This window comes from Lentzea alba (assembly GCF_047445655.1).
In the GTDB taxonomy this organism is placed as follows: domain Bacteria; phylum Actinomycetota; class Actinomycetes; order Mycobacteriales; family Pseudonocardiaceae; genus Lentzea; species Lentzea alba_A.
Genome location: NZ_JAJAEG010000006.1, coordinates 115344 through 170565, shown reverse-complemented (window position 1 = coordinate 170565; position 55222 = coordinate 115344). Strand labels below are relative to the sequence as shown.

Here is a 55222-nt window from a genome sequence, read left to right as displayed (position 1 = left end):
CCCGCACCCCGGTCCCGCTGCGCGATCGGCAGCTCCTTGGGCGGCGGGGGAGTGCGGTCGATGAAGCACGTGGCCGCGTCCGCCGCGCCGACCCGTTTCTGGATCACGCGGACCACCTCGACGATCCGGGTCCGGTCGCCGACGCGGGCTCGGACCTGGTCGCCGGGCACGATGGTCGCGGAGGCCTTCACGGGCTTGTCGTTGACGCGCACGTGGCCGCCCTTGCACGCCGCCGCGGCGTCCGGGCGGGTCTTCGTCAGCCTGACCGCCCACAGCCAGCGGTCGATGCGCGTGGACTCCACCCCGACATCATGGCACTCTCGAAGATCATGAGGATCCTGGCGGTCGCCCTCACCCTCGCCGCGTCGTTCACGCCCGTCGACCCGCTCGGTGAGCTCACGGACCTGGCCGTGAAGCGCGTCCAAGTAGCGGACCTGGTGGCAGCGGCCAAGTTCGGCACACCCCAGCCCATCGACGACCCCGTGCGCGAGAAGCAGGTGCTCGACACCGTCCGCGTGAAAGCACAACAGCTGAGCCTCGACCCCGAGAACGCCGCGACGTTCTTCCGCGCGCAGATCGAGGCGAACAAGCTCGTGCAGCGCCGCCTCTACGCGCGCTGGACCGAGCACCCGGAGGAAGTGCCGACGCGACGCCCCGACCTGGGCACCGAGGTGCGCCCGATCCTGGACCGGCTCACGACGGACGTCCTGGCCGAGCTCAAGGACACCGAGCAGCTTCGCCGTCCCGGCCTCAGGTGCGAGATCCACGCCACGATCGCGGAACGGTCAGCGGTGGTCTTGCACCGCCTCGACCGGTTGCACGAGAACGCACTGGCCGAGGCGATGCGAACGGTCTGCACCGAGAACTAAGCCTCCACTGTGGACTGCAGCCCGAGCATCCGGGCCAGCCCTGACAGTTCGAGCACCCGTGTCACCTGAGGCGACGCGGCGGAGAGCCTCAGCCGGCCCGCCGCGGCCGACGCGCGGGCGTGTCCGCGGACCAGCGCGGACACTCCGCTGGAGTCGCAGAAGGTGACGCCGGTGAGGTCCAGCACGACGTGCCGGTGACCGTGGTCGAGGAGGCGGTCGAGGCGGGTGAGCAGCCGTTCCGCGCCTGATGTGTCGAGTTCCCCGGAGAGGGTGAGCACGGTGTAGGCAGGTGACGACTCGGAAGCCGTGACGACGAGCATCCCGCACAGGTACCCGGAGAAGACCGATCGGAAACCGGTCCGCTGAACGGATTCCAGGTTGTCGGGCCAACCCCGGCAGGAGTTCCCTCGAAGTACCGCTGAGAGGGGATCCCACGTGCGCGTCCTGCTGACCTCGCTGCCCATCCACTCCCACCTCACCCCGGCCGTCGCGCCGCTGGCACAAGCACTGCGAGACAGAGGCCACGAGGCGGTCATCGCGACCGGACCGGCGATGGGGCACCTCGACCACACGGTCACGCTCCCGGACGTGCCGGCGCCGTCCGACTTCGGCCCGCCGCCGTGGATCCCGGAACGCGACGGCGTGCTCAAGGTGCCGCTGTTCGCTCACGACCTGGTCGTCAAGGCCGCCGCGAACATCCTCGACTTCGCCAGGAACTGGAAGCCGGACGTGATCCTGCGCGAGACCAACGAGTACGGCGGCCAGATCGCCGCCGAGGTGCTCGGCATCCCGCACGCGTTGCTCGAAATCGCCCCGTTCGCCCCGCACGAGATCCCGGACCTGGGCGAACAGATGGACAAGGTCCGCGCCAGGTTCGACGTCAGCGCGACCGAGCCGAGCTTCACCGCGGGCCTGACCCCGCCGTCCTGGCACCCCTCCCAGCACCACTACCGGGTGCCGATCAAGCAGGAGACCTGGGAGAAGGCCCCGGAGATCGTCGCGACCTTCGGTACCAACGCCGGCCTGCTGATGAGCGGCTCGAAGCTCCCGCACCTCGTGGTCGAGGCGCTCGGCAAGGTCGCGGCCCGCTCGGTCGTCGCGATCGGCCGCGGCGACTGGACCGGACCGCGGCCCTCGAACGTCCGGCTCGAACCCGAGATCCCGCAGCAGCAGCTGCTCGGCACCGCCAAGGTGTTCGTGACGCACGCGGGCTACAGCAGCGTCCGGGAGGCATTGACCGCGGGCGTGCCGATGACGTGCATTCCGCTGTTCGCCGATCAACCCCGCAACGCGGCCCGAGTCGAAGATCTCAAAGCCGGTGTGTCAGTGGAAGTAAAGGGACTGACTGCCACCGTTCTCGCTGAACGCATTCAGCACGTGCTGGAGACGCGGGCTTACTACGACAAGGCTGAGAAATTCTCAGGGGAGATGGCCGCACTGCCCGTGTTCACGGAGATTCCGGACCATCTCGTATCCGCTGTGTGACGACGTTTTGGTTTTGGTCAAAAGCTTCGACGGTATTTTCGTCCGTCTGGAGACTGGTGTTGGGGCAGGTGCTTGTTGGGGAGAACAGGTCGCCTGAACGAGGGGAAAACAGGGGGAAATATGAAGAGGCACGTGCGCGACAGTTTCTTCGTCGTGGGCGAAGGTGTGCTGGAATTCGGTGACAACGGTGAGGCCACCACGCGTCAGCCCTCCACGGCGGAGGAGTTGCGCAGGTTCCGGTTCTCGCGGCTGGGGCCGAAAGGCGAACGGACGGACGAGGAGATTCGCGTCGCACTCGCGACCGCGATCACCGCCGACGTCCCGCAGCCAGACTCGGAGGACCCGGCCGTCCCGGCGGGGTTCACCTACCTCGGCCAGTTCGTCGACCACGACCTGACCATGGACCGCACCGAGTCGCAGCTCGGCCAGGACGTCAACCTCGACGAGCTCACGCAGGGCCGTTCGCCCGCGCTGGACCTCGACTCGGTCTACGGCCGCGGCCCGCGCGACAAGGACGACCAGGTCTTCTACGCCGAGGACGGCGTGAAGCTCAAGGTGGGCACGACGACGCCGGTCCCGTTCCCGGACGAGGGCACCAACGTGCCGTTCGAGGGGTTCGACCTGCCGCGCCGCGGTGGCACGGCGGGCACGGCGGCGGATCGGCGGCTCCCGCTGATCCCGGACGCCCGCAACGACGAGAACCTCGCGGTGGCGCAGACGCACCTCGCGTTCATCCGCTTCCACAACCGCGTGGTCGACGAGCTCGCGCTCACCGGCCTCACGGGTGAGCGGCTGTTCCGCGCCGCCAAGGAGCTCGTGGTGCGGCATTACCAGTGGATGTTGAAGACCGACCACCTGCCGCGGATCATCGACCCGGAGATCGTGGACGACGTCTTCACCAACGGCCGCAAGTTCTTCGAGGTGCCCGGCAAGTGGTACCGGCGCGACAACGCGCCGACGATGCCGATCGAGTTCTCGGTCGCGTCGTACCGCTTCGGACACAGCCAGGTCCGCGGCGCGTACCAGTGGAACCGCGTGTTCCGCTCGGGCGGCCCGGTCGGGATCGCGACGTTGTTCCAGCTCTTCACCTTCACGGGTGTGAGCGGCAACTTCGACCCGTCCTCCGCGCTGCCGATCGACCTCGACGACGTGAACCGCGGTGAGATCTTCACGCTGCCCAGCAACTGGATCGCGGACTTCCGCCGGCTCTACGACTTCACCGAGGCCGACCGGGAGGACCTGGTCGCACCGGAGGAGTTCGACGGCGGCAACGTCACCAAGCGGATCGACACGCTGCTGGTCGACCCGCTGAAGGCGCTGCCGGCCGGCACGTTCGGCGGCCGCGGCACGCAGTTCCGGGAGATCGAGCGCAACCTCGCGTTCCGGAACCTGACCAGGGCCTCGATGATGGAGCTCGCCTCGGGCCAGCAGATCGCCGAGCTGTTCGGCGTCGAGCCGCTGACCGAGGAGGAGATCCTCGTCGGCAACGGCGGCGCCGTCGTCGAAGGCCTGTCGGACGAGCAGAAGGCCCAGCTCGTGGCCGCGACCCCGTTGTGGTTCTACATCCTGCGCGAGGCCGAGGTCGGCAACGGCCTGATGGGCCCGGTCGGCGGCCGGATCACCGCGGAGGTCTTCCACCGCGCGATGGAGGGCAGCCGGATCTCGATCGTGCGCTCGCCGTACTGGCGGCCCACGCTCGGCCCGGACTCCAGCACGTTCCGCATGGTCGACCTGCTGCTGTTCGCCTTCGAGGGCAAGGCCGACCTGCTGAACCCGCTGGGGGACCCGCCCAGCAACTGATCTCCTTCGCTTCTCCTGTCTGGCTGGGTGGTGGCAGTCAGACAGGAGAGGGAGATCGATGTTGCGTCCAGGAATTACCCGCCGCGGCAGCACCGAGGAACGCGTTGTGCGGTTCGCCGGTGAGACAGGAATTCCGCTGCTGCGAGCTGGACTCGGGGTCGTGTACCTCTGGTTCGGCGTGCTGAAGCTGTTTCCCGGTGGCAGCCCTGCCGAGGATCTCGTTCAACGCACGGTCTCCGCGCTGACGTTCGGGATCATCCACGGGGATTTGGCGAGAGTGAGTGCCGCGATCACCGAAATCGGGATCGCACTGGTTCTGCTGAGTTTCCGCGTGCCTTTGGTGACCGCGGCCTTGCTGGTCGGACACGTGGTGCTGGTGTCAACGCCGTTGGTGTTGTTCCCGGCCGAGATGTGGCACGGACCACTGCAGGCGTCGTTCGAAGCTCAGTACATCCTGAAGAACCTGGTGACCGTCGCCGCCGCGGTGGTCATCGCCTCATCGCACCCGCGGGTGCGATGACGCGGGAGCCGTTCGATCACCGGATCGGGCGGCTCCCGCTTCTGTATGGTGATCTCCATGGGGAGAGCGCTGGGGGCGCTGGCCGTGCTGCTGCTGTTGTTGTTGTGCACGGCATGTGGCCAGGTGAAGCAACCGAAGGGCGACGGGGTCTATCCGATCGACACGGCTGCACCGCAGTTGACGGTGCCGACGAGCGTGCCACCTACCGGTCCGTGCACGGTGCAGGAGGAAGTGCGGCCGCCGGCGACCGAGACCGTCGCGGCGGCTCCCACCGGTGGCGCCACTCCGGACGTCGCGCCGCACCAGGCCGAGAACAACCGCTGGAAGCAGCGCAAACCGTTGAGCGCACAGGGTGTCCAATCGGGACGCGACGTCCTCGCTAAGATCCGTCCGGAGCTGGAGCGGATCTGCGGGTCGGGCGACTTCTCCGTCGATGCAACGAAGAAAGCGCTTGCCGCGTTCAAGCCGTTGGTCGAACAGGCCGCGTCCTACGCGACCGGGGTCTCGTTCACCATCACCGTCGAGAACGGGCCGACCGAGCGCACCACCTGCGTGTTCGGGAGCCTGCAGCCGGGCGCGGTGTGGGTTTCCGTGGACGGCACGAACGGTGAGGGCAGCTGCTACACACCGAAGACGCACTGACCGGCACAGGGGCTGGTCAGCGTGAACACCCAAGTGGGGGAGTGAATGAAGCTCAAGCGGTTCACCGTGCTGTGCACCGCGCTCACGTTGACGGGTGCCGCACTGGCACCGGTCGCCAGCGCCCAGAACGACGAGGCGTACGGCAACCCGTTGGCGGAGCGGCTGCGTGAGGCGATCGCCGCGCAGAACTTCAAGGACGTCATCGACCTGACGCCGCCGGAAGAGGGCGGCACGGCGAGAGCGTTCAGCGAGAACGAGAAGTACGACCAGAGCCCGGCCGAGCTGATGAACCGCGCCCGGGCGCGGATGGCGCTGGCGGCGGGCAAGCCGTTGCACCAGACGCCGAACATGGACGCGGCGATCATCGAGCTCGACCCGTTCGGCCGTCCCAAGTCGGTGGCGAACGTGCTGCTCAGCCCGCAGTACCCGAACGGCGTCGTCGTTCCGGTCAAGAACAAGGGCCTGTCCACCGACAAGGTGCGGTACCGCTGGTGGGACGACACCGAGTGGGACGTCAACGGCGGCAAGGGCACGCGTGACGTGCTGGCCGGCCGGGAGAACGCGCCGATCGACTTCTCCTCGCCGTACCCGGCGTCGGTGCTGAAGCTGATGGTGGGCTTCGGCGTGCTGCGGCTGGCCGACGCGGGCCGCATCGACCTGGACGCGGACTACAACTACAACCCGAACCCGGTGCGCCCCGCGTGCGGCGGGCCGACGGTGAAGAAGATCCGTCAGCACTTCGACGAGATGATCACCAAGTCGCAGAACGAGTCCACCTGCGCGCTGATCAAGCTGATCCACGACCTGAAGGCGTGGGACGAGGTCAACCAGACGTTCGTCGACCTCGGCATGCCGACCCTGATGGTCACCGGCACGATCCCGGAGAACGGCGGCCGCTGGATCGGCTCGAACATGAGCGGCCTCGACACCGCGAAGCTCCTGCTGCTGATCAACGGCGGCGGGGGCGTGCTGTGGACGACGGACAAGGGCAAGGCCGTCACCCGCAACGAGCTGTTGCCCACGTCCCGGAAGTTCTTCCAGGACACGCTGCTCGGCCAGGGCCACAACGAGATGCTGTCCACCTCGAACTGGTGCGGCCGCGACTACCCGGTCCAGGGCATCCCGCAGCAGGTGCCGGCGCGCTGGATCAAGGCGGACGGCACCGTGACCGTCGGCGACGCGGTCTACGACCGTGACGTCCGCCCGTGCAACGAGGCCGCCGAGGTGTCCTTCGCGCACAAGACCGGCTGGGTCGACACCACGGGCTCCGACGCGGGCATCGTGAAGTCGTTCCGGGGCAAGGACAAGCGGAACTACATCGTCGTGGTCTTCTGCAACCTCGGCACCGACTACGTCGACGCCGACCGCCCGGCCGACCCGCCGGGTGTGTTCCCCGTGCTGTACACGCAGAAGTACGCGAAGCTCGGCAAGGCGATCGACAACATCATGAAGAACCTGTAGTCGGACGCGCACGCTCGCACCACAACGGAACGCCGTCCCGCTTGGGGCGGCGTTCCTGCGTGTCACGGGCCTGTGGTGACGCCATGCCGACCGACTCCGAAGTGAGTCGTGCGCGGCCGAGCCAGGGGAGCGGCCGCGCCGCCCATGAGTCTCCTCGGCAACGCCCTGATCCCGGCACCGCGGTCGTGTCACACGGCCGCGGTACCGATCAGCCCGTTGCGCGTGACTCGCTCCGCGAGTTCGGCTTCGGTGAGGTGCTCGGTGCCTTCTGGCCGCTTCGGCAGCACCATGTACCGCGACTCGGCGTTCGCGTCCCACACCTGGATCTTCGTGCTCTCCGGCAACGTGAGCCCGAACTGCTCCAGCACCTCGCGCGGGTGACTGACCACCTTGGACCGGTAGGCCGGGCTCTTGTACCAGGTCGGGGACGGTCCGAGCAGCGCGATCGGATAGCAGCTGCAGAGCGTGCACACGATGACGTTGTGCACGTCTTCGGTGTTCTCCACGACGTGCAGCCGTTGCACCTGCAGTCCGCCGCCCATCGACAGCCCCACGTCCGGGAGCGCGTCGTTGGCGTTGTCGAGCAGGCGTGCTTTGAAGTCGTCGTCGACCCACGCCCGCGCCACCACCCGGAAACCGTTGGCAGGCGTGGCTTTGTGTGCGAACGCCTCCAGCGCGCGGTCCAGCTCGGTGGCGTCCAGCAGCCCCTTCTCCTCCAGGGCCGCTTCGAGCTCGCGCACCCGTGCCGCGATCGGGGAGTCGTCGTGGTCGTCACTCATCGCTGAGGTAGTCCTCCCAAAGAGACAGCGTCACGTCGTGGTCCCCCCGCCCGAACAGCTCCTGTGCGCTGAACCGCACCAGGTACACCGGCTGCGGCCGCTCGACTCCCTGCGCGCGCAGGTCCGCCAGCGGATGCACGCCGTCGGTGCCGATCACCGTGCCGGTCCGGCCGCGGGCGTAGCGCGGCAGCCGGGTGTGGTGGTCCGGGTCCACAGTGGACGTCCTGACCCGGTCACCGGTCGCGTACCGCTCAGACATGGCCCTTCTCCTTGAGCAACGTCTGAATCGCCCGGAACCAGTTCTCGTAGTACGACGACTCGTGCGACATCGTCCGCTCGACCGCGTCCCGGAACTCGTCGAGGTTGTAGAGCCCGCGCCCGATCAGCGCCCGGTTCATGGCGAAGACGTGCGCCTCCCAGTCGGCGTGGAACATCGGCTCGTCGAGCTCCTCCAGCACCGGTCCGAAGCCGTCCTGCCCGCCGACGTCGTTGATCCTCGGCATCTCACCTCCTGCGCTCAGCCAGATTCTGCGCCGCCTCCGCCCAGTTGGGGAAGTGGAACTCGAATCCGGCCTCCTTCAGGCGGTTCGACACGACCCGCCGGCTCTTGAGCAGCAGCTCGGTGTCGCTCCTGATCGCGAACGCCCCGATCTCGGCCATCCACCTGGTCGCGGGCAGACCGATCGGTACCCGCCAGGCCTTGCGGAGGTCGCGCATGAAGTCTTTCTGCGGCAACGGGTTCGGTGCGGCGAGGTTGACCGCGCCGCTGATCGGTTCCCTGATGAGCAGGGCGATCGCGCGCACGAGGTCCTCGTCGTGCAGCCACGACACGTACTGCCGCCCACCTGCTATCGGTCCGCCGAGCCCGAGCCGCGTCAGCCACGACAGGTAGTCGAACGCACCGCCCCTGTCCGGGCTCATCACGATCGCGGCTCTCAGAGCGACCTTGCGCGTGTTCGGCGTGTCGGCCTCGTTCAGCTCGGCTTCCCAGCGCTTGGCGATCTCGACGCTGTACGCCCAGTAGCCCGGCACGTCCTGTTCTTTGCCGCCGATGATCCCGGTCGCCTCGTCGTTCGGTGCGTCGAACCGGTGCTCGTAGATCGTCGCCGTGCTCATCTGCAACCAGACGGCGGGCGGGTCGTCCGCCTTGGCGATGGCCTCACCGACGATCCGCGCCGAGTCCACGCGCGACCGCATCATCTGCTGGAGGTTCTCCGCCGTGTACCGGCAGCTCACGCTGCGGCCGGCCAGGTTGATCACCACGTCGGCGCCGTCGATCTCGCTTGCCCACGGGCCCAGCGTCCGGCCGTCCCAGCGGACGTTGCTGTTGCGGCTGATGATCACCACTTCGTGGCCCGCCGCGGTCAGTGCGCGGTTCAGGACGCCGCCGATCTGGCCGGTGCCGCCTGGAATCACGATCTTCATCTTCTTGCCCCCTCGCGGCTGACGCTAGCCCCGGCAAGCTGAGAGTCCGCTCAGGCCGGGTGGCGGGTTGCGAGGGCCGGGTGGCGGTTGCGCAAGCAGGCACGGCTTCGCCTTTCACCGACCCGGGTTTCTGTGGACTTGTTTCGTAGGTGGTTGCGGGGCGTGGTCCGGTGCCTTGCGTGTTGCGCCGGTTGAGTGGGTGGTCGCCAAGGGGCGGGTTGCGTTGTCGACAATCCATAGGGATCCCGAGTTGTTCGTGTCGCCGAAGCGTGAAAACTAGCTCTGGCACGGTTTCCGTGATGACCCCAGTGTCTGACGCGCAAGCCGAGTAGTTGATCATTGTCGGCGTGTGTTGATCTTGATCTGGTTGGAGTGCTCTGGCCGCATCTGGCCTGCGTGCGTATCGACGCGGTGGCGGCATCGGGCCCTGTAGTGCGGGTTGAGGCCCGGACCAATGCGGCGCCGACGGCGTGTCCGAGCTGCGGCACGATGTCGGGCCGGGTGCACAGTCGCTACTACCGTCAGCTGTCCGACACCGCAGCCGCGGGTCGAGAGGTTCTGGTTCGGCTGCAGGTCCGGCGGATGTTCTGCGACAACACCGACTGCGCCAGGAAGACGTTCGCCGAGCACGTGCCCGGCCTGGCCGATCGGTACGCCCGCCGGACCGCGCTGCTGCAGCAGGTGTTGTGCGCGGTGGCGTTGGCGTTAGGAGGCCGTGCGGGTGCGCGGCTGACCCGGCAGCTGGCCGCGTCGGTCAGCCGGATGACACTACTGCGCATCGTGCGTGGCCTGCCCGACCCCGAACCACCCACGCCACGAGTGCTCGGGGTCGACGACTTCGCCCTGCGCCGCGGCCACCACTACGGCACATTGCTGATCGACATCGAGACCCGCCGGCCGGTCGACGTGCTGACCGACCGCACCGCGCAGACGGTGGCCGACTGGATGCGCGCTCACCCCGGCGTGGAGATCGTCTGCCGGGATCGAGCCGGCGCCTACGCCGAGGGCGTCCGCGACGGCGCGCCGGACGCGGTGCAGGTCGCCGACCGGTGGCATGTCTGGCGCAACCTCGCCGACGCGGTCGAACGCGCCGTCGCCCGGCATCGGGGCTGTCTGGTCGCCGCGCTGACCATCAAGTGACAGCGATGTCGAGGACACGGGCGTGGTCGCTGATGGTGAGAGCCCATGTGATGCCGGTGACCACCGCGAGGCTGCGACGCCCACCGAGCCGAGTGATCGGACGGATCGGTGGGCGGTCCGAGCGCGGGAACGGCACGCAGCGGTGCACGCGCTACTCACCGAAGGTGTTGGTATCAGGGCAATCTGCAGCCGCTAGGTCTCTCACGCGGTACGGTCCGCCGGTTCGCCCGCGCCGGCACGGTCGAGGAGTTGCTGACCCGCAATGGAACCGGGCGACGGCCCAGCCTGCTCGAAGAGTTCAAGCCCTACCTGCACCAGCGCTGGAACGCAGGGTGCACCAATGCCGCCGTGCTGTTCGCCGAGATCACCGCCCGTGGCTACCGAGGAGGTCAATCCCTTGTGCGCCACTACCTGCACCAGTTCCGCACCAAAGTGCACATTCCCCGGCCGCCGCGCACACCGCCATCGGTCCGCCAGGCGGTCTGCTGGATCATGACCGACCCGGCCAAGATCGACTCGGTCGACCAAGCGAAGCTGGACGCCTTCCTCGCCACCAGTCCTCAGCTGACGGAGTTGGTCGCCCACGTCCGCGCGTTCGCCACCATGATGTGCTCGCTGCGCGGCCAGGACCTAGAGGCGTGGATGACCGCGGTCGACGCCGACGAACAGCCAGAACTTCCGTCGTTTGTCCGCGGTCTGCGTCGCGACCAGGATGCGGTCACCGCCGGACTCACGCTGCACTGGAACAGCGGGATCGTCGAAGGTCACGTAAACCGGCTGAAGATGCTCAAACGCCAGATGTTCGGCCGCGCCAAACCCGACCTACTCCGCAAACGCGTCCTGCTCACCGAGTGATCGGACGGGCCAGATCACGGAAACCGTGCCAGAGCCACGATTCGCGCGCCGTTGACAGTTCGCAACCCGACAGGATCGAGCCGACTGTCCCTCCGGCACATCGGTTACTTCTTAGAACGGCGGTAGGTCGCCGAGCACTGGTTCTGGATCTCGCTGGTATTTCTTCCCCGCCGGGCTGCGGAAGCAGAACCGACCTGGCTTCGGCTGGGTGACTTCCCAGGCCGTGCGGTGTTTCACGCGGTGATGGTGTTTGCAGAACGGGCCGAGGTTCGCCTCCGACGTCGAGCCCAGCGGGAACGGGACCGTGTGGTCGAGTTCGGACTTGTGGGCCTGGCGCATGCAGCCGGGGAACCGGCAGGTCTGATCCCGTATCCACACGAACCGCTTCAAGGCTTTCGGCGGCCGGTAGGTACTGGTGCCGAACTCCAGCGGCTCCCCGGTCACCGGGTCGGTCAGCAGGCGCCGCCAGGTCGCGTCTCCGGCGAGTTCGCGGGCCAGGTCGGCGGTGATCGGGCCGTGGCCCGCCAGTTCGCCCGGCTGCTCGGACAAGCCCATCAGCGTTGCCGCCGACACCGTCACGTACAGCTCGACCTTGACCGCGCTCTCCTTGCCGGGTGTCGCGAGCAGCAAGTCCGCGACCACATCCGCCCGAACCTGATCCAGCGTGCGCGGATCCGTCGGCGTCTTCACCTGGCGGGCGATGGCGTCGACCCGCTGGTAGCAGGCCGTCGCGAGGTGGGCGGGCAGGTAGGTCCAGAACCGGGCCATGTCCTCTTCCATCGCGTCGATTCCCGTGCAGCGCTGGGCTTTGCGCATCTCCGCGCGTTCCTTGTGGCCCTCGGGATCGACGCGCATCACGACACGGTTGGTGAGCTGGCGCATCTGCGCGCCGGTCTGGTCGGGTGCTTTGACCAGCACGCGTTCCTCGACCTGTGCGGCCTGATCGGCTGACAGCGGCACGGTCTTGTCGTAGAGCACGCGGGCCTTGTAGAAGTCGATCTCGCCCTTCTCCAGGGCGTTGAGCGTCTGTGGCAGCTTGGTCACGAGGTCGAGCGACATGGCGATCTGGCCCGTGGTCCACCGCGACGTCCACCGCATCGCAGCGGCGATCTCGGCGTCGAAGAACTCCTCGCCCTCACACGCAATGGCGTAGTCAGCGAGCACTCGCATCGACTGCGCCTGGTGATAGGAGATCTGTTTTTCGTGATAAGCGAGAGCGTCCAGAAACTTGACCTCTTCCATGCTTCCTATTCTATTCTTGATCAAATCAAAGAATAACCAAACGGTGCTGCACGATCGGGTGAACCTGCAGGTCAGGCGCCATCGGGATCGTGTGCTTTCTTCTCTCTAGAGAATGTCATGAGGGGTGTTGTGCAATCAGCACCAGGGCGTCGAGCACTCGCCACCAGTCGTGCTCGCTTGCATTGACGACCGTCCCAAGTGCGGCCAAAGCGGCAATGACATCCTCGGGACTTGTCTCAAGCGCGACCACCGCACGCCGAAACCGCTCGGTCCGCCGCAACCGGACAAGCGACGCGGGCATCGGCACAGGTTCGGGCGACGCTTCTCCGAACGAGATCCTGAGCGACGTTCCCAGCGCGCCGGCCAGCCGGGCAAGCGCCCCGGTCGTGGGATTCCCTCGACCGTTCTCGAGGTTCGCGATGTACGGCACGGAGAGTCCGGCATCGGCGGCGACGGAGGCGACAGTCCGGCCACTGGCCTGGCGAAGGGTGCGGAGTGCAGGTCCGAGAGAGTCCACGGCAAGTATCTTGACAGAACACAGACTGCAAGCAAGTGTCTTGTGAGTATGAGTGCCTGGGGGATGAGGGACTTCCGGTTCCTGTGGGGTGGGCGGGCGATCAGCCTGCTCGGATCGTGGTTGCTGGTGGTGGCGGTGCCGGCGCACGTCTACGCGTTGACCGGCTCGGTGTTCGCGACCGGTCTGACGCTGGCTGCGGAGTACCTGCCGGCGTTGCTGCTCGGACCGATCGCCGGAGTGCTGGTCGACCGGTGGGACCGGCGGCGGGTCATGATCGTGGCTGACCTGTTCCGGGCTGGTGCGGTCGCGGCGATGCTGATCGGTACGCCGGCCGCGATCTACGTGGCCGTCATCGCGGAAAGCGTTGGGGCGGTGCTGTTCCGGCCCGCCGCGCAGGCGCACGTGCCGGCCGTGGTGGGGACCGGCGAGCGACTCACGAGCGCCAACTCGTGGAACGCCGCCACGGACGGCGTGGTGCGCCTGATCGGACCACCGCTCGGGGGAGTTCTGCTGGTGTGGGCCGGGTTCGAGGTGTTGATCTGCCTGGACGTCGCCAGTTATCTGGTGTCGGCCGCGGCGATCGCTCTCACCCGCAGGCGAAAAGCGATTCGGCAAGAGCGCGTGACGTTCGACTTCAAGGTGTTCAAGCAGCTGAAGCTGGCGCGGGTGTTGTTGCCGTTGAGCGGTGTGTTCCTCCTGGCCAACGCGGCGCTGAGCGCGTTGCTGGTGCCGTTCGGCGTCCGGAACCTCGGTGGCAGCGCGCAGGTCGGGTTCGTCCTGTCCGCACTCGGGATCGGGTTTCTGGGCGGGGCGGTCCTGGCCAGGTGGCTCGGCAGGATTCAGCTGAGGACCGCACTCGCGGCGGCGCAGCTGGCGACGGCCGGTGGGTTCGCAGTGCTGTTCAGCGCCCACGACCTCACCACCGCGATGATCGCCGCGACGGTGATCGGGATGTTCGGATCGGTCACGGTGGTGGCCCCGCAGACGGCGTTGCAACGGGTGGCGGACAACGCGCACCTGGGCCGGATCAGCGCGGCTTTCCTCGTGGTGGAGGCTTTTGCGACGCTCACCGGGGCATTGGCGGGGCCGTGGCTCGCAGAGAGCGCTTCCCTGCACTTCGCGGCCATGACCGCGGCGGCGATCACCGCGATCGGAGCGTTGGCCGCCGCCGTGACCGTGCCGCGGGTTATGCTCGCCACAAAACGCTCAAACGAACAGGTGGACGCCCATGCGTGAGCCCAGCGAGGTGCGACGGCAGCGGATTCTCGCGGTCGTGGCGTCGCGGGGCACCGTCAGGGTGAGCGATTTGGCGAGTGAGCTGGACGTGTCGATCGTGACGATCCGGCGTGACGTCGAGGAGCTCGCCCGCCAGGGACGCCTGCGCCGCGGGCACGGCGTGGCGAGGACTTTGACGCCGGTCGAGCAGCCCAAGCCGGCCCAACCGGCGAACGGGGCCGTGGCGCTCGTTGTGCCGGAACGCCACACGTACCTGTACGAGACGATGAACGGCGCACGCACGGTGCTCGAAGAAGCGGGCGTGCGCGTCGTTCTGCACATCGCGCCGCAGGTCACCGGTGCCGAGCAGCCGATCGTGGATCGGGCGCTCGCCGAACCGGTGCAGGGCCTGCTCATCGCGCCGAGATGGCGGACTCACGAAGAGGAGACGGCCGACGACTGGCTCGCCGAGACCGGGGTGCCGACCGTCCTCATGGAACGCCGGCCGAGCGGCCACCTGAGGGCGATGAACTCGGTGTGTTCGGACCACTGGTACGGCGTGCACCTGGCCGTGAAGCACCTGACGGACCTCGGGCACCGACGGATCGTGCTGGCCGCACGCGACGACAGCCCGACGGCGCGCGCGGTGCGCAAGGCGTTCAAGGAGATCTCGGCCGACCTCGAAGACGCGATCACGGTCCGCAGCTCACCGGACGTCGGACTGGCCGAGATCCTGAGGAAGCACAAAGCGACAGCGGCGATCATGCACGGCGACGTCGACGCGTTGATGCTGGTCCAGCAGCTGGCTGACGCGGGCATCGCGGTGCCGGAAGACTGCTCGGTGGTCGCGTACGACGACGTGGTCGCGGCGCTCGGCAGCATCCCGCTGACGGCGATCGCACCGCCGAAGACCGAGGTCGGCAAGGTGGCCGCCCGGCTGCTCCTCCAGCAGCTCGAAAGCCCAGGCCGCAGCACCGAACGCATCGAGCTGCTGCCCGGGTTGAAGGTCCGCTCATCGACTGAGCGTTTGACCGTTTCTTGACGTAAAACCGATCAGGCGATCAGGATGCGGACATGCGCCTGAGTCGTCGCACACTCCTCGCGGCGGGCCTCACGGCACCACTGGCGGCCTGTTCCACCCCGCAACGCCGCGGTGCCGGAGGCCCGGTTGAGATCACGTTCTGGTCGGCCCTGCGCGGTAGCCAGCAGGTCGTCGACGCGTTCAACTCCACGCAGAACCGCATCAGGGTGATCTTCCAGCAGATCCCCTCCGGCGGGCAGGGCGGCTACGCGAAGCTCAGCAACGCGGCACGCGCGGGCAACGCGCCCGACGTCGCGACCATCGAGTACCCGCAGGTGCCCGGTTACGCCATCGACGGCGTCGCGCGGGACATCACCGACCTCGTCACCGACCGTCTCAAGCAGAAGCTGCTGCCGCAGGCGCTCAAGCTCACGACGTTCGACAACCGCGTGTTCAGCGTCCCCCTCGACATCGAGCCGATGGTGCTGCACTACCGCGCGGACCTGTTCGAGGCCAACGGTTTCGAGATCCCCCGGACCTGGGAGGAGTTCACTTCGCTCGCCCGGCAGGTCAAAGCGAAGTTCCCGAACAAGAAGCTCGTGCTGTTCCCGACCGACGGCGCCATGCAGTTCGCGTGCTTCGCCTGGCAGGCCGGCGCGAAGTGGTTCGACACGGGCAACGGCAAGTGGCAGGTCTCGCTCGCCGACGGGCCCACGCGCGAGGTCGCCGATTACTGGCAGGGCCTGATCGACGAGGACCTGGTCTTCCGCAACGCGAGTGACAGCAAGCAGCACGACGCCCAGGTCGGCCAGGACCTCGTGTTCACCAGGCTCAGCGGAGCCTGGGACGCGGGTGCCCAGATGCGAGCGCGCCCCGGCCAGAAGGGCAAGTGGCGCATCGCCCCGATGCCCGTCTGGGACCAGCCCGCGGTCGGCACGCACGGCGGTTCGACGTTCGCCGTCACCAAGGACTCCCAGCAGCCCGAGGCGGCCATGGAGTTCATCGAGTGGCAGACCACCCACCCCGACGCGCTCACGGCCCGGTTGAAAAGCGGTACCAGCAGCCAGTATCCGGTCGCGCCCGGCCTGGTCGAGGCGGGCGCCAAGGCGTTCCCCGCCGAGTACTACGGCGGCCAGGACATCTACCGGCTCTTCAAGCAGGAGGCCGACAAGATCCGTGACGGCTGGGTGTGGGGCCCGCGGATGACCGCCACCCAGCGGGTCATGCAGGACGGCTTCGCGAAGGCGGGCGCCGGTGAGGGCACGCTGATCGACGCGGTCAGGGAGGCCCAGCGCGGCACCATGCCCGACCTCAAGGCGCTCGGACTGTCCACAGAGGAGGTTGAGCGGTGAAGGGCAGACTCGCCTGCGCTGTCCTCATGGCGCCGTTCTTCCTGTTGCTCGTCACGGTCTTCCTCATCCCGACCGGCACCGCGATCTGGCTCAGCTTCTTCGCCCAGGACCAGCCGGGGCTCGGGTTCGGCCCGGAGAGCACGGTCTTCGTCGGCCTGCGCAGCTACGTCGCGGTGCTGAGCGACCCGACGTTCCTGGGCGGCCTCGTCACCGTCATCCTCTACTGCCTGATCTACATCCCGCTCATGGTCGTCGGCGCGCTCACGCTGGCGCTGCTGCTGGACTCCGGCGTCGCGAAGCTGCGCTCGTGGGCGCAGATGGGCCTCTACCTGCCGCACGCCGTCCCCGGCATTATCGCGGCCCTGATCTGGCTCTACCTCTACACCCCTGGTCTCAGTCCGATCATCGACCTGTTCGCCAAGGGCGACATCCACATCAACTTCCTCGGCATCAACACCGTGCTGCCGTCGATCGTGAACATCGCCCTGTGGAGCAACCTCGGCTACAACATGGTGATCTTCTACGCGGCTCTCCAGGCCGTGCCGCGCGAAGTCCTGGAGGCGTCGGTCGTCGACGGCGCGGGCCCGGTGAAGCAGGCCCTGCGCATCAAGACCCCGCTGGTGCGCGGCGCGATCGTCACGGTCGGCATCTTCACGTTGATCTGGGCGCTGCAGCTCTTCACCGAACCCGTGCTGCTCAGCCAGTCCACCCCGATGATCAGCGCCCGCTTCTCGCCGAGCATGTACATCTACGACGCCGCCTTCACCCGCAACAACTACGGCCTCGCCGCGGCCGCGTCCGTGATCCTGCTGGCCTTCACGGTCGCGCTCTCCTACGGCGTCACCCGCTGGACGAACAGGAAGGCCGCCTGATGACCCTCCTCGGCCGCACCACGGTCAACGTCGTAGTCGGCGTCGCCGTGCTCTACACCCTGCTGCCGGTCCTCTGGCTGTTGCTCGCCGCCACCAAGAACGTCGACGCGCTGTTCCAGAGCGACCTGTTCTCCTTCAGCAACTTCTCGTTCGTGGACAACGTCAAAGAGCTCTTCGCGATGGACAAGGGCCTCTACAGCCGCTGGTACCTCAACAGCATCCTGTACGCGGTCATCGGCGCGGCCGCGAGCGCGTTCATCTCGATCGCGGCGGGCTACGCGTTCGACAAGTACTCGTTCCGTCACAAGGAAAAGCTCTTCGGCCTGGTGCTCGCCGCCGTGATGGTGCCGCAGACCGTGCTCGCGCTGCCGCTGTACCTGATGGCGTCCGAGGCGGGCCTGGTCAACACGTTCTGGGCGGTGTTCATCCCGGCGCTGTTCAACCCGTTCGGCGTCTACCTCGGCCGGATCTTCAGCCAGGGCTACGTGCCGGACGAGGTGCTGGAGGCGGCCCGCATCGACGGCGCCGGCGATCTCGGCACCTACTTCAAGGTCGCGCTGCGGATGCTCGGCCCTGGCATGATCACGTTGTTCCTGTTCCAGCTCACCACGATCTGGAACAACTTCTTCCTGCCCATGGTGATGCTGTCCGACCAGAAGCTGTACCCGGTGAGCCTCGGCCTCTACCAGTGGAACAGCTCGGCCACGGTGTCGCCCGAGTACTACCCGGTGGTGATCATGGGATCGCTCTTCGCCGTGCTGCCGCTGATCCTCGCGTTCATGCTGCTGCAACGGTTCTGGCGCGCCGGGATGACCGCGGGAGCCGTCAAGTGAGGGCTGCGGGCGCGATGTCGTTGGACGCCGTCACGTCCGTCCTCGCGCCCGTCCTCCACGATCTCCAGGCGATCTGCTCCTTCGGCCCGGTCGTGCAGGATCTTGACGAGCTTCCGGACGTCGACCTGCTCGTCACCGGCTGGGGCTGCCCGCCGATCACCGCGTCGGTGCTGGACCGGTTGCCCCGGTTGAAGGCGATCGTGCACACCGCCGGTTCGGTGCGCGGCTTCGTCACGGATGCGTGCTGGGATCGCGGCATCGTGGTGTCCTCGGCCGCGTCGGCCAACGCACTGCCGGTCGCCGAGTACACGCTCGCGATGATCCTGTTGAGCGGCAAGCGGGTCCTGGAGCGTGCGCGTTCGTACAAGGCCGCCAAGTCGATCGACTACTACGACATCCCCGCGACCGTCGGGAACTTCGGCGCCACTGTCGGCATCCTGTCGGCGTCGATGATCGGCCGGCGGGTGATCGAGCTGCTGCGGCCGTACGATTTCCACGTGCTGGTGCACGACCCGTTCGTGACCGAAGTGGACGGTGCCGAGTCCGTGTCGCTGCCGGAGTTGTTCCGGCGCAGCGACGTGGTCAGCGTGCACACGCCGTTGCTGCCGGAGACGCGCGGTCTGGTCAGTCGCGAGCTGCTGGGGTTGCTGCGCGACGACGCGGTGCTGATCAACACGGCTCGTGGGGCTGTGGTCGACCAGGACGCGTTGGTTGGGGAGGTCGGGCGGATCCGGGCGGTGCTGGACGTGACGGATCCCGAGGTGTTGCCTGCGGATCATCCGTTGTGGAGCAGCGAGAACGTGCTGATCACGCCGCATCTTGCCGGGTCGCAAGGCAACGAGTGGGGGCGCCTCGGACGTCATGCGGTCGAGGAGGTGCGGCGGTGGGTCAACGGGGAGCCGTTCTTGACGCCGGTGCCCGCGGAGAAAAGGGAACAGATCGCGTGATGCCGCTGACGAGGCCACGAGTGCCTGTGGATCGATGGGGACCGGATGGCGTGATGCTGCCTGACGAGCAACGAGGGGACCGTATCGCGTGAAACTGCCTGAAGACGACCGCACCCTCAGCCCGCACACCGGCTTCACCCGCGACCACTGGGTGGCCACCGCCGACGGCCTCCTCGACGCCGCCTGGCGGTACGCCTCCCCGGACCAGGCGTTCCTCGACCTGCCCGGCCGCCCCTCCCGCAGCGGCGTGCGCTCCGACGGCCTGGAGGGCTACGCCCGCACGTTCCTGGCCGCCGCCTTCCGCACCGCGCACGGCGACGACCCGCACAACTGGCTGGAGCGCTACGCCGCCGGCCTCGTCGCGGGCACGGCGGGGGAGTGGCCCGCGATCACCGACGTCGGCCAGCCGATGGTCGAGTCGGCCTCGGTCGCACTGGGCCTGCGCCTGACCAAGCCGTGGCTGTGGGACAAGCTCTCAACCTCACAGCAGGACCGGGCAGAAGCCTGGCTGCGAGAGGCGCTCCGACACGTCCCTGCGGCCAACAACTGGTACTTCTTCCCGTACACCGTCGCCGCCTTCCTGGAGTCGGCCGGCCGCGGCGACGACGAGACCCGCCAAGCGAAACGCCGCGCGATGGACCTGCTGGAAGGCTGGTACCGCGGCGACGGCTGGTACTCCGACGGCGACGGCCGCGCGTTCGACCACTACAACGGCTGGGCCCTGCACCTCTACCCGGCGCTCGACGCGTTCCTCGACGGCAACCCGATCACCACACACCTGAAAGAACACCTGGAGAGCTTCCACCTGCTGTTCGGCGCGGACGGCGCCCCGATCTACTTCGGACGGTCCCTGACCTACCGGTTCGCGGCGGCCTCAGCCATCGCACTCGGCGCGGTCACGGGCGACACACCACTGAGTCCAGGCCACTCCCGCCACCTCATCAGCAACTGTCTCAAGTACTTCCTCGACCGCGGCTCGCTCACCGGCGGCCTGCTGAACCTCGGCTGGCACGGCCCGCACGAGGCCACGCTCCAGCCCTACTCGGGGCCGGCGTCGCCGTACTGGGCGTCCAAGGCGTTCGTGTGCCTGCTCGCTGACGCGGATCATCCACTGTGGACCGCGGCCGAAGAGCGTTCCGACGAGAACCAAACGCTTGCGCTCCCCGGACCAGGCCTGCTGATCCAGAAGCACGACGGCGTGACCAGGCTGCACAACCACGGCAGCGACCACGTCCGGCCGTTCGAGGGCGAGTACGCGACCGAGGACGACCCGCTCTACAGCCGTTTCGCCTACTCGACCGTCACCGGGCCGACGTCCGCGAAGAACCCCTCCGACAACCACGTCAGCCTCGTGATCAGGGGCGATCGCAGCGTCCGCCGCAGGATCCACCCGTTGGGCGCGCGGGACAACTGGGCCGCGTCCTGGCACCGGCCGGTGTTCGACGCGCACCAGCCGATGGTGCCGGGGCTGCGGATCGAGAGCGTCACGGCCGTGTGGGACGACCAGGAGCTGCGGATCCACCGGGTGATCGGGGCACCGCCCGGCACGCGGGTGGAGCTGACGGGGTGGGCGACTGACCTGCCGTCACCGCTGGTCAACGTCAGGGGCTGGACGGGTGTGGGGTGGCTGACCGCGCCTCAGGGCACAGCATTCAACCCGCAGGTGAAAGTTCCGACGCTGACCGCGGAAGTCGAAGGCACCGTCACCCTCGCCGCGGTCGCCGTCCTCGGAGGCACTGTCCAGGAAGCGGACTGGGAGGCCCGCGTCGAGGAGATCCTCAGGCTGACTCTCGACGCACCAACGTCGTAGGCAGAATCAACGACGTCGGCGTGTCCCCGTCGATCAGCCGCAGCAACATCCGGGTCATCTCCCGCCCCAACGCGTCGATCGGCTGCCGCACGGTGGTCAACGCCGGCGTCGTGTGCTGCGCCGTCACGATGTCGTTGAACCCCACCACTGCCACGTCCCCGGGCACCTGAACCCCGCGACCCGCCAGCACCGACAACGCCCCGGCAGCCATCGCGTCCGACGCCACGAACACCGCGTCCAGGTCCGGGAACCGGTCGAGCAGCGAGGTCATCGCCGCAGCCCCACCGGCCTCGCTGAAATCGCCGTGCGCGACCCGCGAGTCGTCGAGCCCGGCCAGCACCACGGCCTCGCGATACCCGAGATACCGCGCGACACCGACGTGCTGGTCCTGCGCCCCGGTGATCGTCGCGATCCGCCGCCGCCCCGACGAGATGAGGTACTCGACGGCCTCCCGGGCCCCACCGCGGTTGTCCGCGTCGACGTAGTACCGCGGTTCGGAGTCCAGCGACCGGCCACCGTGCACCACCGGCAGCCCGCTGGACTCCGCGAGCGCCGACAGCGGGTCGTTCTCCTTCAACGCCAGCAGCATCACGCCGTCCGCCGCCCGGGACCGGAAGATCCGCGACAGCCGCGCCCTGCCCTTCTCCGACGCCGCCAGCACCAGCTGCAGCTCCAGGTCGGTCTCCTCGACCACCGCGTTCACCCCGGTGACGACCTGTGCGAAGAACAGGTTCGCGAACAGCCCCGGATCGTCGCTGGAGATCGCCAGCACGACCGACCCGCGCCGTTGCCCGGCCAGCGACTGCGCGGTCTTGTTCGGCACGTAGCCCAGCTCGTCGATGGCGCGCTCGACCGCGTCGCGGGACTTGCGGCTCACGTGTGGAGCGTTGTTGATCACCCGCGACACGGTGCCGATGGACACTCCCGCGTGTTTTGCCACGTCGTCGACGGTCACCGGGCGGTTGGACATGCTCATAGTGTGCCTCACGCCTTGATCGCGCCGTCCATGATCCCGCCGATGATCTGCCGTCCGAACAGCACGAACACCACCAACAACGGCACCGTCGACACCAGCGCGCCGGCGAACATCAGCGTGTAGTCGGTGTAGTAGGTCGTGGACAGCTGGGACAGCGAGAACTGCACGGTCGGGTTGTCCGCCTCCAGCACCGCCAAAGGCCACAGGAACTCGTTCCACGTCCCCATGAACGTGAACAGCCCCAGCACCGCCGCGCCCGGCCGCAGCGCCGGCAGCACGACCGTCCAGTAGATCCGGAACGTCGAGCAGCCGTCGACCCGCGCGGCCTCGATCAGCTCGTCCGGCACCGCCTTCTCCGCGTACTGGCGCATCAGGAAGACACCGAACGCGGACACCAGCGACGGCACGATGATCGCTTCGAGCCGGTTCTGCCAGCCGAGCTCCACCATGATCAGGTACAGCGGGATGATGCCCATCTGCACGGGGATCATCATGGTGCCGAGGATGACGAGCAGCAGCGCGTTGCGGCCGCGGAACCGCAGCTTGGCGAACGCGAACCCGGCCAGCGAGCTGAAGAACACCACCGAGACCGTCACGACCGCCGATGACAGCGCCGAGTTCCCCATGCCCAGCAGGAAGTTCGCCTGCTCGGCGTCGAAGAGCCGCGCCACGTTGTCCCAGAGGTTCCCACCGGGCACGAGAGGCGGCGGCCAGTCGCCCACGACGTCGTTGGCCCGCGTCGCCACCACGAACAGCCAGTACAGCGGGAACGCCGACAGCACGATCGCCGCCGCCAGCGTCAGCCGGACCATCATCGGCCCCTCCTCGTGATCAGGAAGTTCACCACGGCCAGCAGCGTGATCAGCAGGAAGATCAGCCACGCCACGGCCGAGCCGTAGCCGTAGTCGAAGTCGCGGAACGCCTTCTCGAACATGAACATCGACAGGGTCTGGAACTGCCGCAGGCTGCCGCCGGAGATCGCGAACCCGCCCTGCGCGAAGATCAGCGGCTCGGTGAACAGCTGCACGCCCGCGATCGTCGACATGATCACGGTGAACAGGATCGCCGGGCGGATGTTCGGCACGGTGATGCTGAAGAACTGCCGCACCTTCGACGCACCGTCCACAGTGGCTGCCTCGTACAGGTCCTTCGGCACCGCCTGCATCGCGGCCAGGTAGATCAACGCGTTGTAGCCGGTCCAGCGCCAGTTCACCATCGTCGCGATCGCGGTCCACGACGACCACTTGTCGGCGTGCCAGTCGATCGGAGCGACGCCCACCAGCCCGAGCAACCCGTTCGCCATGCCCGCGTCGCGGTCGAAGATCTGGCTGAACACGATGCCGACCGCCGCCACCGACGTGACGATCGGCAGCAGCACGCCCATCCGCAGGAACGTCAGCCCGCGCAGCTTCTGGTTCAGCAACGACGCCAGCACCAGCGCGCAGAACAGCTGCGGCACGGTGGCCAGCACGAGCATGCCGATGGTGTTGCCGGTGGCGTTCCAGAAGTCCGGATCACCGAACAGCGCGACGTAGTTGTCCAGACCGACGAACGCACCCGGCCCGGCGATGTCCCACTCGTGCAACGACACCCAGGCCGTGTACGCGAGTGGGAACAGGCCGAACGCCGCGAAGATCACGAAGAACGGCGCGACGTACAGGTACGGCGAAAGCCGCGTCATTTGACCAGCCGCTTCGCGTCGTCGACAGCCTTCGCCCACGCGTCGCCGGCGGTCAGCTTCTTCTGTTCCACGGCGGTGAGCGCGTTCACCACGCGGTCGTTGATCGCGATGTTGTCCGGCCCGAGGTAGACCGGCTTCAACGCTTTCACGCTCTCCCCGAAGATCCGCCCGACCGGTGCGTCGTTGAAGTACGGGTTCGTGAACTCGCGCACCGCCGGGTCGTCGATCGCCTGCGGTGACGACGGGAAGTTGTTCTTCGACTTGAACGCCGCAGTCTGCCCACGAGCGCTGGTCAGGAACTTCGCCAGCTCAGCGGCTTCCTTCTGGTGCTTGCTCTGCGTGGGCACGGCGAGGAACGAGCCGCCGCGCACCGCACCGTCGCCCGGCACCCGCGTGACGTCCCACTTGCCCTTGAGCTCCGGCCCCGACTGCTTCTCGATCGTGCCGAGCATCCAGGACGGGCACGGGATCGTGGCGAACGCGCCGTTCTTGAAGCCCGCGTTCCACTGTGGACTCCACTGCTCGACGTTGGCCGACAGCCCGGCCTCGATCATCTTCACCGTCGTGTCCCACGCCTTGCGCACGCCGGAGTTGCTGTCGATGACCAGCTTGTTCGACGTGTCGTAGTAGGTGTGATCGCCTTGCTGCATCAGGACGTTCTGGTAGACGCCACCGGCCGAGTCGAAGAACTTGGCTCCGGTGAACCGCTTCCCGACCTCGATGTAGGCGTCCCAGGTCGGCCAGAGCGCGCCAACCTGCTCGCGATCTGTCGGCAGGCCGGCTTGAGCGAACAGGTCCTTGCGGTAGCACATGCCCTGCGCGCCGACGTCCGTGCCGAGTCCGACGATCTTGCCGGCGCCCGTGACGGCCTGCTTCCACTTCCACGGCAGGAAATTCGGCTCCAACTCGGCGGCGCCGTGTTCGCGCAGGTCGACGAACTGACCGGGCTTGGCCATGAACTGGACGAGGATGCCCTCCTCCAGCGCGACCACGTCCCCGGCTCCCTTGCCGGTCTGCATCCACTGCTGCAGCTTCGGCGTGTAGTCGCCGAGCTTGCCGATGTTCTCCTCCTTGATCTTGACGCCGGGGTGCGCCGCCTCGTACTCGCGGTAGAGCTCCTCGTAGCCGAACTGGCTGAACGTCTTGACGATCAAGGTCGTGCCGTCGTCGGCAGGCGCGCCACAGGCGGGCAACGCTGAGAGCGCGACCACGGCGGTCAGCGCGAAGAGTCTCGACATCGGGTACCTCCAGGTCCGGCGGTTGTTCCGGAAGCGATTACGGTCTTTTGAAGTGCTGTGATGTGGCGTACAGTTCGCCGAAATTGGAAGCGCTTACAGGACTGTAACCACGAGATCATGCATCTGTGAAGAGGCCACCAATGACTGTTGGACTCAGCTTCACCGCGACCGTCCTCGTCCTGTCCCTCGCCAACCCGGCGCAGGCGGCCGGGCACGAACGCGTGCTCAACGGCTCCTTCGACGCGGGCAAGACACCGTGGTGGAGCAGCGCGAACACGCCGTCGAAGATCGTCGACGGCCGGCTGTGCGCCGACGTTCCGGCCGGGACCGTCAACCCGTGGAACTCGATGGTCGGCCAGAACGACGTGCCGCTCGAAGCCGGTCAGCCCTACACGCTCAGGTTCACCGCGTCGGCCACGAGACCTGTGACGATCCGCGCGGCCGTGCAGTCGACGCTGAACAAGCCGGCCGCCCTGTCGGGCACGCAGCAGACGTTCGAGTTCACCGGGAGCTCGACCGTCTCGGACATCCACCAGCAGGTGTCGTTCCAGATGGGTGGCGCTGCCGAGCCGTACACGCTGTGCGTGGACGACGTCTCGTTGACCGGCGGTGCGATCCCACCCGGCGGCGGCTGGACGTACGGTTCACCGATCCGCGTCAACCAGCACGCCTACGCGCTGGACGGCCCGAAACGCGCCACCATCGTGAATCCGTCGACGAAGCCGGTGCCGTGGACGTTGAAGGACGCCACGGGCAACGCAGTCCGGAGTGGACGGACACAGGTACGCGGTGATGACGCCATGTCCCGCGACCACGTGCACATCGCCGACTTCACGTCATATCGCCGGGAGGGCACCGGTTTCACGCTGGTCGTCGGCGAGGACGTCTCGTTGCCGTTCGACATCTCCGCGAACCCGTACGGGAAGTTGCGGAAGGACGCGCTGGAGTACTTCTACCACAACAGAAGTGGCACCCCGATCGAAGCTGAGCGGGTGGGGGAGGCCTACGCCCGGCCCGCGGGTCACCTGAGCGACGCGTCGGTGCCGTGCCTGCCGGGCGTGTGCGACTACTCGTTGGACGTGCGCGGCGGCTGGTACGACGCGGGTGATCACGGCAAGTACGTCGTGAACGGTGCGTTGGCCGCGTGGCAGCTGATGGACGCGTACGAACGCAAGCCGGACCCGGCCCTGCGCGAAGAGGCGTTGTGGGAGGTCGACTTCCTGCGGCGCATGCAGGCACCGTCCGGCATGGTCCACCACAAGATCCACGACCTCGCCTGGACGCCGCTGCCGACGCTCCCGCACCTCGATCCACAACCCCGCTACCTGCACGGCGTCTCCACCGCGGCCACGCTGAACCTCGCCGCCGCCGGCGCCCGTTGCGCGCGGGTGTTCAACGATCCCCGATGCCTCATCGCAGCCGAACGCGCGTGGCAGGCGGCCGTGCAGAACCCCGCGGTGTACGCGCCGCGAGAGGACAACGTAGGCGGCGGCCCGTACGACGACACCGATGTCCGCGACGAGTTCTCCTGGGCGGCGGCGGAGTTGTACGCGATGACGGGGGACCGGAAGTACCTGGGGCGCATCAACACCACGCTCACCGCAGCTGGCTTCTCCTGGAAAGACACCGGTGCGCTGGCCGACCTGGCAATCCTGCGGGTGCCGTCACGGTTCCCCGTCGCGAAGGTGATCACCGCCGGGCTGCGGTTGCTGACCGTCGCCAACGGCTACCTGAAGTCGTTGCGGCAGCAGGGCTATCCGGACCCCGCGCCCGGTTACCTGTGGGGTTCGACCAGTTCCACCGCGAACGCCGCGATGATCATGGCTCTCGCCTACGACCTCACCCACCAGCAGCGCTACCGGGACGCGGTGCTGGAGTCGTTCGACTACCTGTTGGGCCGCAACGCGGTGAACCGGTCGTTCGTCACCGGCTACGGCGAACGCGACGCGCGCAACCAGCACCACCGCCACTGGGCCCACCAGCTCGACCCGAAGCTGCCCAACCCGCCACCCGGCGCGCTGGCGGGCGGCCCGAACACCGGTCTGCAGGACCCGGTGGCGCAACAGAACCTGCGCGGCTGCGCCCCCGCGAAGTGCCACATCGACGACATCGGCTCGTGGTCGACGAACGAGGTCGCGATCAACTGGAACTCCGCGCTGGCGTGGATCACCGCGTTCGCCGACCAGGGCACCTTCACGGTGGCGGCCAACCCGATCGACCTGACCAGCGGCTTCTACGTCAACCCGAACTCGGCTCCGGCCGTGTGGGCGCGCACCAACCCCGGCGACTCGCGGGCCGCGCGGATCCAGTCGTCGATCGGGTCGAAGCCGATCGCGCGCTGGTTCGGCAACGACGCCGACATCGGTTCTGTGGTCGCGAACTACACGGGTGCCGCCGACGGCCACGACAAGCTGCCCGTCCTGGTCGCCTACAACCTGCCGGGTCGCGACGCGTGCGGCGGTCATTCCGGCGGCGGCGCGGGCACTCCCGCCGCCTACCGCACGTGGATCTCGTCGTTCGCCGCCGGCATCGGCACCAAACCGGCGGTGGTGGTGATCGAGCCGGACGCGTTGGGTGACTTCGAGTGCATGACCCAGGCCCAGATCGACGAACGGCTCGGCATGCTCGTCTACGCGACGCAGATGTTCCAGCAGAAGGCGCCCAACACCTTCGCGTACCTGGACGGCGGCAACGCGGGCTGGGTCCCGGCGGCGGCGATGGCGTCGCGCCTGAGTGCCGCCGGCGTCCGCAACGTGCGCGGCTTCTCGGTGAACGTGTCGAACTACTACACGACCAGCTCCTCGGTGTCGTACGCCAACTCCGTCGCGTCCGCGATGGGTGGCAGCCCGCGGTTCGTCGTCGACACCAGCCGCAACGGCAACGGCAGCAACGGCGAGTGGTGCAACCCGGCCGGCCGTCGCCTCGGCACTCCCGCCCAGGTCGGTGGCGGCGCGGAGATGTTGTTGTGGGTCAAGACGCCCGGCAACTCCGACGGCGAGTGCGGCATCGCGCCGACCGTGCCCGCCGGTCAGTTCAGTCCCGCGCTGGCCGTTCGGCTGATCGACGGCACCTGACGGGGGAGGGAGTCGTAACGCGCTGGGCGTCCGTTCGATGTACCGGTGTGCGCATCGCCCTCTTCGCCGCTGTGTTCCTGCTTGCCGCCTGCACGTCCGAGCCGGACGCCGCCCCGACGCAGGCCCCGGTCCCGACGACGGTCGAGCAGGAACCCGGCAACGGCCCGAACTGCGGGAACGCCAACTCGTCGGTCGTGGGGAAGGCGCTGGGCCTGCGCCTGCAGGGCCAGCAGCAAACCGTCGACAAGGCGGTCACCACCTGCCGTTATGTGGGTTCCGGCATGCCGGTCGAGGTGCGGTTCACGACCGGCGCGACCGCCGCGACGTTCGCCAAGGCCAAGCCGGAGACGGCCAAGGCCATCGAGGGCTTCCACGACGAGGCGTACGAGGTCACGACCGGCCAGTCGGAGACCGCGCAGCACACCGTCACCGCCCGCAAGGGCAAGGTGGAGATCCAGGTCGTCTCGCCGTCGGGCGTCGAGCCGTCGAAGAAGCTGATCAACGACCTGTTCGGGCGGATCTAGCGGGTGTGTCGAAGAACGTGCACACCCGGCCGCCGGGGGCGAGCCACGGCTGAACCAGGGCGTGCGCGCGGTCCGGATCGCGGTGGAACAGCCCGACCCGGACGGCGAACACGAGGTCGAAGCGCCGATCGCCGAGGTTCATGTCCTCCAGCGACGCGATGAGGAACTCGGCCTTGCCGGACGCCACGTACGGGGCGTTGCGGCGGGTCGCCGCCTCGACCATCTTCGTGGACCGGTCGATCGCGGTGAGCGTGCCGGTGGACAGCAGCTGGCACACCATGGTGGCCGCGACGCCCTGGCCGCAGCCGATCTCCAGCACCCGCTCGCCGGGGCGGATCGCGAGTTGGTCGACCACGCACCGCAGACGCTCGCTCATGGTCCACATGATGCGACAGCGCGGCGGGCGGGGCCACTACCGCAGCCCCGCCACCGCAGGATCAGCCCAGGCCGCCCAGGTTGACCATCCAGTTGATGCCGTACTTGTCGGTGAGGTCGCCGTACTCGTCGCCCCACATCTGCTTCTCCAGCGGGGTACCGACCTTGCCGCCCTCGGCCAGCGCGGTGAAGTACTCCTTCAGCTTCTCCTCGTCACCGGACAGGGAGATGGTGATGGTGTCGCCGGGGTTGTAGCCCATGCCGGGCGGCGTGTCGGAGGCCATCAGCGTGTAGCCGTCGGGGGTCTCCAGCTGGGCGTGCATGATCTGGTCGGCCTGCGGCGTGTCCTGCATGCCGAACTCGCCGAAGGTGTTCATCTTCAGCTCGCCGCCGAAGATCGAGTGGTAGAACTCCATGGCCTGACGTGCGGAACCGTCGAAGCGCAGATACGGGTTGAGGCGAGTTGCCACCGGAATCGCTCCTTAGGAAGACGGACCCGAATCCTTGCAAACCCTTGGCACGCCTACAACTTGAACCTATTCGGTGACCCCTGGATCACCCTGCGCGACCTTGCCTGCGTACATGAGTGTGGCTTCGGGGTTGAGCGGGTGGAACGTGCCGGCGCGCACGTCGCGGTAAGCGCGTTCCAGCGGTGAACGCTTGAAGAACGACCGTCCACCGAGGACCTCCATCGCGATGTTCACGACCTCGACGGCCTCGACCACGGCCTGGCGCTTGGCCAGCATCACCGTCACGGTCGACTCGGAGTTGGCCGTGTAGTCGGTGCCGAGCTCCTCGACCGCGCCCATCAGCGACCACCACGCGGTGCGCAGCTTGTAGTCCATCAAACCGATCTGGCGCACGGCGTTCTTCGACGTCGACCGCACCGCCACGTCCCGCGCACCTGCCGCGATGCCGTAGTAGGTCGCCCCGACCACCGGCGCGAAGTGGACGACGGCGGCGAACAGCGGCCCGCCGAACTCCCCGTACGGCCGGCGCGCCGCGATCTTCTCGGCCGGGATGAACACGTCCTCCAGCACCACGTCGTGGCTGGCCGTGCCGCGCATGCCGAGCGTGTCCCACGTTTCCTCGATGCGCACACCCTCAGCGCTCAGCGGCGCGCTGAAGTGCAGCACCTCCTCGCCCAGAACAGCGCACGTCGCGACGACGTCGGCCCGCGGCGACTGGCTGCAGAACGACTTGCGGCCGGAGACCAGGAACCCGCCGTCGACCGGCGTCGCGGTCGTCGTCGGCCACAGCCAGTCCGACCCGCCGCTGGTCGCGATGACCAGGCCTTCCTCCGCGACGCGCCGCAGCACGCCCTCCGCGTCCGGCGCGCCCTTGCGGCGGCGGTACCCCTGCATCAGCGTCAGGTACAGGTGCATGGTGACGGCCAGCGCGGTCGCGCCGTCGTGTCTGGCGAGCTCGGCCTGTGCGTAACAGACCTGGCGCATCGTGGCGCCGAGCCCGCCCAGTTCCTCGGGTACGGCCAACGCCAGGTAGCCCTCCTCGCGCATCGCCTCGTACGCCTCGCTCACGAACGAGGCATCGCGGTCGTGCTCGGCGGCGTGCTTGGCCGCGATGGCGCCGATGCGGGCGGCCATCTCCACGAACTTCGCGTCGTCGTCTCTGGTCACGGTCGGGAACGTGCTGGTCACCCGTGGTGTTTCAAGAGTTGTCATGAGACGAACGTAAGAACGCACAAGCCCCGCAGGTAGTTCTGAAAGTGAACCGGACGGCGGTAACGAAACCTCCGCGGCGACGGAGACTTTCCCTGTGAGGACGTATGCGCAGTACTGCCCGATCGTCCGCGCCGTCGAGGTGCTGGGCGACCGGTGGACGTTGCTGATCGTGCGGGACATGCTCGTAGGTGCCTCGCGCTTCAACGAGCTGTCCCGGGGTCTGCCGGGACTCTCGCGCGCCCTGCTGTCGCGGCGGCTGCGGCAGCTGGCGAACGCCGGCCTGGTCGAGCGGACCGGTGACGGCTACACGCTGACGCCGTCCGGGGAGGCGTTGCGCCCGTTGGTGTTCGGTCTCGCCGACTGGGGCGCCCGGTACGCGTTCGGCGACCCGCGCGCCGACGAGCTGGACCCCGAGGTGCTGATGTGGTGGATGCACGGCCGCATCGACACCGGCTCGCTGTCCAAGCGCGCCAACATCGAGATCCGCGTCAACGACCGGCGCCGCACGTTCTGGCTCGTCGTCGAACCCGGTGACGCCTCGGTCTGCTACACCGATCCAGGTCTGGAGGTCGACGCGGTGCTGGCGTCCGACCTCGCCACGCTCTTCCGGATGTGGGAGGGCGAGTTCGAGCTGCTCGATGCGGTGCGCGCGGGCACGATCGAGCTGACCGGTCAGAGGTGGGTCGTGCGCGGGTTGCCGGAGTGGCTGAAGCTCAGCCCGGTCGCTGAGTACGTGCGTGCTGCGAGGTCCTGACCAGCGCGAACAAGTTTTTTGAAGATTTTCTGGGCTGTCGTGTCGATCCGGGCGGGTGCCTGTTCGACGCATGAGTGGAAGGACACGACAGCCCAGGAGGAACCATGACCGCCACGATCTCCACCGCCGCCGCCACTCGCGTTGCCCGCAAGTCCGCGGTCGGTCGCTACGCCACGATCGTGACCCGTGTGCTGACCGGCCTGCTGTTCGCCACGACCGGCCTGAACGGCTTCCTGATGTTCATGCCCGCTCCGGATCCCAGCACGATGGCGCCGGAGGGGGTGGCGTTCAGCGGTGCTCTCTACGCCACCGGCTACATGTTGCAGCTCGCGTCCGGTGTGCAACTGCTGTCCGGCATCCTGCTGATCGTCGGCAGGTTCGTCCCGCTGGCGCTCGCGATGCTGGCCCCGATGGTCGTGAACATCTTCCTGTTCCACGTCTTCCTGGAGCCGGCCGGTACCACCGTGGCGGTCCTCGTCGTCGCCGCCGAGATCGGTCTGGCCTGGGCGTACCGCGACAGGTTCCGCCCGATGCTGCAGGCCCGCTAGACCCCGCAACGGAAATCCCCGTCGGCCACCAGGCCGGCGGGGATTTTTTCGTTGCGGGACCAGGATCTTCCTCCGCTGATGTCGAAACGGGACGGTCTGGTTCGACGTATCCGTGAGAGCGAAAATCCTTGGAAGGGAACGGAAATGTCCACCACCCGCTGCGCCACCGTCATCATGCGAGTGCTGGTCCGCAGCCGGGTCGCGTCGGCTCTGCTGACCGCGCTGGACCTCCTGCTGGACACCAACCACGTGCTCGTCGCCGTGATCGTGGTGCTGACCGAGATCGCCGTCGCACTCAGCTCGCAGCCGCGGCCCGTCACCGGCCACCCCGGCCGTGAGGTGACGACCTACCGCGCGACGAACGCCGCCAGCAGCGCCTGCACCTCGTAGACGTCGACGCCCTTGCCGAACTGCTTGGAGATCGGCACGTCGTGGCTCGACACCCAGATCTTCAGCTCAGCGTCCAGGTCGAAGTGACCCGCCGTCTCCACCGAGAACTGCGTGATCGCCCGGTACGGGATCGAGTGGTACTCGACCTTCTTGCCCGTCATGCCCTGCTTGTCGACCAGGATCAGGCGCCGGTCGGTGAACACGAACGAGTCGCGCACCAGTTGGTAGGCCGCGTGAACCTGTTCCCCCTGTGCCAGAAGGCGCCCGAACTCCTTCGCGGCGGCCCTCGGGTCGAGCTTCGACGCGTTCCCCATCATTCCGCTGAGAAGTCCCATACGTCCACGTTTACCAGGCTTTCCCGAACCTTGTCCCGGCCCTGCACGTCTCCTGTCCGAGCGCTTCCGGGCGTTACCCGAAAGTGGTGTTCAACAGCCACTCGATCGGGGAGAACCTCAACGATGCGTAAGAACCTTGTTGGAGCCGCCGCACTGGCCGGTATCGCCGCGCTGACCGTCGGATGCTCCACCGCACCGGCGCAGACCGCGGGGAACGCCGACGCGAAGCCCACGACGGACCAGATCAAGGCGCTGTTCGCCGACTGGAACGCTGCCCTCGCAACGGGTGACGCCCAGAAGGTGGCCGATCGTTACGCTCCGAACGCGGTCCTGCTGCCCACGGTGTCGAACCAGGTGCGGTCGACACGCGCCGAGATCGTCGACTACTTCGAGCACTTCCTGCAGAACAAGCCGAGCGGGGAGATCCTCGACTCGCACGTCGCCGTCCTCAACGCCGACGACGCGATCGACGCCGGCACCTACCGGTTCGCGCTCACCAAGGAGGGCAAGCCGACCACTGTGGACGCCCGCTACACGTTCGTCTACGAGAAGATCGAGGGGAAGTGGCTCATCGTGAACCACCACTCGTCGGCTATGCCGGAGCAAGCCTGATCCGCACGCACAGCCCGCCACCGGACGCGGCGTCCAGCGACACCGCGCCGCCGTCGTCGGTGACGAGCTGCTTCACGATCGCGAGGCCGAGCCCGGACCCGCCCTTGCCGGTCAGTCCCTGACCGCGCCAGAACCGGTCGAACGCCCGCAGGCGATCGGCCTCGGCGAGGCCGGGCCCGGAGTCGATGATCTCCAGCAGGCCCGGCCGGGTGGTGCGGACGAGGATCGTGGCGCCGTCGGGGGACACCTCCAGCGCGTTGGACAGCACGTTGTCCAGCACCTGCTCGAGGTGTCCCGGCGTCGCCAGCACCCGGATGTCGAAACCCTCGCTCACGAGGGAGATCGAGCGTTCGTCGGCAGCTGCCCGCCACGCGGTGAACCGTTCGGCGACGACGTCCAGCACCTGCACCGGTTCGGGGTGGGCGACGTTCGCCTCGGCGCGTGCCAGCGCCAGCAGGCCGTTGACCAGCCGCGACATCCGCACGACCTCGGCCGTCGCCATCTCGACGTCCTCGCGCACGTGCGGGTCGTCGACGCCGTCGGCCACGTTGTCCAGCGACAGCCGCAACGCCGTCAGCGGGGTGCGCAGCTGATGCGAGGCGTCGCCGATGAACGCCCGCTGCGAGCCGACCAGGGTGCCGATCGTCTCGGTGGCCGTGTTCAACGTGCGGGCGAGCGTGCGCGTCTCCGGCGGCCCGGTCTCCTCGGCTCGCGCGGTCAGGTCGCCGTCGCGCAGCCGCCCGGCCATCGCGTTCAGCTCGCGCAACGGCCGCGTGACCCGCCGCGCCAGCCACAGCCCGAGGAACGCCGCCACGAGCAGCACCCCGACCGCCAGTGCCGCGCGGAAACCCCAGATCTGCCACAGCCGGTCGGTGATCGGACCGTCCGGATAGGACAGCCGGATCGCGCCGACCACGGTGCCGTCCGGTCGCGTGGCCGGAACCGTGAGCTTCAGCCCCTCGGAGTCCCAGACCTTGCTTTCGGGTTCAGGCCCGAGCACGTCGATCTGCCCGAGCGTCTGCCGTTCGTAGGCGTCCACCAGCGCGCTCAACGACCGCATGTCACCGGAGGCCAGCAACAGCGCGGCCGTGTCGGCCTCGCGCCGCGCGGTGTTCTCCGCGTCGCCGTAGAGCTGGTTGTTCAGCGTGAACGCCACCGGCACCGTGAACGCCGCGATCGCCACCGCGACCAGCAGCACGTAGCTCCAGGCCAGCTGCCGGATCATGCCAGCACCAACCGGAAACCCACACCTCGCACGGTCTCCAGCGAAGCGGCGTCACCGAGCTTGCGCCGCAACACCCCCACGTGCACGTCCAACGTCTTGGTGGGCCCGAACCAGTTCTCGTCCCACACCGCCTCCATGATCTGCTCGCGGGTGAACACCGACCCCGGCTCCTCGGCCAGGAACGCCAGCAGGTCGAACTCCTTGGGCGCCAGCACCACCTCGGCCCCGTCGAGGTGCACGCGCCGCGTCCGCCGATCGATCCGCAACCGCCCGTGCTGCTCCGCGGGCTGCGCGGGTTGCACGCGCCGCAACACCGCCCGCATGCGCGCCACGACCTCCCGCACCCCGAACGGTTTGGTGACGTAGTCGTCGGCCCCGATCTCCAGCCCGACCACCCGGTCCACCTCGTCGGACCGCGCGCTGATCACGATGATCGGCACGTCACCGCGCGCCCGCAGCTCCCGGCACACGTCCAGACCGTCCATGTCCGGCAGACCCAGGTCGACCAGCACGATGGCGGCGTCGTCCTCGGCAGCCAGCGCTTCCGCGCCCGTCCGGACCCACCGCACCTCGAAGCCGTAGCGGGACAGCCCGCGTGTGAGCGATTCCGCGATCGGCTCGTCGTCCTCCACCAGCAGCACCCGCATGGCCGCTGATCATTCCACCGACCCGGCATACTGGCGCGCATGCGGAGGCTGACGATCGCGGTTCTGCTCGTCCTGACCGGCTGTTCGTCGATCGCGGACAACGCGGTCGGCTTCACCGCGGTCGACCTCACCGCGCCTGCGGAAGCGCTGACCACGCACGGCGACCTGCTGGTGATCGGCACCCGCCCCACCGACCACCCCGAACTGGTCACCCGCGACAAAACCGGCACGCAGTCCAACGTCCGCCTCACCCCGGCGACCCCGTACGGCAAGGAAGCGCACTGGTACGGCCTCGCCTCCGACGGCACCACCATCACCGGTGTGGGCGGCGAACGCGGCGGTGCGCACGGCAACGTCCGGTGGAGCGCCTGGACCGGCGACACCCGCCAGATCAACGAGAAACCACAGGCCTTCAGCACGTTCGGCGGCTACGGCGCGGGCGAGCTGATCGGCGTGGTGCGCACGAAGCAGGGGCCGTTGATCATCGGGTCCTGGCAGAGCGCCAAGGCCGGCCTCGACATCGCCACCTGGACGTACGCGCAGGACACGTGGACCCGGCAGCCCTCCGCCGGCACCGCGCTGGAGAGCTCGCAGGAGCTGCTGAGGTTCCCGCTCGCGGTCACCCCGAACGGCGACGGCGCCCTCGTCGTCGGCTGGCAGATCGCGAAGGGCGTGGTGAGCGCCGCGGTCTGGCAGTTCGACGGCACCAGCTGGACCACGGCCACGCTCCCGGACGGCGACGCCGCGCTGGCCGCCCGCTGCTGGGACGGCACCTGCCACGTCGTGGGCCGCAGCAAGGGCAAGCTCGCGTGGTGGAAGTCCGGCGACCAGTGGACGAAGGTCACCACCCCGGACATCCCGGTGAGCGACGACGCCGATCTCTCAGCACCCGTCCCGGTCAACGGCACGCCGACGTTGTTCATCGACCACAACGGGGTGAAGCTCGTGTCCGAAAAGGACGAACGCCCGGCGGACGGCCCCACCGGCGAGGTCAAGGCCGCGGAAACGGTCGGCGGTCAGGTGTTCGTCATCGCGGGCGAACGACTCTGGCGCCTCACCTAGCCAGCAACGCCCGCAAGGTCTCCAGCCCGTCGAGCACGGCTTTGCGTTCTGCCGGGGAAGCCTCGAACAGGGCACGGGTCAGGCGTCCGTACGGCCCTTCCTCCAGATCGCGCGTGTAACCCTGCACCGGCGCGGTCACCTCGATCCGCGTGTAGCGGCGGTCGTGCGGATCAGGCTTGCGGGAAACCAGTCCGCGCGCCTGCAGCCGGTCGACGATCCCGGACGTCGTGGAGTGCGACAGGCTCAGCCGCCGCGCCAGCTCGGTCACCGTCGCCGACCCGTCCGTCACCAGCGACCGGATCAGGCTGACCTGGGGCTGGGTGAGCCCGCTGCGGGCCTGATCTCCGCTGGGCTCGATCGACGTCGTCAACAGCTCCTGCCGCAGCGCCCGCAGGTGCACCATCACGGACTCGGCGTCCCGGAACGAGGTTTCGTCGACCATGCCGCGAATTCTAAGGTACGTTGGATGCGACGCGTCGGATACGACGGATCAGGGGGATCCACGATGACGGTCAAACGCGTACCCACACCGGCCGGCGACCTGGCCTGGCTGGTCACCGACTACGACCAGGTCAAATCCCTGCTGGCGGACCGCAGGCTCGGCCGTTCGCACCCCGACCCGGCCAACGCGCCGCGGTTCACGGACTCGGCGATCCTGGGCAAGCCGAACCAGGGCACGATGGAGGAGGAGTACGAGGCCCACGCGTGGATGCGCCGTTCGCTGGCGCCGTCGTTCTCCGCACGGCACATGGAATCGATGCGCCCACGCGTCCGGCAGCTCGTCGACGGATTGCTGGACGAGCTGGTGAAGCAGGACCAGCCGGCCAACTTCCACGAGGCCGTGGCGTTTCCGTTGCCGGTGCTGGTGATCTGCGAGCTGCTCGGTGTCCCGTTCGAGGACCGGGCCCGCTTCCGCGAGTGGTCGGAAGCCGCGAGTTTGATCAACGACGAGCAGAAGTCGTTGGCAGGCCTGGGACAGCTCTTCGCCTACATGGGCCAGTTGGTCGAACGGAGGAAGGCCGAGCCCGGCGACGACGTGATCAGCCGCCTGATCGAGAGCAGCTCGGCCGGTCAGGAGGAGAAGATCGCGCAGCTCAGCGCCGGATTGCTGTTCGCGGGCCACGAGACGACCGTCGCCGCCATCGACCGCGGCGTCATGCTGCTGAGCCTCAACCCCGGCCAGTGGGACTCGCTGCGCAAAGACCCGTCCGGCATCTCCGACGCCGTCGAGGAGATCCTGCGTCTGCCCGCGCCGACGAAGGCACAGGTCAACGAGGCCGGCCTGCCCCGGTACGCGCTGGCCGACCTCGACGTCGACGGCGTGCACATCCCGGCCGGCGACCTGGTCATGCTCGGCATCGAGCAGGCCAACCACGACGAGGAGCGCTTCCCGGAACCGGCGGTTTTCGCGCGACGGGAGTCCAACCCGCACCTCACGTTCGGCTTCGGTCCGCGGTTCTGCGTCGGCGCCCCGCTCGCGCGGGTCGAGCTGACCGAGGTTTTCCTTGCTCTGACAACAAGATTCGACACCTTCGAGCTGGCGGTCGGGATCGACGAGCTGAGCCCGCGCGAGGACCAGCTCGTAGGTGGTGTGATGGACCTGCCCGTGCGCTGGAAAGTCCGTGCTGAGACAGGACGTCAATTGTTGACGTGACGGGTGCCGCCGCAGCCGCGCCATCATCGACGGTAACCTCTCGCGATTCGTGCACCGCGGAGAGGACTGGGCAGGGGTGGCGGGGTTCCTGTTGCGGCGGTTGGTCAACTACGTGGTGCTCGCTCTGGTGGCGACGTTCCTCGCGTTCGCGCTCGCCTCCGCCACGTTCGACCCGATCGGCGTGTTGCAGCAACGCAATCCGCCTCCGCCGGCTGAGATGGTCGAGTCGAAGAGGAAGGACCTCCACCTCGACCAGCCTGTCCCGCAACGGTTCGTGACGTGGATGAGCGGGGTGGTGCGGGGCGACTTCGGCCGCACGGTCGCCGATCGCCCGATCACCGACGAGCTCGGCCGCCGCGCCGGGGTGAGCCTGCGGTTGTTCGGGCTCGGCATCACCTTCGGCATCCTGCTGGGCGTGCTGCTCGGTGTGGTGGGCGCGATCCGGCAGTACCGGTTCTCGGACTACTTCGCGACGCTGTTCAGCTTCCTGTTGCTGTCGACGCCGGTCTTCGTGCTGGGCAACCTGCTGAAGATCGGCGCGCAGGACGTCAACGACGCCGTCGGCGCGAACGTGCTGCTCTTCGTGGGGGAGAAGACGCCGAACTTCGAAGGTGCGTGGTTCGAGCACCTGTGGGACCGGGTGCAGCACTTGATCGTGCCAACGTTGACAATCGCGCTGGGCCAGATCGCGTTCTACAGCCGCTACCAGCGTTCGGCGATGCTCGACGTGCTGGGCAGCGACTTCCTGCGCACCGCCCAGGCCAAGGGGCTCACCCGTCGGCGGGCGTTGTTCAAGCACGGCCTGCGCACCGCGTTGATCCCGATGGCGACACTGTTCGCGTTCGGCTTCGGCCTGCTCGTCGTCGGCGGCACGTTCACCGAGAAGATCTTCAGCTGGTTCGGCATGGGGCACTGGCTGATCGAGGGGATCTCCACGCAGGACGCGAACGTGACGGCGACGGTGACGTTGTTCGTCGCGGTGTGCGTGCTGTTCTCCGGCTGGCTGGCTGACGTGCTGTACGCGGCGCTCGACCCGCGGATCCGCGTATGACGCGCGGGCGGCTGGTGCTGGTCCGGTTCGCGCGCAACAGGTTGGCGCTCGCCGGGCTGGTCGTGATCGCGGTGCTGTTCCTGCTGGCGTTCGCCGGTCCGCTGCTGTCGCCGTGGAGGTACGACCAGCAGGACTACGACGCGTTCCTGCAACCGCCGTACTCCGCACACGTCTTCGGCACCGACAAGATCGGCACGGACGTGTTCGCGCTGGTGATGCGCGGGCTGCAGAAGTCGCTGATCATCGGGCTGCTGGTGGCGCTGATCTCGACGACGGTGGCGGCGGTCGTCGGCGCGGCCGCGGGTTACTTCCTGGGTGCGGCGGACCGTGCGTTGATGTGGCTGGTCGACCTGCTGCTGGTGCTGCCGTCGTTCCTGATCATCGCGATCCTGAGCCCGATGTTCCGCGGCGCGTCGTGGTGGCTGCTGGTGGTCGTGCTGGCCGGGTTCCAGTGGATGATCACCGCGCGGATCGTGCGCGGCATGACGCTCACGTTGAAGGAACGGGAGTTCGTGAAGGCGGCCAGGTTCATGGGCCAGCCCGCGCGCACGATCATCGCGAAGCACATCGTGCCGAACATGGCCTCGCTGCTGATCATCGACGCCACCGTCAACGTCGGCTCGGCCGTGCTGGCCGAGACCGGGCTGAGCTATCTCGGGTTCGGCGTCCAGTCGCCCGACGTCTCGCTCGGCACGCTGATCGGCACGTCGGCGGAGTCCGCGACGACCTTCCCGTGGCTGTTCCTGTTCCCGGCGGGTTTTCTCGTCGTGTTCGTGCTGGCGGTCAACTGGGTCGGCGACGGGCTGCGTGACGCGCTCGACCCCATGTCCGTGCGGAAGGGGGTCGCCCGATGACGTTGCGGGTCGAGAACCTCCAGGTGTCGTTCCCCAGCGAGGAAGGCCGCGTGCACGCCGTGCGCGGGTTGAGCTACGAGGTCTCGACCGGTGAGGTGCTCGGCATCGTCGGCGAGTCGGGCTCCGGCAAGTCGGTGTCGTCGTTGGCGGTCATGGGTTTGCTGCCACCGTCGGCGCGCGTCGGCGGGTCCATCCGGTTCCAGGGCCGCGAGCTGATCGGTTGTTCTGACCAGGAGTTGTCGAAGATCCGCGGCAGGCGGATCTCGATGATCTTCCAGGACCCGCTGTCGGCGTTGACGCCCGTCTACACCGTCGGCGACCAGGTCGCCGAGGCCGTTCTGGTGCACCGCAAGGTTTCCCGGCAGGCGGCTGCGCGGCGCGCGGTCGAACTGCTCGACCTCGTCGGCATTCCGCACGCCGCCGAACGCGCGAAGGCGTTCCCGCACGAGTTCTCCGGCGGTATGCGGCAGCGCGTGGTGATCGCGATGGCGATCGCCAACGACCCGGACCTGATCATCGCCGACGAGCCCACGACGGCGCTCGACGTGACGGTGCAGGCCCAGGTGTTGCAGGTGCTGCAGACCGCGCGCGAGGTCACCGGCGCGGGCATCGTGATCATCACGCACGATCTCGGTGTCGTGGCGGGGTTCGCGGACCGGGTGATGGTCATGTACGCGGGGCGCGCGGTCGAGACCGGCCCCGTCGACGAGATCTACCGGCGGCCGCGCATGCCGTACACGCTCGGCCTGCTCGGCTCGATCCCGCGCCTGGACGTGCGGCAGCCGTTGGTGCCGATCGCGGGCCGGCCGCCGTCGCTGACCGATCTGCCCGTCGGCTGCCCGTTCGCGCCGCGGTGCCCGATGGTCGTCGATGCCTGCCACGCCGCCGAGCCGCCGCTCGTGGATGGTGTGGCGTGCATCCGGGCGGATGAGATCGTCTCGACCGCTGCGGAGGTCTTCGGTGCCGAAATCGTTGCGGCGACGGCGAAAGTGCCGCGTGACGAACGTGAGATCGTGCTGGCGCTCGACGGTGTCGTGAAGCAGTACCCGGTGCGCAAGGGTGCGGTGTTCAGGCGCCGCGTCGGCACGGTGCACGCGGTGGACGGCGTCTCGTTCGACCTGCGCGAGGGCGAGGTGCTCGGGCTGGTCGGTGAGTCGGGCTGCGGCAAGACCACCACGTTGATGGAGATCCTCGGCCTGGAGAAGCCGATGTCCGGCACCATCTCCGTGTTCGGGACCGTGATGTCCACTTTGGATTCGCGACGGCGCAGGGAGATCCGGCGCGACCTGTCGGTGGTGTTCCAGGACCCGATGGCCTCGCTCGACCCGCGGATGCCGATCCACGACGTGATCGCCGAACCGTTGCAGGTGCACGGTGTCAGCAAGACCGACATCGCCCGCCGCGTACCGGAGTTGCTGGGGCTGGTCGGTCTGGGTCCCGAGCAGGCTTCGCGCTACCCGGCGGAGTTGTCCGGCGGGCAACGGCAGCGGGTCGGCATCGCGCGGGCGCTCGCGCTGGAACCGAGGCTCGTCGTGCTCGACGAACCGGTGTCCGCGCTCGACGTCTCCGTCCAGGCCGGGGTGATCAACCTGCTGGAGGAGCTCAGGTCGAAGCTCGGCCTGGCCTACCTGTTCGTGGCCCACGACCTGTCCGTCGTGCGGCACATCGCGGACCGGGTCGCCGTGATGTACCTGGGGAAGATCGTCGAGATCGGAGGCGTGGACTCGGTCTTCGACGCCCCGCGCCACCCGTACACGCAGGCGTTGCTCTCGGCGATCCCGATTCCTGATCCTGCCAAGGAACGCGCACGCGAGCGGATCATCCTCGCCGGAGATCTGCCGAATCCGGCGGACCCGCCGTCGGGCTGCCGGTTCCGCACGCGTTGCTTCCTGCACGTGTCGTTGCCTCCGGAGCAGCAGCGCACGTGCGTCGAGCTCGAACCACCGCGCGAGGTGCAGGCTCATGATCACGAGGCCGCCTGCCACTTCACCCAGATCCGTCAGGTTCTCTGAGTCCCCCAGGAGCTGTAGATGCGTAGCAAGGTGTTAGTCGTGGTGGTCGCCCTCGCGGTGGCCGCGTGTGGCGGGCCCGCCGGGAACGACAGCGGTCTCAAGGGGGCGAACCAGACGCTCGGGCAGGCGGACGTCAACCCGCGCGACCCGGCCGAGGTCGCCGACGGTGGCAACTTCACCTGGCCGATCGACAACATGGCCGACACCTGGAACTACTGGCACCTCAACGGCACTCCCGCCGACGGCAGCCGGATCCTGCGGACGTTCATGCCGAACCTCGTGGTGCAGAACGCGGACGCGACGATCTCGCTGAACAAGGACTACCTGGAGTCCGCGGAGCTCACCTCGTCCGAGCCGCAGGTGATCGAGCTCAAGATCAACCCGAAGGCTCGGTGGTCCGACGGCAGGCAGATCGACTGGACGGACTTCGAGTCGATGTGGAAGGCGTTGAACGCCACCAACAAGGCCTATCAGACCAACACGAAGACCGGGTACGAGGACATCTCGAAGGTCGAGCGGGGAGCGACCGACCAGGACGTGAAGGTCACGTTCAGGAAGCGGTTCGCCGAGTGGCGGAGTCTCTTCTCGCCGCTGTTCCCGAAGTCGGTGTTCGACTCGCCCGAGGAGTTCAACACCGGCTGGGTCGACGCGCCGAAGATCACCGCCGGCCCGTTCAAGCTCGGCTCGATCGACCGCACGGCGAAGATCGTCACCGTGGTGCGCGACCCGGCGTGGTGGGGCGAGAGGCCGAAGCTGGACTCGATCACGTTCCGCCAGGTCGACCGCGCCGCCCAGGCGGACGCGTTCGCCAACGGCCAGATCGACTGGTACGACATCGGTGCGAGCGTCGACAGCTACCGGAAGGCGAAGTCCACGCCGGGTGCGGTGATCCGGCAGGCGGTCTCGCCGGACTACATGCACGTCACGTTCAACGGCGCCGAGTCCTCGATCCTCAAGGACCCGAAGCTGCGGGTGGCGTTGATGCGCGGCATCGACACGAAGGCGATCACCCGGGCTGTCATCGGCCAGATGCTCAAGAGCGACGCGCAGGTCATCGGCAACCGCTTCTTCATGCTGGGTTCCAAGCAGTACCAGGACAACTCGGCGGTCGCCGCGTTCGACCGGGAGGCGGCTCGGGGGAAGCTGGAGGAGCTCGGCTGGAAGCTCGACGGCGAGTTCCGCAAGAAGGACGGCCGGGAGCTCGCCGTCCGCCTGGTGATCCCGCTGCCGAACGCGGTCTCGACCGACATCGCGAAGCTGATCCAGTCGCAGCTCAGGGAGATCGGCGTCAAGATCGACATCCAGCACGTGCCGCTCGCCGACTTCTTCGAGGACTTCGTGAACGTCGGCAACTTCGACGCGGCCATCTTCCGCTGGCTCTCCACCGCGACGCCGGTCTCGTCCGCCGCGGGCATCTACACGCTGACCGAGGGCGCCGTCGGCCAGAACTACGGCCGCGTCGGCAGCGCCGAGATCAACGATCTGTTGCAGCGCGCGAACTCCGAGCTCGACGACACCAGGCGGTTCGCGCTGGCCAACGAGGCCGACAAGAAGGTGTGGGAGCTCGGCAGCCAGCTGCCGCTCTACCAGCTTCCTGGCGCGGTCGCCGTTCGTGACACCGTGGCGAACTTCGGTGCGCCCGCGTACGCGAACAACCCGTTCGACTACATCCACATGGGGTTCGTGAAGAAGTGAACCGCGCGCTGCGTCACGGGGTTCTCGCGACCGCACTTGTGTTGATCGTCTGCGGTGTGGTCGCGCTGTTCTCGTGGCTGTCCTATGTGGACCAGCGTGCTGCGCTGGCTCCGTTGACCAGTCGCGCGATCGGTTCGGTGGAGTCCTTTTCGGCTGGTGCGGTCGTGGTGCGCTGGCCGTCCGGGACGGCGTCCGTGGCTTTCGCGGACGGCGCCCGGTTCGTCGGAAAGCAAGCGCAGGTGGCGTTCGATCCCGCGGATCCCAGCCGTGCGGTGATTCCCGGCGCGGACCAGCTGGTGGCGACCGACCGGACGTTGGGCGGCGTGACCGCCACTTCAGTGGTGGCTTTTCTGGTGATCCTTGCCGGTGTTCTTCGTGTCCTGCTGTCTGTGCGTGCTTCGCGCTCGCTGCCTGCGGTGCCCGTGCGGCGGATCCGGGTGCAGTCCGGGTTGATGGTGCGGTCGTGGCTGGAGATCGACGGCCCGGTCGAGCGCTGGCTGCCGGTCTACTACGACCCGGTGCTCGTGACGCTGCCGTCGCCGGCCTTGGTCTCCGGCGTGTACCCGTCCGGTCGCGCGGTCACGCGTCACCCGCGTGGGCGGCGCCTGGACAACCCGGCCCAGCCGGATGGGCTGACCGTGGCGCCTCGTTGGCCGGCGCAGGTGCGGGCGGACGCGGTGTTGCTGGTCCCCGCGCCGTTCGTCGGCCTGTTCTGGGCCTACCTCGACGGCAGTGGTTTCACCGGCTGGCTGATCGCCACCGCGGTCGCCGCGGCACTGGGTCTGTGGTGGGGCGCGTGGCGGGGTTCCGACCCGTCGTAATGCTTTGTGGTTGTCGAACGACCTCCTTCCGTAGGAGGCTGCTATGACCCACGTCACACTGCGCGTCCACGAAGACGGAGCCGACGACGACCGCATCGAGCAGCTCACCGGCTTTCTCCGCGCCGAGCTGCAGGAACTGGTGCCCGTCACGGGCGTTTCGGGGGAGGCCGCTCCCGGTGCCAAAGCGATCGACCTGGCCGAGCTGGGCACGTTGCTGACGACGGTGTCCCAGTCGACGGTGCTGGCCGCCCTGATCAACGCCGTCTCCGCGTGGCTGGGCCAGCGCCGCGAGCGTTCCGTGACCGTCGAGGCCGACGGCGACCCGCTGGAACTGACCGGCGCCCCTTCGGACGAAGAACGCGCCGCGGCCGCCGAGTGGCTGGAGCGCCGCCGCCTCCGCCGCTACGCGTTGATCATCGCGAGCTACGAGTTCGCCGACCCCGGCCTGTCCTCCCTGCGCGCCCCGGCTCACGACGCCGCCCGCCTGGGCGAGGTCCTGGCCGACCCCCGAATCGGCGGCTTCCAGGTCCGCACCTTGATCAACTCGTCGGCCGCCGAGGTCAACGAGGCCGTGGAGGACTTCTTCGCCGACCGCGAACCCGACGACCTCCTGGTGCTGCACTTCTCCGGCCACGGCGTGAAGGACGAGGCCGGCGAACTCCACTTCGCCACCGCCGGCACCAAACTCAACCGCCTCGCCGGCACCGCCGTCTCCGCCGACTTCGTGGCCCGCCGCATGAACCGCTCCCGCTCCCGCCGAGTGGTCCTGCTGCTGGACTGCTGCTACTCCGGCGCGTTCGGCCGAGGCATGGTCGCCCGCGCAGGCGGTGCCGTCGCCCTGGAAGAACAGTTCGGCGGCAGCGGCCGAGCCGTGATCACCGCGTCCTCCGCGATGGAGTACGCCTTCGAGGGCGCCGCGGTCGCCGACACGTCCGAGGCCGAGCCGTCGGTGTTCACCTCGGCGCTGGTGGAGGGCCTGGAATCCGGCGACGCGGACCGCGACCAGGACGGCCACGTGGGCCTCGACGAGCTCTACGAGTACATCTACGACCGCGTGCGCCGCGTGACCCCGCACCAGACGCCGGGCAAGTGGATGCTCGACGTGCGCGGCGACCTCCGCATCGCGCGCCGGGCCCGCCCGGTGACCGTGCCGTCCGCGCTGCCGACCGAACTGCAGGAGGCCATCGACCACTCGCTGCCCGGGGTGCGGGCCGGGGCTGTGCCGGAGTTGCAGCGGATGCTGTCGGTCGCGCACGAGGGGCGGGTGCTGGCGGCGCGGCTGGCGTTGCGCCGGCTGGCGGACGACGACAGCCGGATGGTGGCGACGCGGGCCGCGGAGGCGCTCGGCATCGACAAACCGGCTCCCAAGGCCGTGGCAAAGGAAGCCCCTCGGCGGGCTCCGGCCCCGACCTCTGAGATGAAGACCCCGAAGCCTCTCGAACCCAAGCCCTCGCAGGCCACAACCCCGGAACCTTCCGAACCGAAGCAGCCCCGCCCGCTACTGACCAAGCCACCTGACCCGGGCTGGTCCCAGGCCTCCGCCCGGCTGTCCGACGCGCTTCCCCGCCTGATCGCGGGCGTTGCCCTGACCCTCCTCGTGATCGGCCTGGCCGTCGCCCCTGGCGTCCTGAGCCCGATCGGCGACTCCGCGCCCACCAGCACGCTGGTCGGCACAGTCTGGCCGTGGGCTCTCGTCGCAGCGATGTTCCTGCTGATGTGCCGCGACCACCCGTGGGTGCCAGGAGCGGCATTGGGCCTGCTGGCAGCCACCACCGGGATGCTGTCGACCACCATCGGCGTGTTCGGCGGGGGCTCGGTCTTCCGCTGGCTCCTGCTGGGCCTGGCCGCGGCGGCGCTGGCGGCCGCGTGCCGCACGAGTCCCTGGTGGCTCGGGCTGGCAGGCGGTGTGCTGGGCGCGGCCGGCGTCTACGTGCTCGGCTCCTCGGCCGAAGACCTGTCGTCGATCAACGGAGACACCTCAGACGTCACGTTGCTCGCCGCGGCGAGCGGCCTCGTCGTCCTCGCCGCCTACCGGGTCTGGCGCGACAAGACGTGGCTGAGCCCGGTCCCACCGGTGTTGCTGCTGGTCGGAGCGGTGCTGACGCTGACGGCCGACAGCGTGCCGCAGTACGCCACGCACGCCGGCATGGCCACGCTCGTGGTGGTGCCGCTGATCGCCATCCTGGCCAGCGGCACCGCCCGGTTCGCCGGCTATCTCGCCGTCGCTGCCGGATTGCTGGTGCGCGCCAACGAGTACGTCGCACACACGGAGCTGTCGTTCACGACCGTCGCCTACGTCCTGCTGCCCCTCGCCGCCGCCATAGCCGCCTACTTCTCGCTCGACCGCTGATTCTTGCGCCGCTTGCCCTCGTGCATCGCGACCACCCGCGCGACCGGGATCCCGTGCCCCTCAGCGATCAGGTCGTCGGGCAACGTCTGCTGAGCGGGCATCAGTGAAGTCCACGGATCGCCGTCGAACCGCGTCCGAACGGTGAAGTCCGCAGGCGAAACGTCGGCCAACGACTCCCACGGCACCGGGAACGAGATCGGCAGCCCCTCCCGCAACCGCGGGCTGTAGGCGGCGACCACCGTGGCACCCCACGCACGGGTCGAGTCGAGGAACACCTTCCCGCCCCGCTCCGCCCGGATGTACGCGGTCGTGGCGATCTCCGGGTTGAGCTTCTCGGCCCGCGCCGCCAACGCCCGCGTCGCCGCGGCGACATCGTCAGGATCGTGGTGCGACAACGGCACGAAGATGTGCACACCCTTCGCCCCGCTGGTCTTCACCGCGCCCTCCAAGCCCGCCTGCGCCAGCGCCTCCCGGATCAGGAAGGCGGAAGCGACAACGACGTCGAACCCGGAGCCCTCGGGCGGATCGATGTCGAGCACCATGTGCGTCTGGTGGTCGCCGAGGAACAACGGCACGTGGTACTCGACGGCCCGTTGGTTCGCGAACCACATCAGCGTCTGCTTGTCGTCGCACAGCGCGTACTTGATCTGCCGGTGCGACGCCTCAGCCCAAACCTCGACAGTCTTCACAAAGCTGGGCGTGTACTTGGGGACGTTCTTCTGCATGAACGGGTCCTGACCGCGCAGAATCCGCCACACCGACAGCGGACGCCCGGCGAGCACCGGCACGAACCGGTCCGCGACGAAGTCCAGGTACTCGACCAGGTCACCCTTGATCGTGCCGCCGAACAACGGCTGGTCGAGCGACGAGAACTTGATCTCACTCATCGGGAACCTCGAGTTCGTCGCGCGCCGCCCACTCCAGCAACGGCTCGATGGACCACACTGCGTCGTCGATGCCGGCGTGCAGGTCGCCCAGCTCCGCGTAGCGCGCGGGCACGGTGGCGATGGTGAACTCACGCGGGTCGACGTCCGGGATCTCGTCCCACCGGATCGGCGTCGACACGGTCGCCTCGGGATGACCCCGGACCGAGTACGCCGAAGCGATCGTGCGGTCACGAGTGTTCTGGTTGTAGTCCACGAACACCAGAGACGGATCCCGGTCCTTGCGCCACCACGTGGTCTCGACGTCGTCCGGCGCACGCCGCTCCACCTCGTGCGCGAACGCCAAAGCAGCCTTCCGCACGTCCTGGAAACCGAACGACGGCTTGATCCGCACGTAGATGTGCAGCCCCTTCGACCCGGACGTCTTCGGGAACCCCACGGCACCGAGCTCCGCCAGCACCTCCTGCACGACCAGCGCCACCCGCCGCACCCGGTCGAACGAACAGGTCGGCCCGGGATCGAGATCGATGCGCCACTCGTCGGGCTTCTCCGTGTCGGCCGCGCGCGAGTTCCACGGGTGGAACTCCACAGTGGACATCTGCACCGCCCAGATCACGTCGGCGATGTGCGTGACGCAGAGTTCGTCCGCATGGCGGTTGTAGCGCGGGAAATGCACGCGCACGGTCCGCACCCACGGCGGCGCGCCGTGCGGAAGCCTTTTCTGGTGCACTTTCTCACCGGTCACGCCCTCGGGGAAGCGGTGCAGCATGCACGGCCGTTCCCGCAGCGCGCGGACGATTCCGTCACCGACGGACAGGTAGTAGTTCGCGAGATCCAGTTTCGTCTCGCCGCGCGCGGGAAAGTAGACGCGGTCGGGGTTGGAGATCCGCACGACGCGGTCCTCCACCTCGAGCTCCACAGCCGGGGACTTGCCCATGCCGTCCAACCTAACCGTTTCCAGGCGTTTCCTCAGCCCGAACGGTGTTTGCATGCCAAGCGTGGTCTGCACACTCTGGTTCCGACGACTGACCGAGGCGCCCGCCGGCGCTCCGCGGCTGGTCTGCTTCCCGCACGCGGGTGGCGCGGCGAGCTGGTACCAGCCGTTCGCCGAGCACTTCGAGGGGCGCGCCGAACTGGTCGCCGTCCAGTACCCAGGAAGGCAGGACCGCAGGTCAGAGCCTCTGATCGACGACATCCGCCGGCTGGCTGACCAGATCGCGCCGCTGCTCACGCGCGACCGCCCGCTGCACCTCTTCGGCCACAGCATGGGCGCGATGATCGCGTTCGAGGTAGCCCTGCGGAACGAGCCGGACCACCTGTTCGTCTCCGGTCGCCGCGCACCGCAGATCGTCCGCGACGACCGCGTGCACCAGAAGGACGACACCGGCCTGATCGCCGAGGTCCGCAAGCTCGCCGGCACGAACGCGCGGGTGTTCGACGACGAGGAGCTCGTGCGGATGGTGCTGCCCGCGATCCGCGCCGACTACCGGGCCGCCGAGACCTACCGCTACCGGCCCGGCCCGTCGCTGGCCTGCCCGCTCACCGCACTGACCGGCGACGCCGACCCCAAGGCCTCGGTCGGCGAAGTCGAGCAGTGGCGGGAACGCACCACCGGAACTTTCGCACTGAGAGTGCTCCCCGGCGGTCATTTCTTTCTGTCGGACAACAGAAGTGCGGTCGCCGCCTTTGTTTCCGGCGAAACCCCTAGTGCCTGAACCCCTAATTTGGCAAGGGATTTCAGGTCCGTCCCGTTGCGGACCTTCATGAGGTGATGAGAGGAAACGGGATGACCAAGCGGGCACTGATCACCGGGATCACCGGGCAGGACGGGTCGTATCTCGCCGAGCACCTGCTGCGGCAGGGCTACCAGGTGTGGGGGTTGATGAGGGGACAGGCGAACCCGCGCAAGATGCGGGTGTCCCGCCTGATGTCGGAACTGTCCTTCGTGGATGGTGACCTGATGGACCAGGCGTCACTGGTGTCCGCTGTGGACCTGGTGCAGCCGGACGAGGTCTACAATCTCGGCGCCATCTCGTTCGTGCCGATGTCGTGGCAGCAGGCGGAGCTCGTCACCGAGGTCAACGCCATGGGCGTGCTGCGGGTGCTCGAAGCGATCCGCATCGTGAGCGGGCTGTCCAGCAGCCGTCACAACGGCGCCTCGGCCAAGAACATCCGCTTCTACCAGGCCTCGTCGTCGGAGATGTACGGCAAGGCGGCGGAGACCCCGCAGCGCGAGACCACGATCTTCCACCCGCGCAGCCCGTACGGCGTGGCGAAGGCGTACGGCCACTTCATCACCCGCAACTACCGCGAGTCGTTCGGCATGTATGCGGTCGGCGGCATCCTGTTCAACCACGAGTCGCCGCGTCGTGGCGCGGAGTTCGTGACCCGCAAGATCTCGCTCGGTGTTGCGAAGATCAAGCAGGGTCTGCAGGACAAGCTGGCGCTGGGCAACCTGGACGCGTTGCGCGACTGGGGTTTCGCGGGCGACTACGTGCGCGCGATGCACCTGATGCTGCAGCAGGAGGAGCCGGAGGACTACGTCGTCGGCACCGGTGAGATGCACTCCGTGCGCGACGCCGTGCGCCTGGCGTTCGAGCACGTGGGCCTCAACTGGGAGGACCACGTCTACATCGACCCGGTGCTGGTCCGCCCGGCCGAGGTCGAGATCCTGTGTGCCGACACCACGCGCGTGCGTGGCGAGCTCGGCTGGAAGCCCGAGGTCGACTTCTCGTCGCTGATGAAGATGATGGTGGAGGCGGACCTCAAGCACGTCGCCACCGAGCACGAGTACGGCGACCTGCTGGCCGCCGCGAGCTGGTAATCCCGCTTCAACAAAAGAGATCCGCAGCCACCTGGCTGCGGATCTCTTTTGTGCTTTAAGCGGTGTAAAGGCGAGCGTAGAAACCGTTGGCGGCAATGAGTTCTTCGTGCGTTCCGCGCTCCACGACCGCACCCTGGTCCATCACGACGATGAGGTCGGCGTTGCGGATCGTCGACAGCCGGTGCGCGATCACGAAGCTCGTCCGGCCGGCCCGCAGCGACGCCATCGCCTGCTGGATCAGCACTTCCGTGCGGGTGTCGATCGACGACGTGGCCTCGTCCAGCAGCAGGATCGCGGGCTGGGCCAGGAAAGCCCGCGCCAGCGTGATCAGCTGCCGTTCACCAGCGGACAGCCCGCCGTGCTCCTCGTCGAGCACGGTGTCGTAGCCGTCAGGCAACGAACGCACGAACCGGTCCACGCACATCGCTTTAGCCGCCGCGACGACCTCGTCCCGAGTGGCACCAGGCCGCCCGTAGGCGATGTTCTCGGCGATCGTGCCCTCGAACAGCCAGGTGTCCTGCGAGACGAGTCCGATGGCCGACCGGAGATCTTCCCGGGTCATCGCCGTGACGTCCGTGCCGTCCAACAGGATCCGCCCGCCGTCGAGGTCGTAGAACCGCAACAGCAGGTTGCCCAGGGTCGTCTTGCCGGCACCGGTCGGCCCGACGATCGCGACGAGCCGGCCGGGGGAGGCCGTGAGCGACAGGTCGTCGATCAGCGGCTTGTCCGGCACGTACCGGAACGAGACGTGCGAGAACTCGACGTGCCCGCGCACCGGCGAGACCGTCGCGGGCCGGGCGGGCGCCGGCGTCTGCTCAGGCTCGTCCAGCAGCTCGAACACCCGCTGCGCGGACGCGATGCCGGACTGCAGCTGGCCGGAGAAGTTCGCGACGTCGATGATCGGCCGCGAGAACATGCCGGAGTACTGGATGAACGCCTGCACGTCACCGATCGACACGCTGCCGCTCGCGACTCTCAGCGCGCCGACCACCGCGACCAGCACGTAGTTGAGGTCGGTGATGAACCGCGTCGCGGGCCCGATCAACCCGGAGATCGCCTGCGCGCTGAACGACGACCGGTACATGGTCTCGTTGCGCACGGCGAACTCCCGCGCCGCCTGCTCCTGGCGGCCGAACGCGGTGATCACCGCGTGCCCGCTGTACATCTCCTCGACGTGCGCGTTCAACGCCCCCGTCGACTGCCACTGCTCGGCGAACTTCGGCATGGCGCGCTTGGAGATCACCGCGGCCAGCACCAGCGCGATCGGCACGCAGATCAGCACCAGCACGGCGAGCTCGACGGAGATCACCAGCATGATCGCCAGCACGCCGAAGACGCTGACCACCGACGTGAGCATCTGGCCGATCGACAGCTGCACGGTCCGCTGCAGGTTGTCGACGTCGTTGGAGACACGGGAAAGCACCTCGCCGCGCGGGTTGCGGTCGAAGTAGGACAACGGCAACCGGGTGAGTTTCGCGTCGATGTCCTCGCGCAGCTGGTAAACGGCGTGCTGGACGATGTTCGTGACGATCCAGCCCTGCACGAGCATGCTCAGCGACCCGATCACGTACAGGCCCATGATGACCAGCAGCAGCTGGCCGAGCGTGGTGAAGTCGACGCCCTGCCCTGGCACGACGTCGACGGTGCTGATGACGTTGGCGAGCGTGTCCTTGCCCTGTTCGCGCAGCTGGGCGAGGATCTGCTCCTCGGTGGCGCCCGCGGGTAGCGTGCGGCTGACCAGGCCGGCGAAGATGAGGTCGGTGGCGCGGCCGAGCAGGATCGGGCCGAGCAGGTTGAGCCCGATCGACACGACCGCGAGCAACCCGATCACGACCAGCTTGCTCTTGTACGGCAACAGCAAGCCGAAGAGGCGTTTCGTCGTGCTGGGTTTCTTCCGCTCTTCGGCCTGTGCGGTGACTTCGGGATCTGCGAGCAGTGTCATCGGCCGGCCCCTCCAACAGGCTGGGAGAGGGCGATCTCCCGGTAGGTCTGGTTGCCGCCGATCAGCTCGGCGTGCGTGCCGGAGCCGGCGATCTGGCCGTCCTCCAGCACGATGACGCGCGACGCCGCCTCGACGGTGCTGATCCGCTGGGTGACCAGCAGGATCGTCGCGTCGCCGAGCTCACGGGCCAGCGCGGCGCGCAACCGGGCCTCGGTGCCCAGGTCGAGCGCGGAGAAGCAGTCGTCGAGCAGGTAGATCTCGGGCCTGCGGACCAACGTTCGCGCGATCGCGAGTCGTTGTCGTTGTCCACCCGAGACGTTCGAGCCGCCCTGGGTGATCGGCGCGTCGAGCCCAAGTGGTCGGACGAACTCCGCCGCCTGCGCGATCTCCAGCGCGTGCCACAGCTCGTCGTCGGTCGCGTCTTCCTTGCCGTAGCGGAGGTTCGACGCGATCGTGCCGCTGAACAGGTGCGCTCTCTGCGGCACGTAACCGACAACCCGGTGCAGTGCGGCCGGATCCAGGTCGCGGATGTCCACACCGTTGATCCGCACCTCGCCGCCCGTGACGTCGTAGAGCCTGAGTGCCAGTGACAGCAACGTCGACTTGCCGCTGCCCGTGCTGCCGAGGATCGCGACGGTCTCGCCAGGGCGTGCGACGAGGTCGATGTCCCGCAGCACCGGCTTTTCCGCACCGGGGTAGCCGAACGTGGCTGCGCGCAGCTCCAGATGTCCTTTCGCGGTCATCCGGGTGACTGGTTTCTGCGGTTGCTTGATGCTGGATTCCGCGTGCAGCACCTCGTTGACGCGGCCCGCGGACACGGCGGCGCGCGGAGCCTCGGTGAAGACCAGCATCGCCATGATGATCGCGACGATGATCAGTGTGACGTAGGACAGCAGCGCGAGCAGTGCGCCGAGCTGCATGGTGCCGCCGTCGATGCGGTGGCCGGAGAACCAGATGATCGCGACGGTCAGCACGTTCATCACGGTCATGACCATCACCGGCAGCGCCGCCATGATCCGCCCGACCCGCAGCGTCGTGCCGTACAGGTCGCGGTTGGTGGCGTCGAACCGGCCGCGTTCGTGCGGGTCGCGGACGAACGCCCGGATCACCCGCACACCCGTGATCTGCTCGCGCAGCAGGTGGTTGATGCGGTCCAGGTAGTTCTGCATGGCCTCGTAGAACGGCGAAAGCCGCTTGAGCATCAGCGTCAGGCCGAGGATCACGATCGCGACCAGCGCGATCAGGATGGTGGACACCGGCACGTCCTGCACCAGCGCCAGCGCGACGCCGCCGACGCACATGATGACCGCCGACACGGCGACGTCGGCGGTGGTCAGCACGATGCTCTGGACCTGCTGGACGTCGTTGACGGTCCTGGTGATCAGCGACGGCGCGCCGATCTGGTCGACCTCGCGCGCCGACAGGTTCATGACCTTGCCGAACACCTTCTGCCGCAGGTCCCGGCCGAGCCCGGACGACATGCGGGAGCTGAGCAGCATCGCGCCGCTCGCGATGAGGATCTGCACCGCGGCCACGCCGAGCATGGTGAGGCCGGTGCCCCAGATGTAGCCGGCGTCGCCGCGCAGAATCCCGTTGTCGATGATCTGCGCGTTGAGCGTGGGCAGCAGCAGGGTCGCGGCCGTCTGGACCAGCTGCAGCACCACCAGGAGCACGAGCGTTCCCCGGTACGGCCGGAGGTGGTTGTTCAGGAATCTGACGAGCACACGGCACTCCCCAGGACGATGGGCATTGTGCCCAAGCGAACCGGAGAGGACGTACTGGCTTTCCCTAGACTTCCGTGCCGGTCTTTTCGCGGGCATTCCCTAGCTTTGGTGCTCTTACCGTGTAGGGCATGAGCGAGATCCTCAGCGCTATCGAATCGGACGACGCGGTGGCGCAGGACTTCGAGGCGTTGCCGGTCCCCGAGAGCTACCGCGCCGTGGTGGTCGAGGAGAGCGACGCGGAGATGTTCGCGGGCCTTGAGACCCGCGACAAGGATCCGCGCCAGTCACTGAAGATCCGCGACGTCGCGACGCCGGAGCTCGCGCCCGGTGAGGCGTTGATCGCCGTGATGGCGTCCGCGATCAACTACAACACCGTGTGGACCTCGATCTTCGAGCCTTTGTCGACGTTCGGGTTCCTGCGGCGGCTCGGTGGCAAGCACGATCTGCCGTACCACGTCGTGGGTTCTGACCTCGCCGGCGTGGTTTTGCGTGTCGGACCTGGTGTGACGGTGTGGAAGCCGGGCGATCGCGTGGTCGCGCATTGCCTGGACGTGCCGCTTGAGCACCCGGACGGCCACAACGACACGATGCTGGACCCGCAGCAGCGGATCTGGGGCTTCGAGACGAACTTCGGTGGCCTGGCCGATCTCGCGCTGGTCAAGGCGAACCAGCTGATGCCGAAGCCCGAGCACCTGACGTGGGAAGAGGCCGCCTCACCGGGTCTGGTCAACTCCACCGCGTACCGGCAGCTCGTGTCGGTCAACGGCGGCAACATGAAGCAGGGCGACACCGTGCTGATCTGGGGCGCGTCCGGCGGGCTCGGCTCCTACGCCACGCAGTTCGCTCTCAACGGCGGCGCCACTCCTGTCTGTGTCGTGTCGTCGCCGGACAAGGCCGAGCTCTGCCGCTCGATGGGCGCGTCGTTGATCATCGACCGGTCCGCAGAGGGTTACCGGTTCTGGAAGGACGAGCACACGCAGGATCCGCGCGAGTGGAAGCGTTTCGGTGCCCGCATCCGTGAGCTGACCGGTGGCGAGGACCCGGACATCGTGTTCGAGCACCCCGGCAGGGAGACGTTCGGTGCTTCGGTCTTCGTGGCGCGCAAGGGCGGCAAGATCGTCACCTGCGCCTCCACCTCCGGTTATCTGCACCAGTACGACAACCGCTACCTGTGGATGAACCTCAAGCACATCGTGTCGTCGCACTTCGCGAACTACCGCGAGGCGTGGGAGGCGAACCGGTTGGTGGCCAAGGGGAAGATCCATCCCACACTGTCCAAGGTGTACTCGCTCGACGAGACCGGGCAGGCCGCCCACGACGTGCACCGCAACGCCCACCAGGGCAAGGTCGGCGTGCTGTGCCTGGCGCCGTCCGAAGGGCTCGGCGTGCTCGACCACGAGCTGCGCGAGAGAAACATCGGCGCGATCAACCGATTCCGCACCTGACGACTGAAGGTTCCCGCGATGACGGAAGAAGTAATCGCGCCGGCTTCGGCGTGCCCGT

Annotated in this window: 56 protein-coding genes (2 of these 56 only partly in view); 33 read left to right on the top strand and 23 right to left on the bottom strand. The window is 68.1% G+C overall.

Annotated elements, in window-relative coordinates:
- Positions 1 to 302: the 5' portion of an RNA-binding S4 domain-containing protein gene (locus LFM09_RS11765; protein WP_414096405.1), read on the bottom strand. It extends 55 nt beyond the left edge of the window; 302 of the gene's 357 nt are visible here — the first part of the coding sequence; the start codon lies at positions 300 to 302; the stop codon falls past the left edge of the window.
- Positions 303 to 329: 27 nt separating this feature from the next.
- Between LFM09_RS11765 and LFM09_RS11760 the strand changes: the two genes are divergently transcribed.
- Positions 330 to 869 carry a chorismate mutase gene (locus tag LFM09_RS11760; protein ID WP_414096404.1) on the top strand — a complete coding sequence of 180 codons (540 nt, stop codon included), beginning with the start codon at positions 330 to 332 and terminating at the stop codon, positions 867 to 869.
- Here LFM09_RS11760 and LFM09_RS11755 read toward each other — a convergent pair.
- Entirely contained in the window at positions 866 to 1189 is a 324-nt protein-coding gene (locus tag LFM09_RS11755) for an STAS domain-containing protein (protein WP_414096403.1), read from the bottom strand. The two genes, LFM09_RS11760 and LFM09_RS11755, sit on opposite strands and share 4 nt — an antisense overlap.
- A gap of 115 nt (positions 1190 to 1304) precedes the next feature.
- On the opposite strand from LFM09_RS11755, the gene LFM09_RS11750 reads away from it, so the two are divergent.
- The 5 genes from LFM09_RS11750 to LFM09_RS11730 all read left to right on the top strand — a co-directional run bounded on the left by LFM09_RS11750 (position 1305) and on the right by LFM09_RS11730 (position 6777).
- Positions 1305 to 2354 (top strand): glycosyltransferase, encoded by a 1050-nt coding sequence (locus LFM09_RS11750; RefSeq protein ID WP_414096402.1) that lies wholly within the window; start codon positions 1305 to 1307, stop codon positions 2352 to 2354.
- 120 nt (positions 2355 to 2474) lie between these two features.
- Positions 2475 to 4154 (top strand): peroxidase family protein, encoded by a 1680-nt coding sequence (locus tag LFM09_RS11745; protein ID WP_414096401.1) that lies wholly within the window; start codon positions 2475 to 2477, stop codon positions 4152 to 4154.
- Between the two features lie 58 nt (positions 4155 to 4212).
- The gene (locus LFM09_RS11740; RefSeq protein WP_414096400.1) at positions 4213 to 4674 is read left to right on the top strand and encodes a hypothetical protein; all 462 of its coding nucleotides are present in this window, start codon (positions 4213 to 4215) and stop codon (positions 4672 to 4674) included.
- A gap of 57 nt (positions 4675 to 4731) precedes the next feature.
- On the top strand, positions 4732 to 5316 hold the full coding sequence (locus LFM09_RS11735) for a hypothetical protein (RefSeq protein ID WP_414096399.1): 585 nt from the start codon (positions 4732 to 4734) through the stop codon (positions 5314 to 5316).
- A 45-nt stretch (positions 5317 to 5361) separates the two neighbouring features.
- Entirely contained in the window at positions 5362 to 6777 is a 1416-nt protein-coding gene (locus LFM09_RS11730) for a serine hydrolase (RefSeq protein ID WP_414096398.1), read from the top strand.
- Between the two features lie 188 nt (positions 6778 to 6965).
- Here the strand turns inward: LFM09_RS11730 and LFM09_RS11725 are convergent, their stop codons facing one another.
- The 4 genes from LFM09_RS11725 to LFM09_RS11710 are packed head-to-tail and all read right to left on the bottom strand — an operon-like array spanning position 6966 to position 8981.
- Positions 6966 to 7556: a nitrile hydratase subunit alpha gene (locus tag LFM09_RS11725; RefSeq protein ID WP_414096397.1), complete on the bottom strand. Its 591-nt coding sequence runs from the start codon at positions 7554 to 7556 to the stop codon at positions 6966 to 6968.
- The gene (locus tag LFM09_RS11720; protein WP_414096396.1) at positions 7549 to 7815 is read right to left on the bottom strand and encodes an SH3-like domain-containing protein; all 267 of its coding nucleotides are present in this window, start codon (positions 7813 to 7815) and stop codon (positions 7549 to 7551) included. The genes LFM09_RS11725 and LFM09_RS11720 overlap by 8 nt, the downstream gene beginning before the upstream one ends.
- The gene (locus tag LFM09_RS11715; protein WP_414096395.1) at positions 7808 to 8059 is read right to left on the bottom strand and encodes a hypothetical protein; all 252 of its coding nucleotides are present in this window, start codon (positions 8057 to 8059) and stop codon (positions 7808 to 7810) included. The genes LFM09_RS11720 and LFM09_RS11715 overlap by 8 nt, the downstream gene beginning before the upstream one ends.
- 1 nt (position 8060) lies before the next feature.
- Positions 8061 to 8981 carry a TIGR01777 family oxidoreductase gene (locus LFM09_RS11710; protein WP_414096394.1) on the bottom strand — a complete coding sequence of 307 codons (921 nt, stop codon included), beginning with the start codon at positions 8979 to 8981 and terminating at the stop codon, positions 8061 to 8063.
- Between the two features lie 372 nt (positions 8982 to 9353).
- Between LFM09_RS11710 and LFM09_RS11705 the strand changes: the two genes are divergently transcribed.
- Together LFM09_RS11705 and LFM09_RS11700 are read left to right on the top strand one after the other, a co-directional pair.
- Positions 9354 to 10121, top strand: a complete 768-nt coding sequence (locus LFM09_RS11705; RefSeq protein ID WP_414096393.1) for an ISL3 family transposase — start codon at positions 9354 to 9356, stop codon at positions 10119 to 10121.
- Positions 10122 to 10229: 108 nt separating this feature from the next.
- The gene (locus tag LFM09_RS11700; RefSeq protein WP_414096392.1) at positions 10230 to 10976 is read left to right on the top strand and encodes a transposase; all 747 of its coding nucleotides are present in this window, start codon (positions 10230 to 10232) and stop codon (positions 10974 to 10976) included.
- Between the two features lie 111 nt (positions 10977 to 11087).
- Here LFM09_RS11700 and LFM09_RS11695 read toward each other — a convergent pair whose 3' ends face one another.
- Positions 11088 to 12218 carry a DUF222 domain-containing protein gene (locus LFM09_RS11695; RefSeq protein WP_414096391.1) on the bottom strand — a complete coding sequence of 377 codons (1131 nt, stop codon included), beginning with the start codon at positions 12216 to 12218 and terminating at the stop codon, positions 11088 to 11090.
- A 115-nt stretch (positions 12219 to 12333) separates the two neighbouring features.
- Positions 12334 to 12735, bottom strand: coding sequence for a helix-turn-helix domain-containing protein (locus LFM09_RS11690; RefSeq protein WP_414096390.1), 402 nt, complete (start codon positions 12733 to 12735; stop codon positions 12334 to 12336).
- 48 nt (positions 12736 to 12783) lie between these two features.
- Between LFM09_RS11690 and LFM09_RS11685 the strand changes: the two genes are divergently transcribed.
- The 7 genes from LFM09_RS11685 (at position 12784) to LFM09_RS11655 (ending at position 20785) form a co-directional block, all read left to right on the top strand.
- Positions 12784 to 13971, top strand: a complete 1188-nt coding sequence (locus tag LFM09_RS11685) for an MFS transporter (RefSeq protein ID WP_414096389.1) — start codon at positions 12784 to 12786, stop codon at positions 13969 to 13971.
- Positions 13964 to 14992: a substrate-binding domain-containing protein gene (locus LFM09_RS11680; protein WP_414096388.1), complete on the top strand. Its 1029-nt coding sequence runs from the start codon at positions 13964 to 13966 to the stop codon at positions 14990 to 14992. The genes LFM09_RS11685 and LFM09_RS11680 overlap by 8 nt, the downstream gene beginning before the upstream one ends.
- 32 nt (positions 14993 to 15024) lie before the next feature.
- Positions 15025 to 16323 (top strand): ABC transporter substrate-binding protein, encoded by a 1299-nt coding sequence (locus LFM09_RS11675; protein WP_414096387.1) that lies wholly within the window; start codon positions 15025 to 15027, stop codon positions 16321 to 16323.
- Positions 16320 to 17195, top strand: a complete 876-nt coding sequence (locus tag LFM09_RS11670) for a carbohydrate ABC transporter permease (RefSeq protein ID WP_414096386.1) — start codon at positions 16320 to 16322, stop codon at positions 17193 to 17195. The genes LFM09_RS11675 and LFM09_RS11670 overlap by 4 nt, the downstream gene beginning before the upstream one ends.
- On the top strand, positions 17195 to 18028 hold the full coding sequence (locus LFM09_RS11665) for a carbohydrate ABC transporter permease (RefSeq protein WP_414096385.1): 834 nt from the start codon (positions 17195 to 17197) through the stop codon (positions 18026 to 18028). The genes LFM09_RS11670 and LFM09_RS11665 overlap by 1 nt, the downstream gene beginning before the upstream one ends.
- Complete coding sequence (locus LFM09_RS11660; RefSeq protein WP_414096384.1) at positions 18025 to 18975, top strand: hydroxyacid dehydrogenase; 951 nt, start codon at positions 18025 to 18027, stop codon at positions 18973 to 18975. Before LFM09_RS11665 ends, LFM09_RS11660 begins: the two co-directional genes overlap by 4 nt.
- Positions 18976 to 19063: 88 nt before the next feature.
- Positions 19064 to 20785: a DUF2264 domain-containing protein gene (locus tag LFM09_RS11655; RefSeq protein WP_414096383.1), complete on the top strand. Its 1722-nt coding sequence runs from the start codon at positions 19064 to 19066 to the stop codon at positions 20783 to 20785.
- Here LFM09_RS11655 and LFM09_RS11650 read toward each other — a convergent pair.
- From LFM09_RS11650 to LFM09_RS11635, 4 genes are read right to left on the bottom strand one after another with little or no spacing between them, the layout of a single operon-like run.
- On the bottom strand, positions 20754 to 21755 hold the full coding sequence (locus tag LFM09_RS11650) for a LacI family DNA-binding transcriptional regulator (RefSeq protein ID WP_414096382.1): 1002 nt from the start codon (positions 21753 to 21755) through the stop codon (positions 20754 to 20756). The two genes, LFM09_RS11655 and LFM09_RS11650, sit on opposite strands and share 32 nt — an antisense overlap.
- Positions 21756 to 21769: 14 nt before the next feature.
- Complete coding sequence (locus tag LFM09_RS11645; protein WP_414096381.1) at positions 21770 to 22576, bottom strand: carbohydrate ABC transporter permease; 807 nt, start codon at positions 22574 to 22576, stop codon at positions 21770 to 21772.
- On the bottom strand, positions 22573 to 23442 hold the full coding sequence (locus tag LFM09_RS11640; protein ID WP_414096380.1) for a carbohydrate ABC transporter permease: 870 nt from the start codon (positions 23440 to 23442) through the stop codon (positions 22573 to 22575). The genes LFM09_RS11645 and LFM09_RS11640 overlap by 4 nt, the downstream gene beginning before the upstream one ends.
- A complete protein-coding gene (locus LFM09_RS11635) occupies positions 23439 to 24680 on the bottom strand; it encodes an ABC transporter substrate-binding protein (RefSeq protein ID WP_414096379.1) in 1242 nt (413 codons plus the stop codon). Before LFM09_RS11635 ends, LFM09_RS11640 begins: the two co-directional genes overlap by 4 nt.
- Positions 24681 to 24820: 140 nt before the next feature.
- Between LFM09_RS11635 and LFM09_RS11630 the strand changes: the two genes are divergently transcribed.
- Both LFM09_RS11630 and LFM09_RS11625 read left to right on the top strand, forming a co-directional pair.
- Complete coding sequence (locus tag LFM09_RS11630; RefSeq protein WP_414096378.1) at positions 24821 to 27754, top strand: glycoside hydrolase family 9 protein; 2934 nt, start codon at positions 24821 to 24823, stop codon at positions 27752 to 27754.
- Positions 27755 to 27801: 47 nt separating this feature from the next.
- On the top strand, positions 27802 to 28278 hold the full coding sequence (locus tag LFM09_RS11625) for a hypothetical protein (protein ID WP_414096377.1): 477 nt from the start codon (positions 27802 to 27804) through the stop codon (positions 28276 to 28278).
- On the opposite strand, the gene LFM09_RS11620 is transcribed toward LFM09_RS11625, so the two are convergent.
- The 3 genes from LFM09_RS11620 to LFM09_RS11610 all read right to left on the bottom strand — a co-directional run bounded on the left by LFM09_RS11620 (position 28253) and on the right by LFM09_RS11610 (position 30335).
- Positions 28253 to 28654: a class I SAM-dependent methyltransferase gene (locus tag LFM09_RS11620; RefSeq protein WP_414096376.1), complete on the bottom strand. Its 402-nt coding sequence runs from the start codon at positions 28652 to 28654 to the stop codon at positions 28253 to 28255. The genes LFM09_RS11625 and LFM09_RS11620 overlap by 26 nt on opposite strands.
- A gap of 61 nt (positions 28655 to 28715) precedes the next feature.
- Positions 28716 to 29123 (bottom strand): VOC family protein, encoded by a 408-nt coding sequence (locus LFM09_RS11615; RefSeq protein WP_414096375.1) that lies wholly within the window; start codon positions 29121 to 29123, stop codon positions 28716 to 28718.
- A gap of 66 nt (positions 29124 to 29189) precedes the next feature.
- Complete coding sequence (locus tag LFM09_RS11610; RefSeq protein WP_414096374.1) at positions 29190 to 30335, bottom strand: acyl-CoA dehydrogenase family protein; 1146 nt, start codon at positions 30333 to 30335, stop codon at positions 29190 to 29192.
- Between the two features lie 94 nt (positions 30336 to 30429).
- Here LFM09_RS11610 and LFM09_RS11605 point away from each other — a divergent pair, with 94 nt between their 5' ends.
- From LFM09_RS11605 to LFM09_RS11595, 3 genes are all read left to right on the top strand, one after another.
- Complete coding sequence (locus LFM09_RS11605; RefSeq protein ID WP_414096373.1) at positions 30430 to 31089, top strand: winged helix-turn-helix transcriptional regulator; 660 nt, start codon at positions 30430 to 30432, stop codon at positions 31087 to 31089.
- 104 nt (positions 31090 to 31193) lie between these two features.
- A complete protein-coding gene (locus LFM09_RS11600; protein WP_414096372.1) occupies positions 31194 to 31637 on the top strand; it encodes a hypothetical protein in 444 nt (147 codons plus the stop codon).
- A gap of 144 nt (positions 31638 to 31781) precedes the next feature.
- Positions 31782 to 32027, top strand: coding sequence for a hypothetical protein (locus LFM09_RS11595; protein WP_414096371.1), 246 nt, complete (start codon positions 31782 to 31784; stop codon positions 32025 to 32027).
- Here LFM09_RS11595 and LFM09_RS11590 read toward each other — a convergent pair.
- Positions 31985 to 32362: a PH domain-containing protein gene (locus tag LFM09_RS11590; RefSeq protein ID WP_414096370.1), complete on the bottom strand. Its 378-nt coding sequence runs from the start codon at positions 32360 to 32362 to the stop codon at positions 31985 to 31987. The genes LFM09_RS11595 and LFM09_RS11590 overlap by 43 nt on opposite strands.
- Before the next feature lie 123 nt (positions 32363 to 32485).
- Here LFM09_RS11590 and LFM09_RS11585 point away from each other — a divergent pair, with 123 nt between their 5' ends.
- The gene (locus tag LFM09_RS11585) at positions 32486 to 32974 is read left to right on the top strand and encodes an SgcJ/EcaC family oxidoreductase (protein WP_414096369.1); all 489 of its coding nucleotides are present in this window, start codon (positions 32486 to 32488) and stop codon (positions 32972 to 32974) included.
- Here LFM09_RS11585 and LFM09_RS11580 read toward each other — a convergent pair.
- Both LFM09_RS11580 and LFM09_RS11575 read right to left on the bottom strand, forming a co-directional pair.
- The gene (locus LFM09_RS11580; protein ID WP_414096368.1) at positions 32955 to 34199 is read right to left on the bottom strand and encodes a sensor histidine kinase; all 1245 of its coding nucleotides are present in this window, start codon (positions 34197 to 34199) and stop codon (positions 32955 to 32957) included. The genes LFM09_RS11585 and LFM09_RS11580 overlap by 20 nt on opposite strands.
- Positions 34196 to 34846, bottom strand: a complete 651-nt coding sequence (locus tag LFM09_RS11575) for a response regulator transcription factor (protein WP_414096367.1) — start codon at positions 34844 to 34846, stop codon at positions 34196 to 34198. Before LFM09_RS11575 ends, LFM09_RS11580 begins: the two co-directional genes overlap by 4 nt.
- 39 nt (positions 34847 to 34885) lie before the next feature.
- Between LFM09_RS11575 and LFM09_RS11570 the strand changes: the two genes are divergently transcribed.
- Entirely contained in the window at positions 34886 to 35908 is a 1023-nt protein-coding gene (locus tag LFM09_RS11570) for a hypothetical protein (protein ID WP_414096366.1), read from the top strand.
- On the opposite strand, the gene LFM09_RS11565 is transcribed toward LFM09_RS11570, so the two are convergent.
- On the bottom strand, positions 35901 to 36350 hold the full coding sequence (locus tag LFM09_RS11565) for a MarR family winged helix-turn-helix transcriptional regulator (protein WP_414096365.1): 450 nt from the start codon (positions 36348 to 36350) through the stop codon (positions 35901 to 35903). The genes LFM09_RS11570 and LFM09_RS11565 overlap by 8 nt on opposite strands.
- Positions 36351 to 36374: 24 nt before the next feature.
- On the opposite strand from LFM09_RS11565, the gene LFM09_RS11560 reads away from it, so the two are divergent.
- Genes LFM09_RS11560 through LFM09_RS11530 form a run of 7 tightly spaced genes read left to right on the top strand, consistent with a single transcriptional unit; the run spans position 36375 to position 46345 of the window.
- Complete coding sequence (locus LFM09_RS11560) at positions 36375 to 37562, top strand: cytochrome P450 (protein WP_414096364.1); 1188 nt, start codon at positions 36375 to 36377, stop codon at positions 37560 to 37562.
- A 49-nt stretch (positions 37563 to 37611) separates the two neighbouring features.
- Positions 37612 to 38613, top strand: a complete 1002-nt coding sequence (locus LFM09_RS11555; protein ID WP_414096363.1) for an ABC transporter permease — start codon at positions 37612 to 37614, stop codon at positions 38611 to 38613.
- On the top strand, positions 38610 to 39467 hold the full coding sequence (locus LFM09_RS11550) for an ABC transporter permease (protein WP_414096362.1): 858 nt from the start codon (positions 38610 to 38612) through the stop codon (positions 39465 to 39467). Before LFM09_RS11555 ends, LFM09_RS11550 begins: the two co-directional genes overlap by 4 nt.
- Positions 39464 to 41479, top strand: a complete 2016-nt coding sequence (locus tag LFM09_RS11545; RefSeq protein WP_414096361.1) for a dipeptide ABC transporter ATP-binding protein — start codon at positions 39464 to 39466, stop codon at positions 41477 to 41479. The genes LFM09_RS11550 and LFM09_RS11545 overlap by 4 nt, the downstream gene beginning before the upstream one ends.
- A gap of 18 nt (positions 41480 to 41497) precedes the next feature.
- The gene (locus LFM09_RS11540) at positions 41498 to 43174 is read left to right on the top strand and encodes an ABC transporter family substrate-binding protein (RefSeq protein ID WP_414096360.1); all 1677 of its coding nucleotides are present in this window, start codon (positions 41498 to 41500) and stop codon (positions 43172 to 43174) included.
- Positions 43171 to 43995, top strand: coding sequence for a hypothetical protein (locus LFM09_RS11535; protein ID WP_414096359.1), 825 nt, complete (start codon positions 43171 to 43173; stop codon positions 43993 to 43995). The genes LFM09_RS11540 and LFM09_RS11535 overlap by 4 nt, the downstream gene beginning before the upstream one ends.
- Positions 43996 to 44038: 43 nt before the next feature.
- Entirely contained in the window at positions 44039 to 46345 is a 2307-nt protein-coding gene (locus tag LFM09_RS11530; protein ID WP_414096358.1) for an effector-associated constant component EACC1, read from the top strand.
- Here LFM09_RS11530 and LFM09_RS11525 read toward each other — a convergent pair.
- Positions 46324 to 47232, bottom strand: a complete 909-nt coding sequence (locus tag LFM09_RS11525) for a DNA polymerase domain-containing protein (protein ID WP_414096357.1) — start codon at positions 47230 to 47232, stop codon at positions 46324 to 46326. The genes LFM09_RS11530 and LFM09_RS11525 overlap by 22 nt on opposite strands.
- Positions 47225 to 48166: a non-homologous end-joining DNA ligase gene (gene ligD / locus LFM09_RS11520; RefSeq protein ID WP_414096356.1), complete on the bottom strand. Its 942-nt coding sequence runs from the start codon at positions 48164 to 48166 to the stop codon at positions 47225 to 47227. The genes LFM09_RS11525 and ligD overlap by 8 nt, the downstream gene beginning before the upstream one ends.
- Positions 48167 to 48218: 52 nt before the next feature.
- Between ligD and LFM09_RS11515 the strand changes: the two genes are divergently transcribed.
- Together LFM09_RS11515 and LFM09_RS11510 are read left to right on the top strand one after the other, a co-directional pair.
- The gene (locus LFM09_RS11515) at positions 48219 to 48944 is read left to right on the top strand and encodes a thioesterase II family protein (protein WP_414096355.1); all 726 of its coding nucleotides are present in this window, start codon (positions 48219 to 48221) and stop codon (positions 48942 to 48944) included.
- A gap of 71 nt (positions 48945 to 49015) precedes the next feature.
- Positions 49016 to 50053, top strand: a complete 1038-nt coding sequence (locus tag LFM09_RS11510; protein WP_414096354.1) for a GDP-mannose 4,6-dehydratase — start codon at positions 49016 to 49018, stop codon at positions 50051 to 50053.
- 55 nt (positions 50054 to 50108) lie between these two features.
- Here the strand turns inward: LFM09_RS11510 and LFM09_RS11505 are convergent, their stop codons facing one another.
- Positions 50109 to 51995: an ABC transporter ATP-binding protein gene (locus LFM09_RS11505; protein ID WP_414096353.1), complete on the bottom strand. Its 1887-nt coding sequence runs from the start codon at positions 51993 to 51995 to the stop codon at positions 50109 to 50111.
- Positions 51992 to 53719: an ABC transporter ATP-binding protein gene (locus LFM09_RS11500; protein WP_414096352.1), complete on the bottom strand. Its 1728-nt coding sequence runs from the start codon at positions 53717 to 53719 to the stop codon at positions 51992 to 51994. Before LFM09_RS11500 ends, LFM09_RS11505 begins: the two co-directional genes overlap by 4 nt.
- A 128-nt stretch (positions 53720 to 53847) precedes the next feature.
- Between LFM09_RS11500 and ccrA the strand changes: the two genes are divergently transcribed.
- Positions 53848 to 55164: a crotonyl-CoA carboxylase/reductase gene (gene ccrA / locus LFM09_RS11495; RefSeq protein WP_414096351.1), complete on the top strand. Its 1317-nt coding sequence runs from the start codon at positions 53848 to 53850 to the stop codon at positions 55162 to 55164.
- 18 nt (positions 55165 to 55182) lie between these two features.
- On the top strand, positions 55183 to 55222 hold the start of the coding sequence (locus tag LFM09_RS11490) for a cytochrome P450 (protein ID WP_414096350.1). 1175 nt of this gene lie beyond the right edge of the window; only the first 40 of its 1215 coding nucleotides appear in the window; its start codon is at positions 55183 to 55185; its stop codon lies off the right edge, out of view.

What these genes read in the sequence shown, in the direction of transcription:
- LFM09_RS11560 (WP_414096364.1), top strand. Translation starts at nt 36,375, where the DNA reads ATGCGACGCGTCGGATACGACGGATCAGGGGGATCCACGATGACGGTC.
- LFM09_RS11710 (WP_414096394.1), bottom strand. Translation starts at nt 8,981, where the DNA reads ATGAAGATCGTGATTCCAGGCGGCACCGGCCAGATCGGCGGCGTCCTG.
- LFM09_RS11685 (WP_414096389.1), top strand. Translation starts at nt 12,784, where the DNA reads ATGAGTGCCTGGGGGATGAGGGACTTCCGGTTCCTGTGGGGTGGGCGG.
- LFM09_RS11575 (WP_414096367.1), bottom strand. Translation starts at nt 34,846, where the DNA reads ATGCGGGTGCTGCTGGTGGAGGACGACGAGCCGATCGCGGAATCGCTC.
- LFM09_RS11570 (WP_414096366.1), top strand. Translation starts at nt 34,886, where the DNA reads ATGCGGAGGCTGACGATCGCGGTTCTGCTCGTCCTGACCGGCTGTTCG.
- LFM09_RS11565 (WP_414096365.1), bottom strand. Translation starts at nt 36,350, where the DNA reads ATGGTCGACGAAACCTCGTTCCGGGACGCCGAGTCCGTGATGGTGCAC.
- LFM09_RS11695 (WP_414096391.1), bottom strand. Translation starts at nt 12,218, where the DNA reads ATGGAAGAGGTCAAGTTTCTGGACGCTCTCGCTTATCACGAAAAACAG.
- LFM09_RS11595 (WP_414096371.1), top strand. Translation starts at nt 31,782, where the DNA reads ATGTCCACCACCCGCTGCGCCACCGTCATCATGCGAGTGCTGGTCCGC.
- LFM09_RS11550 (WP_414096362.1), top strand. Translation starts at nt 38,610, where the DNA reads ATGACGCGCGGGCGGCTGGTGCTGGTCCGGTTCGCGCGCAACAGGTTG.
- LFM09_RS11630 (WP_414096378.1), top strand. Translation starts at nt 24,821, where the DNA reads ATGACTGTTGGACTCAGCTTCACCGCGACCGTCCTCGTCCTGTCCCTC.
- LFM09_RS11745 (WP_414096401.1), top strand. Translation starts at nt 2,475, where the DNA reads ATGAAGAGGCACGTGCGCGACAGTTTCTTCGTCGTGGGCGAAGGTGTG.
- LFM09_RS11730 (WP_414096398.1), top strand. Translation starts at nt 5,362, where the DNA reads ATGAAGCTCAAGCGGTTCACCGTGCTGTGCACCGCGCTCACGTTGACG.
- ccrA (WP_414096351.1), top strand. Translation starts at nt 53,848, where the DNA reads ATGAGCGAGATCCTCAGCGCTATCGAATCGGACGACGCGGTGGCGCAG.
- LFM09_RS11525 (WP_414096357.1), bottom strand. Translation starts at nt 47,232, where the DNA reads ATGAGTGAGATCAAGTTCTCGTCGCTCGACCAGCCGTTGTTCGGCGGC.
- LFM09_RS11640 (WP_414096380.1), bottom strand. Translation starts at nt 23,442, where the DNA reads ATGACGCGGCTTTCGCCGTACCTGTACGTCGCGCCGTTCTTCGTGATC.
- LFM09_RS11620 (WP_414096376.1), bottom strand. Translation starts at nt 28,654, where the DNA reads ATGAGCGAGCGTCTGCGGTGCGTGGTCGACCAACTCGCGATCCGCCCC.
- LFM09_RS11610 (WP_414096374.1), bottom strand. Translation starts at nt 30,335, where the DNA reads ATGACAACTCTTGAAACACCACGGGTGACCAGCACGTTCCCGACCGTG.
- LFM09_RS11715 (WP_414096395.1), bottom strand. Translation starts at nt 8,059, where the DNA reads ATGCCGAGGATCAACGACGTCGGCGGGCAGGACGGCTTCGGACCGGTG.
- LFM09_RS11760 (WP_414096404.1), top strand. Translation starts at nt 330, where the DNA reads ATGAGGATCCTGGCGGTCGCCCTCACCCTCGCCGCGTCGTTCACGCCC.
- LFM09_RS11740 (WP_414096400.1), top strand. Translation starts at nt 4,213, where the DNA reads ATGTTGCGTCCAGGAATTACCCGCCGCGGCAGCACCGAGGAACGCGTT.
- LFM09_RS11530 (WP_414096358.1), top strand. Translation starts at nt 44,039, where the DNA reads ATGACCCACGTCACACTGCGCGTCCACGAAGACGGAGCCGACGACGAC.
- LFM09_RS11755 (WP_414096403.1), bottom strand. Translation starts at nt 1,189, where the DNA reads ATGCTCGTCGTCACGGCTTCCGAGTCGTCACCTGCCTACACCGTGCTC.
- LFM09_RS11650 (WP_414096382.1), bottom strand. Translation starts at nt 21,755, where the DNA reads ATGTCCAACCGCCCGGTGACCGTCGACGACGTGGCAAAACACGCGGGA.
- LFM09_RS11540 (WP_414096360.1), top strand. Translation starts at nt 41,498, where the DNA reads ATGCGTAGCAAGGTGTTAGTCGTGGTGGTCGCCCTCGCGGTGGCCGCG.
- LFM09_RS11665 (WP_414096385.1), top strand. Translation starts at nt 17,195, where the DNA reads ATGACCCTCCTCGGCCGCACCACGGTCAACGTCGTAGTCGGCGTCGCC.
- LFM09_RS11735 (WP_414096399.1), top strand. Translation starts at nt 4,732, where the DNA reads ATGGGGAGAGCGCTGGGGGCGCTGGCCGTGCTGCTGCTGTTGTTGTTG.
- LFM09_RS11515 (WP_414096355.1), top strand. Translation starts at nt 48,219, where the DNA reads ATGCCAAGCGTGGTCTGCACACTCTGGTTCCGACGACTGACCGAGGCG.
- LFM09_RS11725 (WP_414096397.1), bottom strand. Translation starts at nt 7,556, where the DNA reads ATGAGTGACGACCACGACGACTCCCCGATCGCGGCACGGGTGCGCGAG.
- LFM09_RS11680 (WP_414096388.1), top strand. Translation starts at nt 13,964, where the DNA reads ATGCGTGAGCCCAGCGAGGTGCGACGGCAGCGGATTCTCGCGGTCGTG.
- LFM09_RS11635 (WP_414096379.1), bottom strand. Translation starts at nt 24,680, where the DNA reads ATGTCGAGACTCTTCGCGCTGACCGCCGTGGTCGCGCTCTCAGCGTTG.
- LFM09_RS11505 (WP_414096353.1), bottom strand. Translation starts at nt 51,995, where the DNA reads ATGACACTGCTCGCAGATCCCGAAGTCACCGCACAGGCCGAAGAGCGG.
- LFM09_RS11600 (WP_414096372.1), top strand. Translation starts at nt 31,194, where the DNA reads ATGACCGCCACGATCTCCACCGCCGCCGCCACTCGCGTTGCCCGCAAG.
- LFM09_RS11585 (WP_414096369.1), top strand. Translation starts at nt 32,486, where the DNA reads ATGCGTAAGAACCTTGTTGGAGCCGCCGCACTGGCCGGTATCGCCGCG.
- LFM09_RS11510 (WP_414096354.1), top strand. Translation starts at nt 49,016, where the DNA reads ATGACCAAGCGGGCACTGATCACCGGGATCACCGGGCAGGACGGGTCG.
- LFM09_RS11675 (WP_414096387.1), top strand. Translation starts at nt 15,025, where the DNA reads ATGCGCCTGAGTCGTCGCACACTCCTCGCGGCGGGCCTCACGGCACCA.
- LFM09_RS11645 (WP_414096381.1), bottom strand. Translation starts at nt 22,576, where the DNA reads ATGATGGTCCGGCTGACGCTGGCGGCGGCGATCGTGCTGTCGGCGTTC.
- LFM09_RS11580 (WP_414096368.1), bottom strand. Translation starts at nt 34,199, where the DNA reads ATGATCCGGCAGCTGGCCTGGAGCTACGTGCTGCTGGTCGCGGTGGCG.
- ligD (WP_414096356.1), bottom strand. Translation starts at nt 48,166, where the DNA reads ATGGGCAAGTCCCCGGCTGTGGAGCTCGAGGTGGAGGACCGCGTCGTG.
- LFM09_RS11545 (WP_414096361.1), top strand. Translation starts at nt 39,464, where the DNA reads ATGACGTTGCGGGTCGAGAACCTCCAGGTGTCGTTCCCCAGCGAGGAA.
- LFM09_RS11720 (WP_414096396.1), bottom strand. Translation starts at nt 7,815, where the DNA reads ATGTCTGAGCGGTACGCGACCGGTGACCGGGTCAGGACGTCCACTGTG.
- LFM09_RS11590 (WP_414096370.1), bottom strand. Translation starts at nt 32,362, where the DNA reads ATGGGACTTCTCAGCGGAATGATGGGGAACGCGTCGAAGCTCGACCCG.